Source organism: Kribbella lupini, from assembly GCF_039529595.1.
Classification (GTDB): domain Bacteria; phylum Actinomycetota; class Actinomycetes; order Propionibacteriales; family Kribbellaceae; genus Kribbella; species Kribbella lupini.
Genome location: NZ_BAAANC010000002.1, coordinates 1469239 through 1525273 on the forward strand (window position 1 = coordinate 1469239; position 56035 = coordinate 1525273).

Genomic DNA, 56035 nt, shown 5'->3' on the forward strand with positions numbered 1-56035 from the left:
CACGCTGGGCACGCCCCACGGCGCCCAGGAGTCAGCGGAGACCACCGGGGCGAACAGCGAGACCACCGGCGTACCGACCGCCGCGGCGAGGTGAGCCGGGCCGGTGTTGCCGACCACGACGCACGCCGCGGCGTCCAGTACAGCGGCCAGCTCTCGGTAGCCGGTCCGTCCGCCGAGGTCGATGCCACCACCTGCGGCCACCTCGGCGGTCAACTCTTGTTCCTGCGCCGATCCGGTCACCACGACTTGGTGGCCGTCGGCAACCAAGGCCTGCACCGTCGCGCGCGCGGCCTCGACGCCCGGAGCGCGCGCCGGGACCGACGCGCCCGGGTGAACCACGACGAAAGGGGCCTCCAGCAACGACTGGCTAGGCAGCGGGCGTCGTACGGCCAAGTGGCCGGGATCGTCCTGCGGCAGGTCGTACCCGGCCGCACGGGCCAGCGACAGCGCCCGCTCGACCTCGTGGCCCGGCTCGGGATGGTGCCGCAGGTCCAGCAGCGAACCGGGATAGTCCACGCTCGCCGCGCCGATCCACCCGATCCCGGCCATCCGCAGCAGCAAGGCCATCGGCAACGGGCTCTGGTGGAACGACGTGAGGATCAGTGCCCGGTGGATCCTGGCCAGCCGCAGCGCGTCGACGAGCGTGCCGACGCTGACGGGATCGACGGCGGGCGGGTCGAAACCGGTCCACGGGCAAGGCCAGACGAAGACGTCGTGAACGCCCGGCAGCAGCCGCGCCGCCTGCTCGCCCGACGGCGAGACCAGCAGCACCACGCGATCCGTGGCAGCCACCGCACGGATCGCCGGGCCCGCCAGCAGGACGTCGCCGTCGTTGTCGAGCCGGCAGATAAGGACCGTTCTCATCGCTGCCCGCCGAGCACGTGGTCCACTGCCGCACCGAGATCCGGCGCGACGATGTCGGCCTGCTCGATCTCCTCGAGCCGCGTCCTCCCGTTCGGCACCAGCACCGACCGCGCACCCGCGGCCCGCGCCGCGGCGATGTCGGAGCCGATGTCTCCGACCACCACCACCTGCTCAGGCGGTACGCCGAGCTGCTCGGCCGCGGCGACCACCAGCCCCGCGGCGGGCTTGCGGCAGTCGCAGCCGTCACTCGCGACGTGCGGGCAGAGCTGCCAGGTGTCGAACGGGCCCAGCAGTTCGTCGATGCGCCGGTTCACCGCGTCGGCGTCCGCCGCGCTGATCAGTCCGCGTCCGATGCCGGACTGGTTCGTCACAACGCCGATTCGCAGTCCGGCCTTCCGGAGCCGCGCGACAGCGGCTTCCGCCCCAGGTACGGGCACGACCTTCGTCGGGTCGCCGTTGTAGGGCACGTCGTCGACGAGCGTCCCGTCCCGGTCGAACAGCACCGCCCGCGCCGGGCCGGGCCACTCGACGCTGCCTCGGTGCTGACGCCATCCACGCAGCCGGTGCCGGACGGCTGCGAAGGGCACGACCGCCGACGTCACAGTCATCCGTCGCAGCTCGTCGCCGGTCCTGGGGCCGGGAGCGATCCGCCGCCAGGCGAAGTCGGCCGTCAGGGCGAGCCACCCGGCCAGCCCGGCGGCCGCCGTACGGCGCCGACCGAGTAGGGCTCCGACGAGGGCGACTCCAGCTGTCGCAACCGTTGCCAGGTGCCACTTGAAGCGGCCGGGCGGGCACTCGGCCAGTTCGCGCCAGTGCCTGCCGTAGACCGCGCGAAGCAGCGCGTCGTCGGCGTTCCCGCGTTGCACCCGCACACTGACCCAGAAGTTCTCCTGGCGGACCGGATGATTCACGTGCCGCCGACCTCGGACCAGGCGCCAGCCGTGCCGCCGTACGCGCAAGGCCAGCTCTGCGTCCTCGCGGTAGGCCCGCGGGTACCGTTCGTCGAACCCGCTGACCTCCTCCAGCGCAGCCCGCCGGTAGGCCATGTCGGCCGTTGCCCACTTGGCGTTCTCCAGCCCGGCCGTACTGCGCTCCCAGTCCGTCGGCCGGCGCCCGGCCGCTCGCGGTACGACGATCCGCCCCTGGACGGCGGCCACAAGGTCGGGCTGCTGCCGAAGGTCCTCGACCAGCAGCTCGGACCAGTCGGCAGGCAGTCGCACATCGTCGTCCAGGAAGGCGATCCACTCCGTCGAGGCAGTCCGCCAGCCGGTGTTGCGCGCCGCTGCCGGACCGTGCCCGCCACCGCGCAGTACGACCACGTCTGCCGTACCGACGTCGAGTGGAGTCTCCGGACTCGGCCGGTCGTCGACGACGTACACCGCGTCCGGCTGGACCTGCTGGCGAGCCAGGTCAGCCAGCAGGTCGGTGAGGCACGGCCGGCCGACGGTCGGAACGACCACTGACCAGCTGGTCACCGGAACGACCCTGCGCGCCGTACGACGTGCGGGCCGAGCACCAGCATGTCGACCGGGGCCGCGCCGAACAGCTCGAGCGCGTCGTGCGGGCTGTCCACCATCGGACGGCCGGCGATGTTCAGGCTGGTGTTGACCAACACGGGCAGACCGGTGCGCTGCTCGAACTCCTCCAGCAGCTGGGCCACCAGCGGCTCGTCGGCCCGGTCCACCGTCTGGATCCGCGCTGTGCCGTCGACGTGCACGACAGCAGGGATCCGGTCCTGCCAGGCCGGCGCGACGTCGTGCACGAACAGCATGTATGGACTCGGCAGCGGCCCGTCGAAGATGTCCGCGGCCCGGTCGGCCAGCACCAGTGGAGCGACCGGCCGGAACTGCTCACGACCCTTGATGTCGTTGAGCCGCTCGAGGTTCTCCTTGCGCCCCGGGTGGGCCAGCAGCGAGCGGTGCCCGAGCGCCCGCGGCCCGTACTCGGCCCGGCCCTGGAACCACGCGATGATCTGGTCGTCGGCCAGCGCCTGTGCGACCACGGCCGCCAGGTCACGCGGCGTCTCGAACGGCAGTGCCGCCTGCCGGAGCCGCGCGGCCAGCTCCTCGTCGCTGAACCCACGGCCCAGAGCAGGAGTGGCCATCGGTTCCGGCCGCCCCTCCGACGCACTCAGGTGCAGGGCGGCGCCCAGCGACGTACCGGCGTCTCCGGCGGCGGGCTGCACCCAGACGTGCTCGTACGGACCGCTGCGCGACAGTACGGAGTTCGCGACGCAGTTCAGCGCTGTCCCACCGGCCATCGTCAGCGCCTTGGCGCCGGTCTGCTCGTGCAGCCAGCGGGCCAGGTCGAGCAGCACCTCCTCGAGCCGGCGCTGCACGCTGCAGGCCAGGTCGGCATGCGCGTCGCCCAGGGAGTCGCCCGGCGCGACCTTCGGCGCGTAGGCGGCCCAGTCGATCTTCTCGGTGACAAAACCGCCGCCGTCCGTCGCCCGGACCAGCTCGCGGAAGTCCGCGAGATGACGCGGCTTGCCGTACGACGCCAGCGCCATCACCTTGTACTCGTCGCTGGAGCGCAGGAAGCCGAGGTGCTCGGTCAGGTCCTCGTACAGCAGTCCCAGCGAGTGCGGCAGGTCCTGCGCGGCCAGTACCTCCAGCTTCGGCCCGTCGTACCGGCCGGCCAGGTGCGAGGCGCGTTCGCCGCGTCCGTCGAGCACCAGGCAAGCACTCTGCTCGTACGGCGCCGCCAGGCCGGCCGACGCGGCATGCGCGACGTGGTGCTGCACGAACTGCACCTTGTCGGGGTCGAGTCCCGGCAGCGCGGCGGCGAGGAAGCGTGGCGCACGCCGGGCGTAGTCGGTCCGTACGGCGTCGCCGGGGTCCGTGAGGCCCAGACCGTCCAGATCCACGCACAGGCCGGGGTCGAAGGAGTACCCAACCACGTCGATGTCCTCAGGTTTCAGCCCGGCATCGTCCAGGCACCAGCGAATCGACTGCTCGGGAAGCTCCCACGTCGACCACGGCACCGGTCGTTTCCCGTGCTTGCGCCGGCTGAACCGTTCCTCCTCCGCCGCCGCGACGATCCGTCCGTCGACGACGAGTGCCGCGGAAGGATCGTGGAAGACGGCGTTGACACCGAGAACCCGCATCCTGCACCTCCTGAGACGTGGACCGCGTCTGCGGTACCCCGGTTCGGCACTCGTACGCAGGGAGTAGCGCCTCTTTTTCCGCTCCCCCCCGGAAGCGCTACTGAGAGCAGCGCTTCGTCTCGATGTGGAATCGATCTCACACCCGCTGGTCAACCACCTACCAGCGGTGTTTAGGCTTGGGAGATGACTTTCGCCAGTCGGACCGTCGGCCCGGACGTGCTAGCCGTCGAGGACACCTGCGTGGTGTACCTGCTGATCGACCCGCACCGCCGGACGGCGGTCGCCGTCGACGCCGGCTCCGGCCGCTGGCTGGAGCACCTGGACCGGTTCGGCGTCGACCGGGTCACCGACGTGATCGTCACCCACCACCACCGCGACCAGGTGGAGGGGCTGCCGGCGCTGGCCGCGGCAGGTGCGCGGATCTGGGTCCCGGAGAACGAGGCGGGGCTGATCGACGACGTGGACGCCCACTGGCAGCGCCGGACCGTGGTCAACAACTACGACCTGCGCCTGGACCGCTTCTCTCTGCTGGAGTCCGTGCCGATCACCGGAGTGATGAAGGACTACAGCACGCGGCAGATCGGCCACGCCGAGGTCACCACGGTCCCGACTCCCGGCCACACCCCCGGCAGCGTGACGTACCTGATCGACGGACAGGCCTTCGTCGGCGACCTGCTGCACAGCCCGGGCAAGGTCTGGTCGGCCGCCGCACTCCAGTGGTCGTACGTCGGCATGGAAGGCGCGGCACTCACCAGGGCCTCACTCGTCCTGCTGCTCGATCACCAGCCGACGGTTCTGCTCCCCAGCCACGGCGATCCGATGTACGACCCGCCGTACGCGGTGGAGGAGACCTGCCACACGCTGGCCGAGCTCTACAGGGTCCGAACCGGCGCTTCCTCCGATCTGCTCAGCAAGCTGGACCATCCCTTCGAGCAGCTCAGTCCGCACCTGCTGATGAACCGGACGAGCGAGTCCCGCAGCTACGTCCTGCTCAGCGATGCCGGCACCGCACTGGTCATCGACTACGGCTACGACCTGACCACCGGTACGCCGCCAGGCGGTGCGCGGTACACCGTGCGGCCGTGGCTGCCGAGCCTGCGAGCCCTGCGGCGCGACTACGGCATCGAGAAGGTCGAGGTGGCGGTGCCGACGCACTACCACGACGACCACGTGGCCTCCTTCAACCTGCTGCGTGAGGTGGAGGGCACCGAGGTCTGGGCGTCCACGGCGGTGGCCGGCGTACTGGAGAACCCGGCGGACCAGGACCTGCCCTGCCTCTGGTACGACCCGATCCCGTGCGAGAAGCACGTTCCGGACGGTACGACGGTTCGGTGGCGCGAGTACGAGCTGGACTTCCATGCGCTGCCCGGGCACACGCTCTACGCCTCGGCCATCGGCTTCACCGCCGACGGACACCGCGTGCTGGCCACCGGCGACCAGCAGACCGGTCTGTGGGAGCCGGGCGTGATCTCGGAGATCCCCAACTTCCAGTACGCCAACTTGTTCCGGCCGGACGACTACGCCGCGTCCGCCGCGCTGTACCAGCGGCTAAAACCGGACCTGATGATCGCCGGCCACTGGCACCCGCGGCAGGTCGACCAGGAGTACCTGGACGAACTCGCCCGGGTCGGAGCCGAAGTCGCCCGGACCCACCGCGCGGCACTCCAGCCGGAGGACCCGGTCTTCGGCGGACGGACGCGCATCACGCCGTACCGAGTGGATGCGGTCGCCGGTGAGCCTTTTGAGCTGACCGTGGAATCGGCAGACTCCACGCAGTTGGTGGTACCCACCGGCTGGACCTGTAAACAGCTCGACGACCAGCGTTTTCTGGTGGTTGCCGAAGTGGCCGCGCCGGTCCGCCGGGCCCGGATCGCCGCGGCGGTCACCCGCGACGGCCGGTACCTCGGCCAGCAGGCCGAAGCTCTCGTCGACGTCCGCCTGCCCTGAACTTCACCGCCCCGAACGGCGAAAGGAATCCTGTGAACATCGGCACCTACGTGGTCGAGGTCAACGTCGCCAAGGCCTACGCGGCCGTGCACGGGCTCGACGGCCGTCCCTGGTTCGCGCTGCGGCTGCACAGCTCGGTGGACACCGTCGCGGGCGTGGACGAGACCTACGGCGAGATCGTGGTCTCGGAGACCCGGCGCCCCGGTGAACTGGTGCTGACGGCCACCAGCCGGAGCACGGTGTGGGACACCAGAGTCACCACGACCCGCTTCCTGCCGGACCGGATCGAGTCGTCCACCACCGTCACCGGCACCGGCCGGATCACCGACCTGCACCTGCTCGGCGGCCGCCGGACACCGCGCGGTTTCCTGCCCAGCGGATCGCACCTCACCCAGGCCTGGTCGCCGAACCCTGACCACCCGACCCGCGTGATCCGCGACGCGCTGGAGCCGGCCACCATCGGCCCGTGCGGGGAAGGCAGCGAGCCGGGTATCGAACGCTGGCTCTTCTCGCCGGCGCCGTGGTGCTTCGCGGTGACTCCGGACTCCGCCCAGTGGTTCGGGCTGAGTGTGGTCGCGCCCATCGGCGAGCAGACCTTCACCAACTATCACTACGCCCCGGTCACCGGCGGCTTCTCACTTCGCCTCGACTACGAGGGCCACACCGCCGTCGAGGGCTCGTTCCGTACGCCGCTGCTGGTGCTGCACCTCGGCGGCACCGATCCGGAGGACGTGGTCGCCCGCCACCGGGCCCTCCTGGACGAGTACGGCGTCGTACCGCGTCGTACGGCGGACCAGCAGGACTGGTGGCAGGGGACGATCTTCTGCGGGTGGGGCGCGCAGTGCGCGATCGCCGCACGGACCGACCAGGCGCCGCAGCCGCTGGCCACGCAGCTCAACTACGACAGGTTCCTGGAGACCCTGGCGGGCCAGGGCATCGTGCCGCAGACCGTGGTGATCGACGACAAGTGGCAGCAGGAGTACGCGACCTGCCGTCCGGACCCGGTCAAGTGGCCGGACCTCCGGGGCTGGATCGACAAGCGGCACGCGGCCGGGCAGCGCGTCCTGCTGTGGTGGAAGGCCTGGGACGAGGAGGGCGCACCGGCCGAGGCCTGCATCACCGACGCCGCCGGCCTGCCGGTCGGACTCGATCCGGAAGCGCCGGCCGGGCGAGACCTGATCACCCAGGCCGTGGAGTACATGCTGTCGCCGGACGGGCTGGACGCCGACGGCTTCAAGATCGACTTCACCGCCAGGACGCCGTCCGGTGCGTCCTTGCGGCACAGCGGCTCCCGCTGGGGCACCGCACTGCTGCACGAGCAGCTCCGGCTGGTCTACGACACCGCCAAGCGGATCAAGCCGGACGCGCTCGTGGTCACCCACACCCCGAACCCGGCATTCGTCGACGTGACCGACATGATCCGGCTGAACGACGTACTGCGGGCCTCGGAGTACGCCGAGCTGGGCTACGTCGGACGGCACATGACGTACCGGGCCGGAGTGGTCAAGGCCGCCTGCCCGGAGCTCGGCATCGACACCGACGGCTGGATGATGCCGAGCCACGCGGAGTGGCGTGAGTACCTGAAGATCCAGCACGGCCTGGGCGTTCCGGCGCTGTACTACGTCGACGGCACCGACGTCGACCGGCACGATTTCGGGCCCGACGACTTCGCCGCCATCCAGGACAGCTGGCGGACCTTCGGCACGGCGGCGCGCGGGTAGCCCAGGCGCCGCGGCCGGGCACGCCTGGGCGGGAATCGGGCGACACGCCCTAGACTGCGCCCCATGAACCCGCGGGGGCAGCAGGCACGGAGTCCGCGTCCAGGGGAGGCGGTCCGGCGCCCGACCGTCCAGGACGTGGCCCGCGAGGCCGGGGTTTCGCCGTCAACCGTTTCCCGCGCACTGCACACTCGTGGTTACGCGTCTCCGGACGTGCGCGACCGGGTCCGGGCCGCGGCGGCCAAGATCGGCTACGTGCTCGACCACAACGCGCGCAACCTGCGGAGCCGGTCGTCGACGTCGATCGGCGTGCTGATCTCCGACCTGCGCAACCCCTTCTACGCCGACCTCGCGGCCGGGATCGAGGAGGAACTGCGGGCGGCGGAGTACCAGATGGTGCTGGTCAACGACAACGGCGATCCGGCCGAGGAGATGCGGGCCGCGGAGACGCTGCTGGCGATGCGGGTCCCCGGCGTGATCGTCACGCCGGTGACCGCCGCGTGCCCGCGGATCCTGCAGGACAACGGGGTGCACGTGGTGTGCGCGGACCGCGAGCTGGGCCGGTCCGGCAGCGACGTCGTCCTGAGTGACAACAAGGCCGGTGCCCGGGAGCTGACCGAGCACCTGATCGGCCTCGGCCACACCCGGATCGGCCTGCTGATCGACGAGACCAAGTGGTCCACCGGCGCCGGACGGCTGGCCGGCTTCCGGGCCGCGCACGCCGACCACGACCTCGAGGTCGACGAGAACCTGATCGCGTTCACCAGCTTCGACGCCGGCGCCGCGCAGGAGACCACCCGGCGGCTGCTCAACGAGCAGCACGTCACGGCGATCATCTCGGCGAACAACGTGCTCGCCCAGGGCGCGCTGGCCGAGCTCAAGGAACGCCGGACCAAGGTTCCCCGCGAGCTGAGCCTGGCGGCGTACGACGACGTGCCGTGGATGTCGCTGGTCCAGCCGGCGCTGACCACGGTCGACCAGCACACCGTCGACCTCGGCCGGAACTGCGCCCGCCTGCTGCTGGCCAGGATCCGCGGCGAGCTGCCCCCGCGGCGCCGGATCGTGCGGGTCGCGCCGCAGCTGATCGTTCGCGGTTCGACCGGACCGGTCCCGAAGGGCTGAGCCGCGCCGGGCTCTCGAGGGCCCGGTTCCGCCACCTGCTCCGGAGCGTTCACCCGCGCCCTCGCGGAGGCGCATAACCGCGACCGCGGTGGGTACCGGCGCCTCGTTGTCAAGAACAGAGCGCACGACGCCTTGACGGTTTCTCCGCCGCACGCATACGGTGCCTGGCATCGAGTGTGGCATCGATGCCACATTTCCCCACGGAGTCGTTCCCCTGTGAGGTAAGGAGCCCGCAATGAAGCATCTCCGCCTGCCCGTGGTGCTGGCAGCGAGCGCACTGGCGCTGACGTCCTGCGCGGGCGTCGGGAACAAGGACGACTCCGGGGGCAGTGACACCGGGTCCGCCGAGACCACGCCGTCCGGCACGCTGAACGTGATGGGCTTCAGCGGCGAGGACGAGGTCGCCCAGTCCCGCATCGCGGCGTACAAGGCGGCCTATCCGGGCGTCACGGTGAAGAACAACAAGGGCGACTTCGACGCCCAGCAGTTCCTCACCGCGGTGTCGAGCGGGAACCCGCCGGACCTCGTCTACATGGCCCGCAACCTGATCGGCACCTACGCCGCCAAGGGCGCCGTCCAACCGCTGGACGACTGCATCGCGAGCAATGAAATCGATACCAGCCAGTACCGCGAGGCCGCGCTGAACGAGGTCAAGCTCAAGGACAAGACCTACGGCATCCCGGAGTTCTACACGGTCACCGCGAACCTGATCAACGGCAAGGCCCTGAAGTCGGCCGGCGTCCAGACCGCCGACATCCAGACCACCGACTGGGACAAGCTGGAGCAGACCACGAAGAAGCTCTACAAGGCCAAGGGCGGCCGCCCGGCCCGGATCGGCTTCGACCCGCGGATGCCGGACTTCTTCCCGCTCTGGGCGATGAACAACGGCGCCGAGCTGGTCAAGCCCGGCGGCGAACCGAACCTGAACGACCCGAAGGCCGTCGAGGCCCTCACCTACGCGATCAAGCTGGTCCAGGACCAGGGCGGCTGGTCGAACTTCAAGACCTTCCGCGACACCTTCGACATCTTCGGCGAGAAGAACCAGTTCACTCAAGACCAGCTCGGCGTGATGCCGATCGAGAACTGGTACGTCAACGTGCTGCTGGACGCCCGCAAGAACGGCCTGGAGCTGGCCTCCACCCCGTTCACCGACCGGCAGGGTCAGCCGATCAGCACCCTCGGCGGTTCGGCCTGGGCGATCCCGAAGGGCGCGAAGAACTTCGACGCCGCCTGCAAGTGGGCCAAGACGATGACGTCGGTGGAGACCTGGAACAAGGCGGCCGAGGCGCGGATGCAGACCGTGACCAAGGACAAGAGCTTCTTCACCGGGCTGTTCACCGGCAACAAGGTGGCCGACGAGGAGATCAAGGCCAAGTACCTCAAGCCGTCCGGCGACGCCGGCTTCGACCAGGCGATCAACAACTACTACTCCGTCCTGGACAAGGCCAAGTCGCTGAACCCGTCCCCGGCCGGCGCCGAGATCGACGCGGCCTGGAAGAACGCGGTCGGCAAGGCCCTCGGCGGAACGGCGACTCCGCAGGCGGCGCTCGACCAGGCCCAGACCGAGGCGAAGGCCGCCTTCGACAAGGCGAGCCAGGGCTGATCCGATGACGGCGACGATCGAGCAGGTCGCGACGGACGGGGCGGCCGAGCCCGTCCGGCGCGGCCGTCGTCCGCGACGCAGCCCGCTGGCCCGCCAGGAGGACCGGGCGGGCTGGGCCTTCGTCTCGCCCTGGGTGATCGGGTTCCTGATCTTCACCGCCGGTCCGATGATCGCCAGCCTGGTGCTGTCGTTCACCGACTACCAGATGATCCAGGCCCCGAAGGCGGTCGGCCTGGAGAACTACCGCGAGCTGTTCGACGACCCACGGGTGCTGAAGTCGCTGAGCAACACGTTCGTGTACGCCGCGCTGTTCGTCCCGCTCGGGACGGTCTTCGCGCTGGTGCTGGCGATGATGCTGATGCGCGTCGGCAAGGCCGGCGGCTTCTTCCGGACCGCGTTCTACCTGCCCGAGATGACGCCCGCGGTCGCCGCCGGCGCGATGTTCCTGCTGCTGCTGAACGGCCAGCAGGGCCTGGTGAACAAGGTGCTCGGCTGGGTCGGGATCAACGGACCGAACTGGACCACCGACCCGAACTGGCTGAAACCGTCGTTGGCCGTCGTCAGCCTGTGGACGCTCGGCGGCACGGTCGTGATCTACCTGGCCGCGCTCAACGGCGTACCGAAGCAGCTGTACGAAGCGGCCGACCTGGACGGCGCCGGACCGCTGACGAAGTTCTTCCGGATCACCGTGCCGATGATCTCCGGGGCGCTGTTCTTCACCGTGATCACCAACACGATCGCGGCGATGCAGATGTTCGACCAGGCCTACACGATGTTCTACGGGCCGCAGCAGAAGGCGTCGGCCTCGGAGGAGTCGCTGGTCTACATGGTCTACCTGTTCCAGAACGCCTTCCAGTTCTTCAAGATGGGCTTCGCCTCGGCGATGGCCTGGCTGCTGTTCGTGATCATCCTGCTGATCACCTTCCTGCAGTTCCGGATCGGCAACCGCTACGTCTACTACCACGGGGAGCGGTGATGGCGACGACGACAGCGCCCGCCCCGGGCGTGCTCGCGAGATTCCCCTGGAAGCGGCTGCCGTTCCTGGTCTTCCTGGTGCTGGCCACGTTCGCGTTCGTGTACCCGCTGGTCTGGCTGGTCAGCGCGTCACTGAAGCCACGGTCGCAGGTCTTCGACAACCGGCTGATCCCGGAGGTCTTCCAGCCGGACAACTACGCGCGGGTCTTCGACACCGCACCGGTGATGCGCTGGCTGGTGAACTCGCTGACGGTCGGCTTCATGGCGGCCGCGGCCGTCACCTTGTCGAGCGCGCTGGTCGCGTTCGGGTTCGCCTACTTCCGCTTCCGCGGCCGCAACGTGCTGTTCGGCATCCTGCTGTCGACGATGATGCTGCCCGGCGCGGTGACGATGATCCCGGTCTACCTGATCTGGAACAAGCTCGGCATGATCGACACCCAGATCCCGCTGTGGGCGCAGAACCTGTTCGGCTCGGCGTTCTACGTGTTCCTGCTGCGGCAGTTCTTCCTCGGCATCCCGCGGGAACTGTTCGAGGCCGCTCGGGTGGACGGGTGCGGGTACCTCGGGATGTTCCGCCGGATCGCGTTCCCGCTGTGCAAACCCGCGCTGGTGATCGTCTTCGTCTTCGAGTTCAAGGCCAGCTGGTCGGACCTGATGAAACCGCTGATCTACCTGCAGACACCGGACTACTTCACGATGCCGCGCGGCCTGAAGTCGATCATCGACGCGTTCGCGCTGTCCGGGCACTACGAGTGGGAGATCGCGATCGCGGCCAGCGTGATCGCGGTGGTCCCGATGATCGTGCTGTTCGCCTTCGGCCAGCGCTACATCCTCGACGGCGTGGCCACCACCGCGCAGAAGGGCTGACCGCGCGCCATGTCCGATCCTTTCGTGCACACCTCTTCGGCAGCCGCTCCTTCCGTGCTCGCGCTGGACGTGGGCGGGACCAAGCTCGCCGCCGGGGTGGTCCGGGCCGACGGCACCGTGCAGTCGTTCCGCACCATCGAGACCGCCGTGCACGAGGGTCCCGACGCGGCCGTCAGCCGGCTGCTGGATCTCGGCGAGAAGGCCATGGCCGAAGCGGGGCACCCCGAGGTCGTTGCCGTAGGCATCGGCTGCGGCGGGCCTCTGGATCCGGCGACCGGTGTGATCCTCGGCCCACCCGGCCTCCCCGGCTGGGACGAGGTCCCCCTGGGCAGGCTGGTGACCGAGCGCCTCGGCCTCCCGGCGTACGTCGAGAACGACGCGAGCGCGGCGGCACTGGCCGAGCACCGCTGGGGCGGCTGGGGCGTCCGCAGCCTGGTCTACCTCACCGTCTCCACCGGCTTCGGCGGCGGCGTCGTCATCAACGGCGAACTCTTCCAAGGCGCCGCCGGCCAAGGCGGCGAACTCGGCCACGTAGTAGTCGACTGGCAAGGCCGCCCCTGCGGCTGCGGCGCCCAAGGCTGCGCCGAGGCGTACGTCTCCGGCACCTCCATAGCCCGCCGAGCCCAAGAAGCTCTTGGCCAAAGAACTTCTTCTTTGACCTCCGTGACGGAGCTGACGGCGCGGGACGTCGCCGAGCATGCTCGGGCTGGGGATGAGCTGGCGGTGGCTGTCTGGGATGAGACGACCGCGATGCTCGGGCGGATGGTGGCGGTGATCATCAACGTCTGCGAGCCGGACCTGGTGGTGCTGGGGGGTGGGGTGACCCGCGCCGGCGATCAGCTGCTGGTTCCTGTGCGTGAGGCCGCGCTCCGGCAGGCGATGCCGCCGGCGGCGAAGGCTTGCGACGTCGTACTGAGTCGTCATGGCGACCGGTCCGGCGTGCTCGGGGCGGCGGCTATTGCGTTCCACCGCATCTCGACCGACAACACCCAGGAAGGCGACGCATGACCGAGCTTCAGGTCGAACGGCTGCTGCATACGCAGCTGGACCGGCACGCCGAGGTGACCACCGCGATGCGCGACTGCCTGCCGCAGGTGCAGGCCGTCGCCGACGAACTCATCCGCCGGCTCGCGGCCGGCGGTGTGCTGTACACGTACGGCAACGGCGGCTCCGCGGCCGACGCCCAGCACCTGGTCGGCGAGCTGATCGGCCGGTACCTGCGCGAACGACGCCCGCTCCCCGCGGTGGCCCTCGTCGGCGACGCGGCCGTCACCAGCTGCGTCGCGAACGACTACTCGTACGACGACGTCTTCTCCCGCCAGATCGAGGCACTGGCCCGGCCGCTCGACATGGTGGTGGGTTTCAGCACGTCGGGCACTTCCCCTACGGTAGTAAAGGGTCTGGCTGCCGCGCGGGCGAAGGGTGCCTGCTCGGTGGCGTTCACCTCGAGCCGCGGCGGCGAGCTGGCGGCGTCCGCCGACCTGGCGGTCGTCGTACCGGCCGAGGAGACGGCCAGGATCCAGGAGATGCACGTGCTCGCCCTGCACCTGATCAGTGAGCTGGTCGACCGTTGGGCAGTCGGCACCGATCCGGACCCGGCCGACTGACCTCACCACACCAACACACCGGAAGGGCAGCAGGCGAGGCAGTCTGCTGCCCTTACCCCTGACCTTCGTGGACAACGTTGTCCACACCGGCGTACCCCAGAATCTGTTCCAGGCCCGGCCCAGCAGCGTGACCGGTGCCCCAACCGTGGAGTGTCCATGACCCGTGGCCCCCTGCACATGATCGGCAACGCCCACATCGACGCGGTGTGGCTCTGGCAGTGGCAGGAGGGGTACCAGGAGGTCCGCGCGACCTTCCGCTCCGCCCTGGACCGGATGGACGAGTACCCCGACTACGTCTTCACCGCCGACTCGGTCGCCTACTTCAGCTGGATCGCCGAGCACGACCCCGGCCTGTTCGACCGGATCCGCAAGCGGGTCGCCGAGGGCCGGTTCGAGATCGTCGGCGGCTGGTGGGTCGAGCCGGACTGCAACCTGCCCGGCGGCGAGGCCTTCGTCCGGCACGCGCTCTACTCGCAGCGCTGGCTGGCCGAGCACCTCGGCGTGATCGCAACCGTCGGCTGCAACGTCGACCCGTTCGGGCACAACGCGACGCTGCCGCAGCTGCTGAGCAAGTCCCGCCTCGACTCGTACGCGTTCCTCCGGCCGCAGGCCCACGAGCGCGAACTGCCCGGCCAGAAGTTCTGGTGGGAGTCGATGGACGGCTCCCGCGTGCTGGCCTACCGGATCCCGCACGAGTACTGCTCGCCCGGCGGCGAGATCTCCGGCCACGTGACCAAGGCGCTGCAGCAGCTCCCGGTCACCACCGAGCCGCTGATGGTGTTCTACGGCGTCGGCAACCACGGCGGCGGCCCGACGATCGAGAACATCGAGTCGATCAAGCAGCTGGCCGAGCGTGACCTGTTCCCGACGATGTTCCCGTCCACGATGCGGCGGTTCTTCGACGAGGCCCGGCGGTTCGACGACATCCCCGTCCACGGAACCGAGCTGCAGCCGCACGCGATCGGCTGCTACGCGGCGCACTCGGAGGTGAAGCGGCAGAACCGGCTGGCCGAGCAGCTGCTGCTCGCCGCCGAGAAGTGGACCACCGTCGCCGGCGTCCTCAGCGGCACACCGGATGCCACCACCGAGCTCGGGCACGCCTGGAAGCAGGTGCTGTTCAACCAGTTCCACGACATCGCGGCCGGTACGGCGATCGAACCGGCGTACGACGACGCCCGCGACCAGCTCGGCGAGGCCAAGTCGATCGCGGCCCGGCTGGCGAACCGGTCGATCCAGTCGATCGCCCGGCAGATCGACGTACCGGCCGAGCCGATGATGGTGCCGGTCGCGGTGTTCAACCCGCACCCGTGGCCGGTGACCGCGACGGTCGAGCTCGAGCTCGGGTACCCGGCGCCGTTGCGCGGCGCGATCTTGGTGAGCGAGGGCCTGGCCGGTCGTTCGCTGCCGATGCAGGAGATTCGCTCGGCGGCCACCGCGAACGGCCGGCGACGGGTCGCGTTCGTCGCCGAGCTGCCGGCGTTGGGCTACCAGCTCTACACGATGCGCCCCGGCGACTCGTCGTACCACGTGGGTACGCCGGTCCGCGACGACTTCGTCCTGGACAACGGCGTCGTCCGGGCAGAGATCGACCCGAAGACGGGCTGGCTGAAGTCGCTGGCGGTCGACGACGGCGCGAACCTGGTGCCCGGCCGCAAGAAGCAGGTCCCGCACGCGCAGGTCATCGACGACGACACCGACACCTGGAGCCACGGCGTCCGCTCGCTGTGGAAGACGACGGGCGCGTTCGAGGTGACGCGGGTCCGGCGGCTGGCGGACGGGCCGGTCCGGCAGATCGTCCGCGTCGAGTCGGCGTACGAGCGCTCGACGCTGATCGAGGAGTACGTGCTGGACGCGGGCGCGGACGCCGTCGAGGTGCGGGTCACGATCGACTGGCGCGAGCAGCTCAAGACGCTCAAGCTGTGCTTCCCGTTCGCGATCGACGCCGCCGAGGCGACGCACGAGATCCCGTACGGGCACCTGGTGCGCGAACCGAACCGTGAAGAGGTGCCGTCGCACGCGTGGGTCGACGTCTCCGGGCCGGGCGGTGGTGTGGCGCTGCTCAACGACGGCAAGTACTCGTTCGCCGTGGACGGCTCGGTCGACGGCCGACCGGTGCTGGCGATGACCTGCGTGCGCTCGCCGGTCTACGCGTGGCACGACCCCCGGCAGCTGGACGACGACGGGGTCTACGAGTACCTCGACCAGGGCATTCAGAAGTTCCGGTACCGCCTGCAGCCGCACGCAGGCGACTGGCGTGCAGCCGGCGTCGTACGCCAGGCCGCAGTACTGAACCAGCCGGTCACCCCGCTCATCGAGTGCTTCCACCGTGGCCCCCTTCCAGAGCAGCAGTCCTTCGTCAACGTGGACGGCCCTGGCGCCGACCAGGTCGTCCTGTCCGTCCTCAAGAAAGACGAGGACGACAACGGCGCCGTCGTACTCCGCGCCTACGAAACCACCGGCCACGAGGCCGAGGTCACCATCAACCTCCCCTTCCTCAACCGCACGGTCCAAACCACCTTCCGCCCCGGCGAAATCAAAACCCTCGTCCTAGGCCCCACCGCCGACACCCCAGCCACCGAGGTCGACCTCCTCGAGTGGGACCCGACGAAGCCCCCACCGGGCGTCATCCGCTGAACCACCCGGCACGCCCCGCCCGGTCTCATCCACCGTGCGGGGCACTGCCGGGCAGCATCCACCACCTGCAGCACCCGCAGATGCGCTCCACCAAGCAACAGCCCACGGATCCACCCGCGGCGTGAGGTACATCCGCCGAGCACCCGCTGCCACGCACGGTCCACCAACCCGCCGGCACAACCCGCGGAGCAACAGCCGACGAACCCGCCAAGCGACACCAGACGCCCTTGGCGGGCGGCTCCTCGTCCGCAGGCGTGTGGCTGCTCACCGCCTGCCTCTGGCCCAGCGGGCGACACAGCAGGGCCGTGCGCGTCAGCGGCGGGGCGTCCTGTTGCTCACGCCATGGCGGCCCTCCACGGGCGCGCAGTGCGGTGGACTATTTCGGCGATCTCGGCGAGGCGGGTGCGGCAGCGATCGGCGAGGACGGGGATGTAGTCCTCGACCTCGAGGGCTGGGGTCCACAGGGCTCGGCCGGCTAGGCAGCCGGAGGCGCCGCCGCTGCAGGCTAGTTCGACCGCTCGGGGGAAGTCGTCGCGTGCTACGCCGTTGGAGAGGACCACCCACGGGACCGGCAGGATGTCGGTGATCCGTTCGCAGGTCTTCACGATCGCCGCCGGATCACCAACGCCTCGGCTTGGCACCTGCGCCTTGTAGAGATTGGGTCTGAGTGGGCCGAGCGCCTCGGCTGCGGCGACGATTGCCTCGTCCAGGTCGAAGTCGTCCTCCCCCGGCGCAGGCTGCACGACCGGTTCGAGCACCGACAGCAGTCCCGCCGTACGGCTCACGTCGACGAACTCCCGCGCCAGCTCGAGCCGTCGCGCCTCCTCGCCGTCGCGCTTCCAGATCACCAGCAGCTTCAGCGCGACGACTCCGCGCGCCTTCTCCGCGGCGAGGTTCGCGAGCACGTCCCGGTCGAGGAACGTGTCCGTGACCGGCCCGCCACGCTCTTGCACCAACGCGTCGACCGCCAGGATCAACCCAGGCTCGGCCGGCGCGTCGTACCCGGTGTCGATCAGGAACCCGGACGCCAACGGCGCCAGCTGCTCGGCCACCGCCGCCTTGAACGCCGTGATCGCCGCCGCGTCGTCCGGCCGCCCGTGTTCGGCGAGCATCGTGCGCAGGCTCTCGCGTTGATCCATGGCGACCATCGCGAAAGTCCCGTCCTGGTAGGCCAAATCCCGCAGCGTCGTGTTCATCGGTCTCCCTCCACCGCGATCATCCGACCGCTGTGACCACCTTATGGAATCGATCCCAGTAGAAACCATCCCAAGTCCTGGAGAGTGCATCAAGAATGCCGACTGAGTTCCCCTTCAGGGCCTCCGATCGACGCCCACTGACCACCTCCGCGGCCATCAACGCCGCGCCCTCGGCCGCGACCGCTTCCCCTGCCACCACAGCGAATCCGCGTCCACCACCGGCCAGCGCCTTGCGCCGCATCCAACCCTCCAACCGCGTCGGCCCACCGAATGCGATCGTGTCCCGCCACTCGATCCCGAGCAACCGCGTCTGCGCCTCCGCCATCCACCGGGCGTGGAAACTCAGCCCGTCCACCAACGCCCGCAGCTCCTCCCCCGGGTCATCAACGACCGAGCGCACGTCGTACGTCGGCGTCGAATCCGGACGAGGAGCCTGCCGCCCGTTCGGGTACGGCGCGATCACCCGCTCGCTCGGCGGTCCGACCTCTCGCAAGGCTTCGCCGAGCCACGCATAGTCACGCCCGAGAAACGCAAGCCGCTCGTCGATCAGACCGCCCGCGGCACCATGACCGGAAACGGCAGTGGCGAGCCGCCCGTCGGCGTACCAGCCGACGCTGATCCCCTGCCGGCGCAGCTCATCGTCGATCACGAGCCCCGCGCTCGGCGTGATGATCGCCTCCGACGTGCCGAGCGAGTCGGCAACTTGCCCGGGTTCGCGCACCCCGGCCGCCCACGCGCCGACGAGGTGGTCATGACCACACAGGACCACCGGGATGCCCGCGGGGAGCGGACCGTCGATGGTGTGCGCCGTGACCGTCATCGGCTCAGCGATCTCGGGGAGCCGATCGAGACCGCCCCAGCCGACCAACTCGTCGTCCCAGGTCCGGCGGCGAAGATCCAGTACGCCGTACCGCTGCGCATGAGTGAGATGCGTCGCGTACCGGCCGGTCAGCGCGGCGAGAATCAGGTCAGGCGCCCCAGCCCAGATCCGGGTGTGATCCAGTACGTCGGACGTGTCGGCGAGCCAGCGCCAGGTGGTGAGCGGGAGCTTGGGACTGACGCGAAGTCCCGTCCGCGCGTAGAACCTCTGCGGGCCGAGCTCCCGGCTCAGAAGTTGAGCCTGGTCGATACCCGGCTGGTCCCGCCAGCTGATCAGGCCCGTCAGCGGCTGGAGATCGGCGCCGAGCGGAACGCCCGTCTCGGCCATCCCAGCGATGCCGACGCCGTCGATCCGCTGACCGTCCGAGACCTGCTCGATCAGCCGGCTCACCTCCGCCGTGAGCACCGCCGGATCGCGCGGAGTCGGGACCCCGAGCGAGCGGCCTTGAGGGATCAGGCAGACTTTGGTGTTGGTGGTTCCGACATCCACTCCCAGGAACGTCACCTTCAGGACCCTAGACCGGTTGATGCGATAGCGTCCTGATCCCCGAAGCTAGGAAAGTGTCCATGGGCGAGAGCTCCTCCAAGATCATCGTCGTCGTCCCGACCTACAACGAGCGGGAGAACCTGCCGGAGCTGGCCAAGCTGCTGGCCGACCTCGACCTGCCCGGGTTGCAGATGCTGGTCGTCGACGACAACTCCCCCGACGGCACCGGCGACGTCGCCGACGAGCTGGCCAAGGCCACGCCGGAGCAGGTCGGCGTGCTGCACCGGACCGCCAAGGACGGGCTGGGCCGCGCGTACATCGCCGGCATCACCCGGGCGCTCGAGGAGAACGCCGAGATCGTGATCCAGATGGACGCGGACCTGTCCCACCCGGCGTCGGTGCTGCCGACGATGGTGGAGACGCTGCGGACCACGGACGCGGGCCTGGTGATCGGGTCGCGGTACGTGCCCGGCGGTTCGGCCGCGGCCGAGTGGGCCTGGCACCGGCGGCTGCTGTCGGCGTGGGCGAACTTCTACGTGAACGCGATCCTGCGGCTGCACGTCAAGGACGCCACCGCCGGGTTCAAGGCGTGGAAGGCCGACACGCTGCGCGCGATCGACGTCAGCTCGATCCAGAGCAACGGGTACTCGTTCCAGGTCGAGATGAACACCCGCGCGGTCCGTCGCGGCTTCCGGATCGCCGAGGTGCCGATCCGCTTCGAGGAGCGCACCCACGGCGCGTCGAAGATGAGCCTCAAGGTCCAGCTCGAGTCGGCGCTGATGCCGTGGAAGCTGCTGTTCAAGCGCTCCTGACCTGCGGCGGTTGACTGCCGGTACGTCGTACGGCGTACCGGCTTTCGTGCTGCCCGTTATCCGTACCCGAGCTCGTGCAGCCGGGCGTCGTCGATGCCGAAGTGGTGCGCGATCTCGTGCACGACCGTGATGTTCACCTCGTCGACCACGTCCTCGACGGTCTCGCAGATCGCCAGCGTCGGGTTGCGGTAGATCGTGATCCGGTCCGGCAGCACCCCGCCGTACCAGTTGCCCCGCTCGGTCAGCGGGATGCCCTCGTAGATTCCGAGCAGCTCCGGGTCGCTCGGCGGCGCGTCGTCCTCGACGAAGACCGCGACGTTGTCGATCAGGCCGGCCAGCTCGGGCGGCACCTCGTCCAGCGCCTCGGACACCAGCACCTCGAAATCCGCCCGGCTCATCTCGATCACGAGCCCAGCGTAGTGAGGCGCACCACACGCCGTACTTCCGTCGCGCTCCGGGCGACAGGTTCCTGCCATGCCGGATTCCGCCAGCCCGATACCTCGTAACCGGCGTTACGACCTGCGGATACTGACGGCCATCCGGTCGCGTCCTGGCGGCCGAACCGTCCCCTGGAGATCCCGTATGAGAATGCGTTTCCTGACCTCGACGGTGGCGACCGCCGCCGTCCTGGCCGGCTTCACCGCCGTGCCCGCGCTGGCCGCACCCACGGCCGCCGCCCCGGCCCCTGCCTTCACCGGGCTCGCCTCGCCGATCGCGGTGGAGCTCGCCGCGAAGCTGCCCGAGATGCGCAAGGTCGCCGCGGACGTCCAGGCCCGGCTCGGCCTCGAGGAGGACCCGGTACGGGAGCGCATCCTGGACGTGATCGACCCGACCGACTACGAGTGCTCCACGGCCACCCCGCCGGTCGTCGCCGCGATCACCGCCGACTTCGCGAGCCTGACGCTGGACCAGAAGCTGGCGTCGGCGTACGTGCTGCTGTTCGACCTGGTGATGAAGGACGCGGTCTACTTCCCGCAGCCGGCCGGCAAGTCCACGTACGGCGCGCAGGGGACGTACACGAAGCAGGCGACCGACACGTTCGCCGGGCTGCGCAAGTTCTGGGACATCAAGTCGAACGACATCCAGCTCGTGCCCGCGCACGGCCGGATGCTGCTCGACACGGCGCGGGTGACCCGGGTGTTCACGACGCTGTACGGGCAGCCGCTCGACCTGTCGGAGAACACCGCGAACTTCATCAAGGCGCAGGTCACCAGCACCCCGCTGCTGAAGAACGGCGACTTCCCGGCGTACACGTTCAACGCGTACGCGTTCTCCACCGAGGGCGAACCGGTGCCGGGGATCGGGAACGTGCCGGACAAGATCGTGATGGGCGACGGCGTCCTCGACGGGTTCGGGCTGGTCGGGCTCGGTGACGTCACCCCGCAGGCGATCCTGGCGCACGAGTTCGGGCACCATATCCAGTACGAGGACGGGCTGTTCGACTCGACGCTGCCGGCGCCGGAGGCGACCCGTCGTACGGAACTGATGGCGGACTCGTTCAGCGCGTACTTCCTGACCCACGTGCGCGGCGAGCGGATGAACTTCAAGCGCGTCCAGCTGTTCACCGCGATGTTCGCCCAGATCGGCGACTGCGGCTTCGACGCTCCCGGGCACCACGGGACGCCTAACCAGCGCGTGAGGGCGGCCCTGTGGGGCTACGGGGTCTCTCAGGCGATGTGGCCGCGTTCGCTGGTGCTGCCGTCGCGGGTGTTCGCCTGGCTGTTCGAGAAGCAACTGCCGCTGCTGGTGGCGCCCGATGCTCCCTCGGACTCGGCTGTGCTGGCAGCCGCCCGGCAGGCGGCAGCCACGGTCAGCTGATCTCAGGTGGCAGCCTCGGTCACCTGACCGCCCGCCTCAGCCCACTCTTCTCCCCTTCTGTTTCCCCGATCGGCTGCCTGGACTCTGGGGGCAGAGTCCAGGCAGCCACCCCCTCCGGCCAGTGCCCCGGCCGGACCTACGGTTCGGCCCGCCGGCGACCCCGCCCGGCCCCTTTCCCCCGTCACCCGGGCTCCTCCCCGGCGGGCCGAACCCCTTGGCAACAACTCGTTTTGGACCTTCGCCCAGACTCCTCTATGCTTACGGCTGTCCCTGGAGCTTCGGCTCCCGCGGGTCCGAGTCCCCATCGTCTAGTGGCCTAGGACGCTGCCCTTTCAAGGCGGTAACGCGGGTTCGAATCCCGTTGGGGATACGGTCGAAAGGCCGATTAATTGAACAGCTTGAAGATGGTGTACCATCGTCGAGCATCCTGGCCCAGTAGCGCAGTTGGTTAGCGTGCCGCCCTGTCACGGCGGAGGTCGCGGGTTCGAGTCCCGTCTGGGTCGCCAGGAGAAGGCGGCGGATGTCCAAACATCCGCCGCCGCCTTTTCTCCCCGGTCAGGTAGCTCAGCTGGTAGAGCGTCCGCCTGAAAAGCGGAAGGTCGGCGGTTCGAGACCGCCCCTGACCACACTTCTCACCTGCGGTTTCTCAATCTGAGAACCGCCAACCTCCCGCAAAAGACCGCAACGTGTACCGCAACGCCTACCCGGCGACGAGTTCCGCGAGCTGGTCGAGCGCCTTCCGCTGATCCTCCAGCGAGGCATGCGCGTAGATCGCCATCGTCACCTGCACGTCCGCGTGCCCGACGATCGCCTGCACGATGTGCGGCGGCACCTTGAGCCGTGGGAGCAAGGTCACACAGCTGTACCGGAGATCGTGGAAGCGCATCTCCCCTAGGCCAGCCTCGACCCGCAACGGGTACCAAGTCCGCCGCAGGTTGTCCGGCTCGATCGGCGTACCGATCTCGGTCGTGAACACGTAGCCGGTATCAACCCACTTCTCACCGGCCAACAGTCGTTCCTTGGCCTGCTGCCGTTTGTGGACCATCAGCACGTCCAAGCACAGCTCGATCAACGGCACCGTTCGGCGGGACTTCCGCGTCTTCGGAGTGACGGCCTGAAGCGCACCATCAACCCGCTGCAGCGTGCGCCGGATCTCGACGGTCTTTTCGACCCAATCGATGTCATCCCACTTCAGCCCGAGCAGCTCGCCGCGCCGCAATCCCATGAACAGCGCCAGCACGAACAGCGCGTACAGCCGCGTCTCTTTGGCTGCCTTCAGCAACAGCCGAGCTTGTTCCTCGGTTGCTCCCCGGTTGGTGTCGTACTGCGCACCTTCCACCTGGACCAGCTTGGCCACATTGCGCTGTAGAACCTCTTCGCGGACAGCCGCCTGCAGAGCATTCCGCAGCACCGCGTGGATCTGCTGAACGAGCCGATCCGACGGACCCCGTTCGCAGCACCTGCCGACTGCGCAGCACCTCGCCTGGTCGCCGCGCCGCTCGTCGTACCCATGCCGGCAGCACAGGCACATGTTCCGAATCCGCTTCTTGAACAGCCGGACATCAGCACCGGTCAGCTTGTGCAGCTTCTTCCGTCCCAGCTCGGGAATGAGATGCACCCTCGCCACCAGCTCGTAGCCCTGATGAGTCTTCGGCTTCCGCGCAGGCTTCACGATGTGCTCAAGCCAGTACTCCAAGAACGTCGACACCAGCCAGTTGTTCGCCTCGGCCGGGATCCCCTTGTCGGACTTCGACTGCAGATCCGGAGCTTGCGCACCGTCTCGTCTCGGTCCTTGCTCGACACCTCTCGCCGGGCGTACGTGCCATCGGATTGCAGCACGTACGCCGCGCCGTACCAGCGCTTCTTGCTCTCGCGCCAGTAGATCGATCCGTCACCGTTTGCGGCCCTCATGCTGCGGTCTCCTCTTCCAGAAGCTGAATCGCTTCCTCCAGTGCCGAGACCCGGACAAGACGACGAGAGCCGATCTTGACGGTCTTCAGCTTCCTGCTACGGATCAGGTCGTAAAGCGTCGAGCGATGGATGCCGAGCCTCGCGGCGGCGTCTTCGGTGGTGATCAACAAGCGGTCCTCAGCGGCAATCCGGATCGTTGTCATGGAAGGCGTGACTCCGTTCTGTCCAGGCGTGGTCATGCGCTAGCCGAACTGGGGCGAGTGGAGGTGTCGTCGTCAGTGATTGGTGCTGGTACAGCCCTGGGACCCCAAGCCGTCCCAGCCGTCCCAGCCGTCCCTTCCCAGGTCAGGCCCGGGACGGCTTGGTCGGGTGGGACGGCTTGAGCCGTCCCAGGGGGTGAAGCCGTCCCCGGCGTGACCTGCGGTGGGACGGCTGGGACGGCTGGGACGCTTTCCCCTTCGACGGGTTTTGGCTCGGGGCAGTAGCGGTTCCATGCGTCGGTGAAATCGCTGCGGCTGTAGCCCTTGGCCTGGCCGGTGGTGAAGCGGATGTTGCCGCTGCGGATCTCGAAGTCCCGCAGCAGGTTGCCGAGCTTCATCGGGGTCAGACCGTTGGGTCCGTGCGTCGCCCACGGCGCTTCGGGGTCGGCCTTGAGCCGGTTGAGCAGCTCGGCGGTGGGCAGAGCGTCGGCGTCCTGAAACGCGATCCGGCAGTCGGCTAGCAGCCGAGTGTGAAGTGATGCCTCGTCGCCCGCGTCGCGGTCGCTGGTGAGCGCTACAGCGGCTTTGCGGGCCGCGCGGGGCCAGTGTCCGCCTGCCAGGTCGGCAACGGCGATCATCGGTTCCCAGGTGTCGGCGGCGCGGTCTTCGAGGGGCATGTCTGGCGCGGCCGTCGTGAGGTCGGCAACGTGCGGGGCGAGCCACTCGTTGAGCTGCTGGCGCAGCTCGTCCAGCTCGGGACCGTCGCGGCGGACCCGGTACGGCTGGACGCTCTCGCCCGGCGCGCGGCGACGCATCCGGATTACGGCGGCGCGGTCCTCGATCGTGTCCGGCATCGCTCCGATACCGGCGAGAGCGGCCATAGCGAACGTCGCGTGCTTCTCGACCTTGTCGCGTCCGGCGTTGTACCGCAGGGTTGTCCGGCCGCGCTGGTGCCCGGCGTTGAGCAGTCCGCGAAGGTCTTCGTTGTCGCCTGCCTTGGGGCCAAAGATCGTGTCTGCCTCATCGATCAGCAGCGTGGGCGGGTCGCTCGGGTTGATGCCGATCGACCGGTAAACCGCTGACGGGCTTGCGTTTGTGGTCATCAGCGGCCGGTTGCACATCGCTTCCACCATGTCGAGCAACCGAGATTTTCCGCACCGCTTCTCGGGCGCTCGGATGACAAGCCGCGGAGCACAATTCCACGCCTGAACCGCATGCGTCGCGGCGATCCACAGCACCACGGCGACGAGCGCGGACGTGCTGGGCAGGATCACGTAACGGCTGATCGTGCGGGTCACGTCGTCGAGCAACTCGGCACCGTCGACCAGTTCGGCGGCGTCGGCCTGGTCGTGGTCGGGGGTGGTGGTCATGCGGCGATCCCTTCGTCACGGAAACCGCCTGCGACTGCGGCCCTGATCTCTCGGGCGGTCTGGTCGGCCTGCTCCCCCACAGCGGTCAGCGCGGCGACGGCGGTGGTGTGGTCGAGTGCTCCGGCCGCGACCATCCGCGCGACGCCTCTAGCGGCCCCATAGAGCGTCGTACGGCGCTTGCCCTCGGGTGCTTGCCGCACAGCGTCCAGGTGAGCGCTGAGCAGCTTGTCGGGGTGGGAGATGCCCCGCCCCGGCGTCCTGGTGATTCGGCCGGCATTGGGAGGCGCGCCAGTCACAGGCGGCGGCGGAAGACAGGCGGCGATGAGGGCGGGGGCATCTCGACCGGGTCACCCGAGCCCTGCCGCCACTGATACGCCCGCCCGGTGCGGTGGTGGATCGACGGCGGCAGGACGACGTACCCGCCGTCGGCCTTCACATCGATGCCCGGCCGCGACGGCATCGGACGAGACGGCATCAGCCGTCCGGGGTGGCGGTAGTACAGGTGGGTTCCCCATGAGCCCGTGAGGACCTGCAGCGTCCGGGGCGCGATCCCCTTCACTGCAAGGTCAATCAGGTTCGGGGTGCCGCCGTGGTCAGGGTCAACATCGACCACCAGGAGCCCAGACACGGCGCCGGTTCGGACGGCGAGCTGCCCGCCCGGCACGGCGGCGACGATGGCTGCGACGCGGGCCGGGTCGGTAGTGGCGGCGTAGAACCCGTGGCAGGTCAGGTGCCCGCAGCTCGCGGGATCGTGGTCGCCACCGGTCACCACCGCGTCGCCCGGCCGGGCCGGTTCCTTGGTCGGACGGCAGGCGCGGCAGTTGGCTACCGGCCGCTTGGAGCGTCCGAGCATGAACACCGGCCAGCCACGACCGGCCGCGTCGAGAGCGGCAGTGAGGATCGGCGTTGTGGTCATCGTGGTTCCTCCTTCAGGTGTTGGGGTTAGGCGGCGGTGGCGTAGCTGTCGCCGGTCATGCACAGGTGGCAGCGGCCGTCAGAGGTGGGGATGCAGTAGTCGACGACCTGGCGGCACTGCCCACAGGTCTTGCGGGCGGTCATGGCTTTGTCCAGGGCGTTGAGCTGGGCGGGCGATGGCACCCGTGATGGCCGGGCGAGGTCGAGCCGGTAGAGCCAGGCCCAGCGCTTCCCGCCCCGCCAGACCAGCAGCGCGTAGGGCTCCTGGCCTCCGGGACACATGCGCATGGCGCGGAGCTGGCGGCGGGTGGCGAGTCCTGCGGGTGCCCAGCGGAACTTGAACACCGGGGTCCCGTGCAGGTCCCAGCCGAGGGCCTGTTTGCCGTTCCACAGGGTGATCCAGCGCGAGGCGGCCGGGTGCAGGCTGGCGCGGTCCATCAACTGGCCGGTCACTTCCGGTCGCCCTTGCTGGTGGAGTTGGTGCCCGCGCCGTGGGTGGCGCGGATGTGGTTGATGACGTGGCGACCGACCCGGACGCGCAGGCCGGAGCCGTCGCAGCGTCCGCAGTGGCGGTAGGCGTTGCCGAAGGGCGACTTGAACTTGCCGACGCCTTTGCAGCGGCGGCACTTGCCGAACGGCCAGATCAGGCAGCCGAGCAGGTACAGCGCGACGGCGATGGTGACGATCAGTACAACGACGGCGACCTGGCCCGCCGTCTGAGCGGTGGCGACGAGGTCGCTACCGTGGGTAGCGGCGTTGGGGATAGCGGTAGCGGGGTGGTTGGACACGAGAGGCCTCCAACGAGCTGTTTTTGGGCGTGAGGAGCCGGGGCCGCTACTCGCTACGCGTGAGCGAACGGCCTGGTCAGGTCTGGGTTACGGGGTAGCGGGGCGGGTAGCGTGGCCGCTACCGGTAGCCGTGGGGCCGCTACTTCAGCGCCCCGCCACCGTCTCTGCGATGGTTACTCTGTGTTGCCCGCGGTTCCGTCGCGGCGGGCCATGGCCGCGCGCAGGTCGTCGGCCTTGACGCCCTTGCGGACCGCGCCGTCGCGCTTCACGTTCACGCTCGGGACGTGCAGCGCGCGGGCCTGAGCCGAGATCGCTTCCGGCGTTGTTCCGTCGTACTGCTCCGGCATCTGGTCGGCCAGCCGTCCGGCGATGGTGTCCCAGTGCGCGGCGCTGTCCGGCCCCATCACCACCAGGACGTCGGCCAGGACGTCGCGGCTGCCGCGCTCCAGCTCCTCCCCGGCCGCCTGGCCAGTGAGGGTGCCGAGGCGTTCGCGGTGCTGCCTGGCGGCGGTCAGGATCTTGTCCGCGTCGCCGCCGTCCGCGAGCTTGCTCCGCACCGTGGGCGTGTGGTCGCTCGCGCCGTACAGGTAGCCGACGCCTCGGTACTCGTCGCCGACCGGGAGCGAGGACGCGTCGAACCCTTCGGCGTAGGCGTCACCACCGAGCACGGCTTCGGACACGATGCGGTTGCCGCACTTGAGGGCGAACCTCGTGGAGTGGTTGTCGCGGTACCGGTTGAACAACCGGCCCACGTCACCCGCACCGACCCCGGAGGGCTTCTGCAAGCTGGACTCGATGATCACGCCGGCACTCGGACCAACCGCCTGAATCCGCGACAACTTGGCCGCAATCTCCTTGTTGACGGCCTGATCCTCGGTCTCGAAGTAGACCTGGAACTCCTCCATCACCAGCAGCAGAACCCGCAGGTCCGGGTAACGCGGGTCGCGGGCCAGTGCCTCGGTCAGCTTGCCTTCGGGGCACATGTCCACCGGCAGTGATGTGAGGATCGAGTTCACCTTGTCGATGTGGGCGAGGATCTCGTCCAGGATCGCGCGCAGGTGCTCGATCGGGTCGTCATCGTTGGGGTTCGGGTGCGTCCCGAACACGGTGCGATGGGCAACCTTCTTGAACGCCAGCCAGTCCGGGGAGTTCTTGCCGTCGACAACGATCAACTTGACCCACGGGTCAAGTGCGGCATGCAGGGCCACGAGCCGGGCAAAGTAGGTCTTGCCCTTGCGCGGCTGCGCGCCGACCAGCAGCGAGTTCCACATCAGGTTCAGCGTGACCACCGCGTCGCGCTCGTCATTGCCGAGCTTCACGGCCTGCCAGATCGAGCGCGGCTTGCAGTCGAGCAGGTCCGCCCGGCCGACCGCGACCGCGAGGGGGTCGCGGTCGGCGACGAACAGCATGTGGCGGCGCGAGCTGGACTTGTCCGGCGTCAGAAACACCTGGTTCACGTGCACATCCAGGCCCGAGGCGATCTTCTCGCGGGCGTTGGCGACGTCGGACCAGCCCTTGCCGTACGGGAGATCCACCAGCACCTGAGACCCAGTGTTGCGGGCATCGCGCGACATGGCGGACCCGAACCGGACCTCCTGATCGGCGCGGTTGGGGTTGCCCAGACCGGCCGCGTAATAGGCACGCAGGACGATGTCTGAGTTGAGCTTGCGGAACCGGGGCGCGACGACCGCCGTGCCCACCAGGGTCTGACCGGCCGGGCGGCCGTAGTGGGCCAGACCGGCGACCGCAGCAGCACCCGCAGCGGCCAGACCGGCCGCAGGGGCGGCGTTCCAGGCGATCGGCGCACCGATCAGCAGCCCGATGTTCTGGGCCGTCAGAACCGCGCCCCGCCACAGGCGGGTGGCCTTGAGCTGGCGGTGGATCTTCTCCCACTCCTTCAGCTCTCCGGCGTCGGCGGCTTTCTGCTCCAGGGCGAACGAGTTCGGGACCCACCACCAGCGGAGCTGACTGCGCACCAGCCGCGTGAGCCCGCGACCGGCGAACCAGGACAGCTTCGCGCCGTACCAGGGCGCACGGACCGTGTGGAACAAGGCCGTGTGCCCGGCCCGGTCCAGCGCGCGGCGGACCGTGACCCGCAAGTTCTCCGGCCGCAGGTGCACCGGCACGATCGGCACCCGCGCGGCCTCAGCCACCGCGACTGGCAGGGCCGGGGAGTCCACCGGGACCAGGACCTTGCCCAGCTCGGCATCGGTGGTCTCGTCGTCGTCCAGGACGACTTCGTAGGCGGTGTCTCGCGACACCAGCTCGGTGCTCGCAGCTGCGCCGGCCAAATCAGTCGCGGTGTCGTCGCGGCGGGTGCGGTGGGCATCCAGGTCGATCGGGTCAGCAACGTGCTCGACAGCTTCGGTCATGGTCACGACTCCCGGTTCTCGGAAGGGCGGGCGGACTCGGGTGCATGGATCAGGTGAGCCAGGGCGGCGCCCATGCCGAGCACGGCCACGGGCAGGCAGGCGACGACGGTGGTGATCTGCCAGGGCGCTTGAGTGACCCCGGCCGCCTCGAGGAGGTGATAGGCGACCTGACCGAGCGCACCCAGAACCAGCGCGGACAGGGCGGACACCTTGGCGAACTTGCGCGCCTTGGCCGGAACCCGGCCGGACAGCCAGACCCGCAGCGCGAACGCCGCGTACGTCTCGACACCAATCGGCAGCGTGATCGCGGAGTTGATCGTGAAGCCGTCCGCGATACCGGGCAGCGGGTGAACCACCCCGAACCCGGTCAGCTCGCCCAGACCAACCCAGCCAGACCAGACCGCGACGAACGCAGGCAGCGCCAGCAACAGCACCGGCCACGACCGGACCGGCTTACCGCCGTCCAGGGCAGCCGCGGGAACCACCTCGGACGCCGCGATCTGGGCGGCCGGAGCCGGGTCTGTGTGCGGCGTGACCTGCAAAGATGCCCCCTCCCCCGGCGCGGGAGGCATCTCCTCGTCAGCGTCGCTGTGCTCGGGCTCAACCGGATCCGGGACCGCATGCAGGCGCTGCTCCACCGGGTCCGGCGCTGGGGTCGGCTCGGCCAGGGCGTCCAGGATCGTGCGGGCCTTCTCGGCACCGATCCGGAATTCCTTCATGACCCGGTTGCGAGACGGCGTCGCGCCCAGGTCGGCGGCGAGCTTGCGTGCGGCCGGGATCAGGTCCTCGACCGGGATCGGGTAGGTGGAGCGAAGCGGGGTACTCATGCCACGACCTCCGTCGTAGCGTTGTCGGCGAGCTCGTGCCGAGCGGCCAGGACGCGGCGCTCAGCGCGCCGAACCCGACGGCGGCCCAGCACCGACGGCGCCGGACCGGCGTTCAGGCAAGCAATCTCGGCGTCCAACAGGTCCAGCTCGGCGGCGATCAGCGGCCACTCACGCTCGATCTCGGCCAGCTCTGCGGTGCTCGGGTCTTCGCTGTTCGCCAGCGGAAGGGAGATGATGCTCACGGGTTGCTCTCTCTTCGTGAAGGGACGGGCGCAGCCCTGACGCCTCGGCGGGTGCCACCGCCGGGGCGTCGCTGTTCGCGGCGACGCTTGGGCGAACACGATCAAGGCCCAGGGCGGCATTCCGCGGAACGACCTGCAAATCCTTTCAATCCAAGCGCCGGCCGACGTAGCCAAAGCACTCCAGATCCCCGTAGGCACAGCGATTCAGGCTCGCAACCGCCTCCGCTGGGTCAACGACGAACCCCACCAGCTCAGCGACTCGTACTTCCCGCCCTTCGTCACCGACGGGAACGACCTCTTCTGGAACCCCAGCGACCTCGGAGTCCCAGGCGGCCTCCTCGCCGCAACCGGCCACAAGCAAGTCCGCTGGCACGACACACTCACAGCTCGCATGCCCAGCGCTGACGAAGCTCAACGCCTGATGATGGCCCCCGGCACTCCCCTGCTCATCCACACCCGCGTCGGCTACGACGCCGAAGGACGCCCCGTCCGCTACATGGTCAGCCGCATGGAAGCCGACCGTGTCGAAGTCTCCTACGACCTGAACACGGACGACTGATGCTCATCACGCTCGACGAATCCCACCGCAAACTCGTCCACCAGGTCCGCGACGAAGCAGGCGAATGGCTAGCCACCAAAGGCACCGACCAGTACCGGGGCGGCCTCGACATGGCCCAGGTCCATGCCAACATCGACCACGACTTCGACAGGTATCCATTCATCGGCTGGGAGGTCAACGGCCACATAGTCGCGATTGGCATTGATCGAGCCCGAGGCAGACTTTTGGACTCCTGAAGAGCTTGCAGAATCGCAAACATATATCAGCCGATTTTTCGTTGTAGAGGATGGAAAGGGCTACGGATCCGCCCTCTTAGAGGCAGTAGTAGAGCAAGCACGAAAAGATGGGAAGAAGTGGGTCCGTCTCAATTGCTGGAGCACGAACAAGAAATTGCATGCATACTATATCACCCACGGATTCGAGCATGTCCGGACTGTGGACGTTCCGGGTCGCATGAGCGGCGCGCTGTTCCAGCGAAAAATCGATGACTCGGGATTCAGAGAATAGTCATGATCATCGTCTTCGATGCAAATACGTTTCTATCCAACCCATTTCTGAGTAGTACAACTCTGGGCGCCCGGAGATTAGCTAGGTAAAGACCCGTCGCCGTCATCCCACGGGAGCCCGTCCGTCCTCGATAGACTCCGCAGGTACGTCCAGGTTCTACTGTGGGGCCGACCGACTTTATCCGTTGTTTCATCCTCACGGACCAAGAAATGCACCGGCTGACCCAACTGGAGTCGCATGGCAATCAGATCCTCCGCTGCCATCCGAACTTCCCATGCCGTCGCATTCTTCTTATTACTAGCCTTAACTTTCACAACACCGGAAGCACGCAACTCAGTAACAATCCCACTGACGACCGTCTGACGCTCAGCCGCAGTCGTCTCTTGAAGACCGAGATAGTAATTGCGACCTCGGTCTGTGAGTTTCGAAACTCGCGTCTCTCCATCCCGCGCATACCAAGTCATCGATACGCCGAGTTCGAATCGGTCGAGAGCCTTAACGAGTCGATCCATACTATCCAATGCCCTCATCCACGGGCGCACATCCGCTTCATCCTCTACCGCAGAGACAAGGCGCAGAAGTTCCCGCATGGCTTGATCTGCCGGGGAAGAATCCACACGCATATTCGCAGAGTGAACGTCGGAATAACCTGCAGGACGCACGTGGAGAACCGTACTCCCCTGCGAGATCCCGGTTATTTCTAGCTGGAGATCATCATTAGCTACCGAAGCCAGCGTCTCCTGCAACGGCTTCAGAAGTGCGTCACCAACGGCGAAAGATAGCGCGCCAGTTGCAGTCGAGCCTCCAGTCAGGCGGAGCAACAGTTCCTCAGCCAATGAAGCTGATTCGTCGTACTCACGAGCGGCGCTCAGCCAGTTGCGACGACGCGCGGTCTCAAGTTGCTCCTCGCCTAGACCTGGGCTCTGGGACTCGTCAGCCCACCAGTCATCGAGCTCGGCGCGGTGGCGCGCGAGCAGTCGCTCCCGGTCGGTTGTCACAAGGTCACCTCCAGGTAACCACGCTTCGCCTCGGCGCTCTCAGTGCTCGGCCCCGTCTCTCCATCCAGCCGGCACCGCTGCCACCAATCGTCCCACGCTCCACGCTCCCGCAGGTAGGCCACATCTTCACTGGGGAGTTCCCATGACTGAAAGACACTCTTCACTCGACGATAGTTCAATTGGATCGGCGCAACTCCGAACTCGTTCTGACACTTCAGACGATCGAATGCCCTGCTCATCCATGCGCTACCCGGTTTCTCGAAGAGCTTCGACGGGGCATCGCTGTTGATCGCCACCGTCAGATCGATGTTTCGCGGATGCAATCTCGTACTAACGAAGCTCCCGCCCAACCACACGAACTCAACGATCCTTCGCCCATCGAGCAACGCCTCGTATCGACTCTCCAGCTCAGCGAAGCGAGCTAGGTAGCGTTCGAAGCCGTCCCACAGCGTCGCCCGGGTGCTTGACTCGCTGAACATGTCGGCCTCTACAAGCAACTGCCGGGCTTCAGCGAGCCCTCCCAGCCGCCTACGTCCGGGCGGTGGGAACTCGTCACCGTTGTCAGGCCACTCCAAGACTTCCCCTTGCCAGATCCCCCCAACTGCTGGCACATGTTGCCATCAATTAACGAACCGCTGAAGAGAGGGACGATCACCACTGAGTAACTATCATCGCCCTGTCGCCCACGAAGCGTGACCCGCAGTCGGGTGTCGAGTCTCCGATAGAGGTCGACCTGCGCACCGGCTTGACCGCAACGCCTAGCTCCAACCATGGACGGACCAAGCAGCGTGGATGCATAGATGCCGGATAGTTGAGGCTGGCGCGTACTGATCGGCCTGCTTAGCGGCGCAACGCTTGAAGCGTCGCGCAGTGGCGCCACGTGATCGAGCAACCGTTCGATTACACGAGTCGACCCCTCGTACTCCCTGCGCACCCCGCCGACGAATGAGAGCATTGAGATATGCCCGTGCCGTACGAAGTTGAAGACGCGCCGGTGGACGCCTACCTCGGTGCCGACCTGCGCGTAGCCGAGATGCCCCCGTTTGCAGTACCCCTAGGGTCGATCGAGGCTGAGGCTACCGATGTCTCACTCGGCCTGGCAGTGCTGCAAGGTAATCAGTTGGTCGCCGAGCGTCATCTACTTCTAGAGGTGCGGCTTCGCATCGACGACATCGTTCATCTTTGGCATGACCGCCACGATGCAATAAGTGCCGCGGTAACCATCGATCCAGCACAAATGCGCCTGAGTATTAGCCTCACATTCAACCCAGTCGGCATTTCTGCCGCTCGAGCGTCCGAGGCCGCCGAGTTTCTGCGGATAGCCAGCATTGACGGCGCACAATTTGCACTTCGCCTTCCTGACGGAACCCTGGGGCCAGAACGTATACCGGTCTCGCCTAACTTGAAAGTAGACGAAAAACTGGTACGTCTGCTGCGGCTCATCGCTGATGTAGGGCGACTGGCTAATGTGGATGTCCCAGTACCGAGCGAGACAAACGCAGAACTAATCAGGGCCCTGCTTACTGCTCAGCAACTCCTAAGCGGCCAGCCCGTGAGAAGGCGCTGGGATACAGCTGAAATCAAACTGGACAGCGCAACTCTGGAGCCGCTAAAAGAGGCGCTTGAGAAGTCGAGTCGCCATGAATTTTTGCAAGTCGCCGAGATGTTCCTTAAAATCGGCGATGTAGTAATTCCGCTGGGCGAGATACAACAGCAGTTTAGCGATGCGATTGTGAAGGACGTAGCGGTAGAGGACAGAGGAGTGGTACTGCGCTTACGGGCTCATGGCAACTCGAGTCCTGTAGAAATGAGGCCAGCCAACCTCGCGCCTCCACCGATAGAGGCGCGTCTGGCGATTCCGGAAGCAGCATTCAATGAATTGCTTGACGACCTTGACACGCCAGCACGGCCGAGCAAACTGCGCGAGTTGATGTGAACCCAAACATCGAGTTATTGAGCGATCACCACGACGTCACAAAGCTGGATTGTGGTATTCCACAACTTGACGAGTGGCTTCGGAAAACCGCCAGAATCTCGAATGAGCGTGACCTCGCGAAGACGTACGTCATCGCCGATGAGAACGGCGTCGTTGTCGCGTACAGCGCCCTCGTTGCGTCCAGTATCGAATCCACCGCGCTGACCTCGCGGGCGCGCCATGGACTCCCAACAACCCTTCCTGCAGTATTGCTCGGAAAACTAGCCGTAGACATGGACCATAGAGGCCTCGGAAGTCATCTACTGGGGCATGCCTGTCGCATCGCAGTCGCAGTGAGAGAGATCATCGGCGCGCGTTTCCTTTTCGCGGACGCACTGAATGAAACCGCAAGGAATTGGTACCTGAGCAAAGACATGAAGGCAGTCGCCGGCAGCAACGTCTGCTATGCGCGCATAAAGGATCTTGCGGGCTGAGAACCACTAGGCGACGACATACCAATCCAAGCAGTGGGTATCTCGTTCGCGCAGGGGCCCCACTCCGCTGCGGTGATGGTGCCCGTGGTACCGCAACCGAGACCGCAACAGCAAGGATCATCCACCGCCGAGGGCCGTCGACGACACGTGCTCGACAACGGCTCTGTCAGGTAGCACGAGAACAACTGTCGAACTGAAAAGCGGAGGCCGGCGGTCGAAACCGCCCCTGACGTCCGGTTCCATGTCGCGAGACCGCCCACCCACCGGTGCGCATACTGCCGCGACACCGCTCCTTGGCCACGTGAGCCGCCGGCCGCCGACCACGACAGACCCGCTCAACCAGCAACAACCGAACCATGCACTGTCAACCGCACGTTACGGTGGGACGCGAAGATTCGGCGACTACATTGGCCCCACGCAGCGACTTCCAAAACGGCAAGCAAGCTCAGCTTCGACTGCCCTGGCAGCCTTCCGTTTCAGGAATGACCGCAGCCGCCAAGGTCAGAGGAAGCTCGATCGTCATCGGGCCTCGACGCCTGATAGTCGCTGCCTGCTTTCTTGAGGTGAAGTTAGGCGTCTGTGTTCTTAGTGAGGTCCGTCCAACTGTCGGAGAGGATCTTGTTCACTACATTGGAGATCGTGGCCGCCGTGTTCTCCGCCTTGCCGTCGACGATCTTCTTGCCAGTCGGCGTCCCGTCCTTGATGACCCGCGTCTTTTTATTGCCTTCCTTGTCGACCTTGTAACCGGTGATGGCGATCCAGTGCTTGCGGTAGCGGAGCCAGTCGATCTGGCTGAGTCGATCCTTGAACTCGTCGATACCCAATACCGGCGCTGGTGCTTCAACTTCTTTTGTCGCCGCGAGGTAGGCGGCCTTGGCCTCGTCTGCAGTTGTGTGTTCGTCCTTGGTCGTCGTACCGATGGGAGCTGCGAGGGGGGTGATCTGGTCGCGGTGACAGTCGTGGAACGCAATGGCGAGGGCCTTCAGTGCAAAGGCCCACCCGTGGACGTACAGGCGCCGGTACGGCTCCGAGTCCTTCGGGGTCGGATCGAGCCAACGATCGCCGAACATCTCCTCCAGGAGTTGTATGAACTCGCGGCAGAAGGGAAGTAGCAGGTCGACGTGATAGTGCTTAATCTGCTCAGGCTTCCGTGTCCCACGCGAGATCACGTTCAGAAGCATCTGATCCATCGTGGACAAGTCGGCGATGTTCGTCGTGGCGGTCTCGGTTGCGCCGACCGATCGGCCGTCTGCAAGGCGACCCGCGAAGATTGTTCCGGCGATGGACTTCGAGCGCAACTGAGCGAGTGCTGACGAGCTGTCCATTTGCGCCACGAGGTTTTTGTTCTTCTTCGACCCTCTTCCGTTTCGATCGGCGAAGCTTTGTCCCGCAGTGTCGGGAGCAACGTTCAGTTCGATCTCAAGGGTCGTTCCGAAGTTGTCGAGTGCGCCGGCCTTTATCGCGATTCCCGTTGCAGCGGCCTGGAACAACGCGGCGGTCTGCGTCTGTCCATCAGACTGCATCACCGGCTTCTTCGGGAGGAACAAGATCCCGTACAACGCCATCGGATTGCTCTCATCGAGCGCGACGAAAATGGTGTCGTTGAACACCTCGCTCGACTGCCAGCCGCTCACTGGGGGCAAGAAGGCGACGCGATCACCGCGGATGGCTTCGACCAGGTACTGCTTGAAATTTGCCAGATTCTCTTTCTTTGCTCCCTTGAAGTCTTGCTGCGTCTGATCGTGCGCTTCCTTCATGCCAAGGGCTTCGTAGTCCTCGAGTGGCGGGGCAGAAGGGTCGTATTTGACGATGTCCGTGAACAATCGCAGATTTGGGTGAGACATCGCTGCGATCCTGTAGTGAGGGTGGGCACCCTTCAGGCTCAGCGTTGTTCCCGGGATCATGTGGCGCTTGGAGAGTTCGTGCTGGAACTCGTACTGGTTCTGGTCGTACTGGCTGCGAGCGGACGCATCGCTCTGGTAGCGCACGATCTTCAGGCCGCCGAACGCGGGGTCGGCCGGGATCTTGTCGTCAGGCACCAGTTTCGTCTGCGGGATGAGTGGAAGGGACATCAGATCTCCTCGGCATCGGACTGGAAGAAGTTGGGAAGTTGCGGGATCTGCGGCACCGCGACCGGCGCGGCGATGCCAGGCACGCCGCCGGCCAGGCGCAGTTTCTCCGGAATGATCACGAGCTCGATGCCCAGGTTGAGGATCTCGACCGCCCGCCGAACCTCAGGTTGGATGTCGAAGGCCGCAAGCACGCCACGCACCACTCGATCAAAACCGAGTTCCTCTCGCGCGAGTGCGAGATACGTGAGGGCCTGCCCTAAACCGGCGTAGTTGCCGTGGATCTTGAACTCCCAGAGTCGAAGAACATCATGCCGATCGACTGTCCGCATGTCGGCTCTTACCCGGCTGCCGCTGTAGGTGTACTCGGTCTTGAGCAACCGCTCACTCGGACGGAACTCGCTAAGCCGACCGGCATAGTGGTCTCGGATCCGACACTCCCCCGCGAAGTCCCCGTGACGAGTAACCTCTAGATCGTACACTTCGCTTCCCATCTCTTGAAGAGATCACAACATCTCATGACGAGCTGCACCTGTCCACCCCGGACAGTACGGGGACCGGCCACTCGGCTCGCGGAAGCGTGCTGCAGACCGCAACTGAGACCGCAACAGCTACCGCCGACTGTCCCTATGCGACCACCAAGCACGCTAGGTAACGGTCCCATGAGCTGGCCCACACCTCCCTGCCGAACTGAAAAGCGGAAGGTCGGCGGTTCGAGACCGCCCCTGACCACATCAGCCCTCTCCGATGTCCGGGGAGGGATTTTTCTTTCCCACGCGAGCTCCGCAGCCGCCTTCCGTCGCTGCGCTCCTCCAGACGGCGGCTACGCGCGCTCCCGCCCACCCTCCGGCTTATCGCCGGCGGACGATGCCTGCTGATCGCAGGCGTTGCCCGGCTGGCGCGGGGAGTGGCCGGCTACCGCCGGGGCCTGCGGGCTTATCGCCCGCGCTTCTGCCCGCTTATCGCGCGCGTCAGATCCCGAGCATCGAACTCCCCCGTCGGCGTGATGGTGCTCACCTCGTCGGCGCAAGCAGGCCGCGGCCGGCCCGAGCCTCGATCAAGCGGACCGAAAACCACGGATGCTCCGTCGCTGCCGATCTGAATTGAGCAGTCGCGTCCCTGGCTGATCAACAGGCCGTATGGGTGCTCTTGTAGCTCTTCGGTGCCTTGTCTATCAGGAGGGTTGGCGGTTCGCCCTTCAAGTACTTGGCGACCGTCCAGCGGGTGCAGGTCTGGCCCTGGGGTCCGTCGGCGGCGTCCTGGTTGCTGGTGAACGTGAGCTTAGCCAGGAGACGGCCGTCGGTGGTACGGGTGACGGACACAAGGTTGACGTCGGAGTTGACGGTGGACCGGAAGCCGACGGCGAAGTTGGGGCGGGTCAGAAGCTTTTGTGCTGCGGGAGTCTGTTGCGATTGGTAGGTGAGGTAGTCGTGGTTGTTGATTGCTGTGAAATACGTGGTCATCAGATCCACAACGACGGCAGCAGCGGGATGTTGAGAGGCTTCAGGGGCCACTGAGACCAGCTCATTGCCGAGGGTGGGTTCAGGGGATGGTTCGGAGGTTTCGTCCTCCGTTGGGGCTGGGGACCAGGTCGGGGGCTCTTCGGAGCTTGGTGCGTAGCCAGGGGTGACGAAGCCGTCGGGGCCGATGAAGGAGACGTCGCCGCCCGAGTTGCCCTCCCCGCTCGAGTTCGTGTCACCGCTCGACTCGTCGTCGTGGGAGTTGCCGGTCCCGATGGAACTGGCGTTCGTCAGGGCGTCGGTGATTACGGCGTTGGCGCCGAGGATCCCTACGACAACGAAGACGGCCAGGGCTACGGTCGCTCCGACGAACCAAGCCGCTTCGTGACCGGCTGGGGCCTCGGTCTTTCGGGTAGGTCGCGATTCCTCGAAACCGGCCTCGCAGTGAGCGCAGTAGTTGGTTGTTTCCGTACGGCGATTGCCGCAGACAGTGCAGAATGCAGACATCAGTTCGTCCCCCCGGACAATTACAGGATCGCGCCGACCGCCTGCTGGACCGCGGTCACTGCGCCGCCGATCGAGGCGATCGACTTGGCTCCGGACGCGATCAGTTCCAGCAGGCGGAGTACTGATCCTTTGTCCGGCTCTTCCTTCCCCAGTTCGTGATCGGCGAGCTCAGCCAGCTGGACGGCTTGGCCCGGCGGCTCCGGCTCGGCGCGGAGCAGGTCGAGAAGGTGGGCCATCTCGGCCCGTGCGTCGGCGAGGGAGGCGGTCGACACCGCTGAGATGTTCATCGCCTTCGCGTGTTTGCCGGCTGCCATCGCCCCGGCTGAGACCTGACCTCCGCTGATCCGGATTCCATCGTTCTTTTCCACGGTTTCAGCTCTTTCCGACTGCTTCGTTGACGCCCTGCCGGGCTGCGTTGGCGACTCTCGAGATCACGGAGGTCGCCCGGGCACCGCTCCCGGCGGCGATGCTCCCCGCCGTGACGCTGCCGCCGCCGGCCACGTACACGCCGTTGTTCAGGATGGTCGTCTGGCGTTGGCTCAGCTCGGCGGTGTCGATCCCCTTGGACTCGAGGAAACCGTTGAGGGACTGGAGCAGCCGCTTGTTGATCACCTCGGTGTACCAGGCGTGGTCGAGCTTCTGGAAGTACCGCTGGAATCGCCGGTCGCTGACCGTCTCCCGTGGGCTGGTCGGAGCGCCGTAGTCGAACCGGAGCGCGGTGAGGATCTCCCGCTGTTGCCTGACCCGCTGGAGTTCGGCCGTCGCGCCACCCATCAGGTGAGCGCCGGTCGCGATCGGCGCACGGAACAGATGGCCCGGCGTACGACGTAGAGCTCGCCAGCCGATCCGCAACGCCTGCCCCACTGTGGGTTGCGGTAGGAGCCGGTCGACCTCCTGGAACTCGTCGCGCACCGGAGTGAGCAGGCAATGGCTGGCCTCGACGAACAGCTCGCGTGGTGTCACGACGAAGCGCAGGAAAGTCGACAGGACCAACTGGCCCTGCCAGCCGCTGATCCGGATGCACAAGTACGGGCGTGCCCGATCCTCCGGCTCGATCGTCAGGCTGCGCAGTAGCGCTCGATCGACCGCAGCCACCGGCGCGGCCAGTTGATCGGGCAGGAACCGGCCGTCGTCCCGGATGTCGCGACCGTCGACGAACACGCGATCCGTGATCGTGACTTCGCCGGTCCGCAGGTCGCGCAACTGGTCGCGGACGTAGTCGTGAATCTCCAGCGCGGTGAAGGACTTGGCCTCCTCACCCGCTGCCGCCCGGTGGGTGTCGAGCACCATGGTCCAGGCGTCCACGGTCGCACCGCTGCCGACGAAGGGCTTGTACGCGCTGTAGACACCAACGTTCCCGCGGGCGGCCGCCGCGACCTGCTCCAGTCGCTTGCGCGCCTCAGGATCGCTTGGCCGCGGCAACGCGTCTGGCCGGAAACGCGCCGGGTGCAGGTCGTGCGCGACCACGCCGTACGTCGCCACCACAGTCTCCCCGACGACGACCACCCAGCAGAGTGCGACTGCCACGACGAAGACGAGTGGTCGCGCGGTGTAGAGGCTCCACATCCCGCCGAACAGGAGAAGCGTCAACAGGAGGTCGCGGACGAAGTGCCGTTTCTGCGCCGCGATCGCGTGCAGGATCACCGGGACCAGGTCGACGTCGGGCGACGACGGCGGTGCCTTGAACTCCTCGTCCAGGATTTCGCGGACGACCTGGCGGGCCAAACCGCTGTTCAGCTGGACCGCCGCGCACAGATAACGGGTGGCATCGGATGATGGCATCGTTGCCATATCGTGTTCAGTTGGCGGCAGCGGAACTCCGCATGTGCCGCAGTAGATGGCCCCGGCCCGATTGGCCGCGCCACAGGAATGACAGTCCTTCATGGTGTTTCCCCCCAACCGGAGCGACGGTACGGTGATCACCCGGCCAGGTCCAGAGGTCGCGCAATTCCAGTGGTATTGACTCAAGCGATCGTTGAATGCGCAGACCTATTTCATAATGCGCCGACGCAACGTGCTGATGAAAATCGCTGACCCACGTCGTCAAATCCCCGAAAAGCACAACCCAATCACGGCGGCCATAGCCAGACCGAGCACTCTCGCAACGGCTGTGGCTCCGGCGACTCCACCACGACGATCTTGAAGGAGGCGCTGGATGTGGTGGAGGAAGCTGGAGCCACTGGCGATGAGATGCTCGCCGAGATGCGCGGGAATCTGGGCTTCGAATAGTTGCGAGAAGGGTGCCGCAGATGCGCGGGCGGTATCCTCTGTGGAGACCGTGGTGCGACCTGTCTGGTCATTCGCGCGCCCGTAGGCAGGCAGGCTATGCGCCGTCGCCACTAGGTGGTCGATCGCGCGATAAGCGCAGAGCGCGGGCGATAAGCCCGTGAGCACGGCGCCAGCCGGAAGCTCCGGCGCAAGCCGGAAACGCTTACGCAAGCAGGCCGCATGCCGGCGCCAGCCGGCAACTTCCGCCGGCGAAAAGCCGGAGGGTGGGCGGGAGCGGGCGTAGCTGACGCCTGGAGGAGCGTAGCGACGGAAGGCGGCTGCGGAGACCGCGTGGGGGACGAGGACCAGGTCAGCGGGGAATGCGGTTGGTTTCGTAGGTCCAGATGGCTAGTTCTACTCGGTTTCGGGCGCCGATTTTGAGCATCAGGCTGGTCAGGTGGGTTTTGACGGTGCTGAGGCTGATGTGGAGGTCGGTGGCGATTTCCGCGTTGGTTCGGCCGGTGGCGGCGGCTAGGAGGACCTCTTCTTCGCGGGTGGTCAGGGGGTCGACGGGTTGGGGCGGGGTTGCGGGGGCGGCGAAGGCCGTGAGTAGGCGGGCGGTGATTTTGGGGGCGATCAGGGCGTCGCCGTTGGCTGCCGCTTGGAGGGCTTGAACTAAGAGGTCAGGGCCGGCGTCTTTGAGGAGGAAGCCTCGGGCTCCTGCTTTCAGGGCGCCGTAGACGTACTCGTCCAGGTCGAACGTGGTGATCACGACGATGGGGATCGGGTTGGGGACGCCGGGGCCGGCTAGTTCGCGGGTGACGGCGATGCCGTCTAGGCCGGGCATTCTGATGTCTAGGAGGCAGACGTCGGGGCGGAGGCGGCGGGCGAACTCGACCGCTTCGAGGCCGTCGGCGGCTTGGGCGATCACTTCGATGCCGGGTTGGGCGTCGAGGATCATCGCGAGGCCGGTTCGGACCAGGTCCTGGTCGTCGGCGACGAGGACTCGGATGGTCATCGGCGGGCCGCCGCACGAGGTGCGAGGACAGGCGCCGCGCAGGGAGCGAGGGCGTCCGCCGTACAGGCGCGGCTCATCGGCGGGCCGCCGTACGGGGTAGCACTGCGGTGACAGTCCAACCGCGGTGCGGATCGGGGCCGGCGGCCAACGTGCCGCCCAGGAGCAGGGCTCGTTCGGTCATGCCGGGGAGGCCGTAGCCGGTGGGGTTCATCGTGGTGGGCTCGCCGTCGTCGTGGATGGTGAGGCGCACATTCTCGTCGTACGACGCAAGGTCGACCTCGATGCGCGTGGCCTGGCGCGCGTGCCGGGTTGCGTTGGTGATCGACTCCTGCGCGATGCGGTAGATCGCGGCGCCGACCGCCGGGCCGAGGTCGTCCAGGTCGCCCGACATCGTGAGCTCGACGCGCGGCTGAGCGTCGGCGAGACGTTGCAGGTCGGCGATGCCCGGTTGAGGCGCGAGCGCGGCGGTGCCGTCGTCGCGCAGTACGCCGACCATGGTGCGCAGCTCGGCGAGCGTTCGGGCGCCCTCGGACTCGATCACGGCGAGCGCTTCGACGGCAGCCTCGGGACGGGCGGTCGCGACGGCCTGGCCTGCCTGCGCGCGGATGACGATGGCCGAGACGTGATGGGCGACGGTGTCGTGCAGTTCGCGGGCGAGCTGTTCGCGCTCCCGGAGTCGAACCTGGTCCCGCTCGCGGACCCGGGCGGTCCACCGGTAACGGACCGCGGCGGCGAGCGTCGCCGGGAACAGCAGGAAGATGCTACCGCCGACCGCTTCGGCGTACCCGGTGAAGTCGCTGACGATTCCCAGCACCATCGCCACCAGGATGAACACGAACCCGACCACGATCTCGCGGCCGGATCCCCACCGGACGAGTGCGTACGGCAACAGGACCACGCAGATCATCGCGTAGAGACCGAACGGCGCACGATCGCTGAACAGAGCCACGATGTCGACCACGATGATCGCGCCGAACACGCCGGAGACCACCGCCAAGGGATGCGTACGACGCCACAGCAACGCGCCGGCGGTGGCCAGTGCGAACACCAGCGCGAACGGCCGCCACACGACGTCCGTTCGAAGTACGCCCTCGAGAACCGCCGCGATCAGCAGACCGGCGACGAGCACCCAGTCGCGCCACACCCGCTGCGGCGGGTCAGGCGCTCGCGGCTCGGCCAGCAGCGACCGGAAAGCGGTTCTCGACATGTCCACAGAGTAGGGACTCCGGACGCCGCGCGGATCGGCTCAAAGTACGGGACGCGACCCGGCCGATCGGCCGACGGAAGTCCGGCTCATCGCCCGAGGTGTGGCCGGCCCGCCGGCCACAGGCTGAGACCAACTCTGGCTGAAGGGATCCATGATGAGGTCGAACCTGTACAGGCTGGGCCGGTACGCCGCCCGCCGGCCCTGGGTGGTGATCGGGGCCTGGCTGGTGATCGCCGCGCTCGTGGTCGCGGCCTCCGGTGCCTTCGGCAAGAAGCTCGAGGAGTCGTTCGGCGCGCCGGGCGTCGACTCGCAGTACGCGACCGATCTGCTGTCGGCCGCGGGCGCGGACCAGGCCGGGCTCACCGCGCAGGTCGTCGTCACGCCGTACGACGAACAGGCAACGCTCGCCGACCCCGAGCTGCAGGCCGCGTTGACGAAGCTCCGTGCGACCGCGGCCTCCTTGCCGCACGTGTTGTCAGCCAGCGACCCCGTGATCTCACCGGACGGCCGGGTGGGGCTCGTCCGGCTGCAGTACCCGGTGCTCGACCAGCTCGAGCCGAGCGATCTCGAGCAGCTCAAGACCCTGACCGCGGTGGATTCCCCGCTCCGGATCGAGCTCGGCGGCGACCTGTTCTACGCGTTCGAGGAGGGGCCGACCGGCCTCAGCGAGGCGATCGGGCTGTTCGCCGCGATGATCGTGCTGCTGCTCGCGTTCGGGTCGATCATCGCGATGGGGCTGCCGATCGGGATGGCGGTGTTCGGGCTCGCGCTGTCGATCAGTTCGCTGTCCCTGGTCACCTATCTCGTCGACCTGCCCAGCTGGGCGCCGATCCTCGGCAGCATGATCGGGCTCGGCGTCGGCATCGACTACGCGCTGATCATCGTCACCCGGCATCGCGAGTTCCTCGCTCGCGGAATGGATGTCGAGGAGTCGGTCGGGCAGGCGGTCGCGACGGCGGGACGGGCCGTGCTCTTCGCCGGTGGGACCGTGGTGATCGCGATTCTCGGGCTGGTCGTGGCCGGCGTACCGTTCATGACCGCAGGCGGGATCGCGATCTCGCTGATCGTGCTGACGATGGTGCTCGCGTCGCTCACGCTGCTGCCGGCGTTCCTGGGGCTGGCCGGGCACTGGATCAACCGCTTGCGGGTCCGACGAGTCCGCAGCGCCCCCGGGTTGGGTTGGCAGCGATGGGGTGGGCACGTGTCCAGGCACGCCGTCGCGTACGCCGTGGGTGCCACCGTCCTGCTGCTCGCGCTGGCCGCGCCGGTGCTCGCACTGCGCGTCGGTACGCCGGACGACGGCGCACTCCCCGTGCAGCGGACCGAGCGACGGGCGTACGACCTGGTCGCCGCGGGATTCGGTGCCGGGAGCAACGGTCCGCTGGTGATCGCGATCGACGTGTCGCGCGATGCGGGCGTCGTGCAGCCGCTGTACGACGCCGTACGGGCTGATCGCGGGATCGCGTCGGTCGCGCCACCGGAGGTGAACACGGCGGCGGGTGTCGCGACGCTGATCGCCGTACCGACGACCGGACCGCAGGACGGCGCCACGATGACGACCGTCGAACGGTTGCGTGGCGAGGTGTTCCCGTCGGTGCTGCGGGGCAGTCCGGCGAAGGCACACGTCGGCGGCCAGACGGCGACGCTCGCGGATGTCGGTGCCAAGGTCAACGATCGGCTGCCGTGGTTCATCGGCGCGGTGATCCTGCTGTCCGTCGTACTGCTGACCGTGGTTTTCCGGTCGATCGTCGTACCGCTGAAGGCGGCGCTGATGAACTTGCTCAGCATCGGCGCGTCGTTCGGCGTGATGGTGATGGTGTTCCAGTGGGGTTGGGGCGCGGACTTGATCGGGCTGGAGACGACGCTGCCGATTCTGCCGTTCATCCCGATGTTCATGTTCGCGGTGGTGTTCGGGTTGTCGATGGACTACGAGGTGTTCCTGCTCTCGCGGATCCGGGAGGAGTACGTGCGGACGGGCGACAACACGGCGTCGACCATCCATGGGATCGCGACCACCGGGCGGGTGATCACGTCGGCGGCGCTGATCATGATCGCGGTGTTCGCGAGCTTCTCGCTGGCTGACGATCCGACGGCCAAGATGTTTGGGCTGGGGTTGGCTACGGCTGTGCTGATCGATGCGACGGTGGTGCGGTTGGTGCTGGTGCCGGCGCTGATGAAGCTGCTGGGGGATGCGAACTGGTGGCTGCCTGCGCGGTTCGGGCGGCGGACTGCCGATCAGTCCAGTACGCCGCACAGGGAGCGCGTCGTGGCTCGCTGATGCCGTCGGGCCCGCCCACGCTTCGTGGGCGGGCCTTGTGTCACGGACGGAGCTTCCCGAAGACGACTCGGGCCAGCAGCGCGACCAGCACAAACGCGATGAGCCCGGCCAGGGCGACCACCGAGACAACGCGGGCGGCGTTGGTGGCCAGGGTCAGCTTGGTCGTGGTCTTCGTGAAGCCTTCGGTCAGGAGCGCCAGACCGGCGAGCATCAGGAAGCCGGTGGCGGCGAACGCCAACACGATCCAGTGATGGCCACCGAGGGTTGCTGTGGCGGTGAGTCGCGACGATTGGTCGAGCCAGGGCCCGAAGGTGTACATCCAGATGACAGCCATCAGGTCGGCTGCCATCAGGGTCCACATGCTGACGGCGGAGTAAGAGGCACTGCGGTGGGGCCTGCGTTGCAGCATTTGTCACCACCTCCGAACTTCGAGGGAGACAGGCAGAGGACCATCGAACGCCGGTGGATCAGCGTCGGTACGGCCTTGGACGGTGACGCCATCTCTACTGAATCACTGACCCCACCTCGGAGCCAGTAGATTCTATGTAACTACAGTAGATCTGGGTGTAGTCACCTGCAATATGGTGCGCTTGCTTGAACCCAACCGTTATCTGCCGCTACGGTACGCAGGATGCGCGCGACGGACCGTGAGTTCCGAACCCGTTCATCACTGGTTTCAGCGCCACGCTGCGATGTTCTGGTGTTACAGGTGTCTTCGGGTGTAGACAGGTATACGGTTACCGACGCGGGCCTGAAGATCGATACAACTCGGGAGTGATCTTGGCCCCTTCATCAGAGGCCGCACGACTAGCGACGCGGCTTCGCGGCCTTCGAACCTCGCACGGGTCGAAGCTGACCCAGGCGGAGCTGGCGCGCGCTCTCAGCAAGGAGACCCGGGTGGCTGTCGCCACGATCAGCTCGTGGGAGTCGAAGACCGACCCCAAGCTGCCACCGAAAGACCGTTTGCACGCTTACGCGCGCTTCTTTGCCCGGACTCCGCCAGCCAACGGCACTCCGCACCTCCCTGGCGAGCAGGAGCTGACGGCGGGGGAACGCGAGCGTTTCCAGACGCTGCACCAGGAGCTTCTGAACCTCCGCGACGCGGTGCGCGGCGTCGCGGATTCACCGTCCGACGGTTCCATCCTTTCCTTCAAGGATGGTCCGATCACGATCATCTGCCCGGAGGTTCCGGCCGCCAACCGGTCGTCGCTGGCCAGGGAAGAGAACCCCAACTACACCGAGGCCTACCGCTACGCGGACCTCGACGCACTGATCGAGCTGTGGGGCCAGATCCGTGCCTCCAACCCCGAACTGAAGGTGACGCGCTGGCTGGCAGCAGAGGTCGTCCCGAGCGAGATGAAGGGCCATCTCGTGGTACTCGGCGGCATCGGCTGGAACCTGGTCGCCGACCGGTTGCAACGAGAACTGAGAGATCTCCCGATCCAGCAGGTCGAGGTCTCAGACCTGAAGAACGGCGAGATCTTCCGATCGAGCGAGCCCGGTGGTCCTGAGTTCCGTCCGGTGTGGAAGGAACGGGCGAACGCTGATCTGGCAGCCGTCGGGACGAAGCAGATCGCGGCAGACCAGACCGAAGACGCGTGGCGGGGCGGCAAGCCTCGTCGCCTGGTAGAGGACGTCGCGTTCCTGGCTCGATTGCGCAATCCGTACTCACCCCACGGCACTCTTACCATCTGCAGTGGCGTCTACAGCCGAGGTGTGCTGGGCGCGGTCCTCGCGCTGACTGATGACGATGTCCGCGAACGTAACGCGGCATACATCGCCAGCCGTTTTCCCAAGGGATCATTCGCAATGCTGATGCGGGTCCCGGTCGTGAACGGTAAGGCGGGCGCGCCCGACCTGGACATCCGCGAGAACCGCCTCTACGAGTGGTCGCCGAACGAGGACCCCACCCCCTGAGCCGCCGGCCCGGCTCGACCCGACCTGTTCCCAACCTCCATCCATAGCGCGATCGCCGGACGAAGCCTCGACTCACCGCTTCCCGGCTTCGTACGAAAGGCCCCCGGTGCAAGAGCTTCACGGGTTCCACGAATCCCGGCCATCTGTCCACCGCCTGGAATCAGGCGATTGGCAGATCCTCAAGGACTTGCGCGTGCAGGCGCTGGTCGACTCCCCCGACGCGTTTCTTGGTGACGCCGCGGCAGAGAAGGATTACGGCGAGAAGTACTGGCACCAGGAACTGTCCCGAAACGTCTGGCTGGTGGCGACGTACAACGGGACAGGAATCGGACTGGCAAAGCTCAACTGCGCCGCGGACGACGGCGTGCATGTCGAGGCGTTGTGGGTCGCCCCGGGCCGACGCCGGCGCGGGGTCGGCCGTCAGTTGATGTCCGCGGTCGAGGATGTCGCAGTGGCGAGAGGGGTCAGGCAACTGAAACTCTGGATTTTCACTGAGAACGACGCAGCCCGAGCGTTCTACCTGAAGCTCAGTTACCAGGAAACGCCGTACAAACAACCCATCAAGGCAAACGGGCGCATCATGTGCGAAGAGGAGTACGCAAAGCATCTGTAGGTGAACTCCCGTCCCGGGCAGAAGCGGTTCAGTACGAAGCACCTCATCTCCGGCAGCAGCCCTTTCAGGCTTCGGTGAACTGGTGCATAATTCCAGGTGGCCGAGCGCTCGTCACCGTCCTTGCGGCGCTCAGTACAGCGCGCCTTGACGACATCTCTCGGGGGTAGACCAATGGCTGCTGCGCCACTGGGTTCGGGACTCGTCGCACTCGATGTCGTTGACGGCGAGGAGTGATCTTGGCTCCATCACCTGAGGCCGCGCGACTGGCGACGAGGCTTCGCCGCCTCCGCACTTCACACGAGCCGAAACTGACGCAAGCGGACCTGGCGCGCGCGCTGAGCCAAGCGTCTCCGGTGGCCGTCGCGACCATCAGTTCATGGGAGTCGCGGACCAACCCCAAACCGCCGCCGGCGGAACGACTCCACTCCTACGCGCTCTTCTTCTGCTCAGACCGATCGCGCACCGAACCTGGGTACCTCGTCCCCGAGGACCAGCTGACGTCGCACGAACGAAGCCGATTCGAGGATCTGCACGAAGAACTTGTCGCACTCCGTACGTCGGCCTACGCCCCGAATCGCGGATCATCGACCAGCGGATTGTCGACCTGGACCTTCGACAGCGATCCGATCACGATCATCTGTCCCGAGGCGCCGTTGGCCGAGCGGCCTCCAATGGCGAACGAAAAGAATCCGAACTACACCCGGATGTTCCGGTACGCCGACCTGGATGCCCTGATCGAGCTGTGGGGGCACATTCGTGCGTGTAACCCCACCGCGAACGTCGTACATCGGCTGCCTTCAGAGGTGGTGCCCGATGATTTGTCCAGCCATGTTGTCGTTCTCGGCGGCGTCGGCTGGAACCGAGTCATGAAGCGCATGCTGAAGGCGCTGCGAGAGATGCCGGTGTCCCAGGTCGAGGTCGACGCACTCAAAACAGGCGACATCTTTCGAACCAGTGGGGCTGACGGTCGCGAGTACTGGCCGGTGTGGGATGACGCCGCAGACGGAGGTCGCGGACTGCTGGAGGATGTCGCGCTCCTCGCAAGGGTGCGGAATCCGTACAACCACAGTCAGACTCTCACGATCTGCAACGGCATCCACAGCCGCGGTGTCGTGGGGGCGGTCCGAGCGCTCACCGATAACGCCGTGCGGGAACGCAACGAGGCTTTCCTCGCCAGCCGATTCCCTGGTGGAGAGTTCGCGTTGCTGTTGAGAGTGCCGGTGCTGAACAGTGAGGCACTCTCTCCCGATCTCGAGATCGACTCGAACCGACTTTACGAGTGGTCGCCGAGCGTTGAAGCAGCGGCAGAATGAGCGCTTCGCTCAAGCATGTGGCGTCGCACGCCTCGTTGTTGCGTGACGTGTCAGCCGTTTCGCCGGAGCCGTCGACCGCTCACCTCGACGCGATCGTCGTACCGGCGTCCCGTCCGAACCTGCAGCGTCTCATCAAGTTGTCCGCGGTGCTGTCGGTTCCGTTGGTGGTGTTGTGCAGCCGGCGGGCGCGAATCCAGAAAGTGGCCGAGCAGGTCAAGGCCACCCCGGATGCACGGGCGCTCGTTGTCGACGTACCCGATCGGTATCAGCTGCTCGAGTTTCGTCCGCGGACGTCCGCGAAGGCCTTTCGAACAGCCAGTGCCGGGCGGTCCAGCGATCTGAGCATGAAGCGCAACATCGGTTTGGTCCTGGCCCGTTTGCAGGGCTGGGAGAAGATCCTGTTCGTCGACGACGACATCGATCAGATCAGCCTCGGCGATGTCGCACGTTTCTCGAACCTGCTCGACCGCCATCCGGTGGCGGCGATGGCGAGCACGCATTTCCCGGACAACTCGGTGGTTTGTCACGCACGCCGGCTTGCAGGATTCGGGCAGGACGTGTTCGTCGGGGGCGCCGCACTCGGCGTCAACACGCAGCACACAGCGGTCTCGTTCTTTCCCGATATCTACAACGAGGACTGGTTCTTCTTCGCCCAGCATGCCGCGGAACGGTCGCTGCCGAAGATCGGCGAAGTTCGGCAGGACGAGTACGACCCGTTCGCTGATCCTGAGCGGGCCGCGTGCCAGGAGTTCGGCGATCTGCTCGGTGAAGGTCTCTACGCGCTGTTCAGCGGTAGGCCGGGGTTGGACCTGAAGGATCAGCTGGATGTCGCGACCAGCGACGATCACTGGCGACTCTTCATCGAGGACCGGCGAGCGATGATCCAGGCCACGTCCGAACGTCTTTCCGCGCGGCGTGGCGGCGGTTGGTCATCGGTCCAGGCCTCGCTGCTCAGAGCCGGTGAGCAACTGGCGTCGATCTCGCCGAAGGTCTGCGCCGAATTCATTCAGCAATGGCGCATCGACGACGAAAGCTGGCAGCGGATCATCCCCCGGCCGGACACCGCCCTCAGCGAGGCCGAGGCCATGGACGCACTGCACCTGACGGATTGGATCCCCCGCGACTAGGTGCGTGGGACGTCGTTCAAGGTGGTGTGGGGTTGGGCCGATTCCTGCCGCGGGTGGGCTCGTTGACGACAAGTTCTTTCTGTACGCCGTACCGGACGCGGTCGTAGTTGGTAAAGGTAGTGACTCCTACGCCGGACGACCGGCCCGGGGTGGACCTCGGGCCGGCGTACGGGGTCAGGACGTCACACGGGAGCGGGCGGCTTGGCGCCAGGCTCGGGCTGACTCGTTGAGGGCGTTGTTTTTGTGGAGGTCGTAGGTGGTGAGGGCCGGGGTGGCGTCGAGGGGGCATTGGGTGGCCCATTGGCCGGAGGAATTGAGGATGCCGGCTGCTGTGTCGGGGAGGTCGGGGTTGGTGGAGACGGCGAGGCTGAGCCAGAAGTGGTTGATGGCGGCGGTGGCGGGGGCTACTGCGGCTACGGCGTCCTGGCCGGCGGTGAGGCCGGTGGTGGCGTAGGAGAGGAGGACCGCGTCGACGTCCTGGCGGACGTAGTCGATGAAGATCTCGGGGATGTGGGCGTCCATGCCGACCGCGAGGCCGAAGCGGTAGCCGTCGAGGTCGAAGGTGACGGGCTTCGTGCCTGCGGTGTACATGTGGTTGAGCTTCGTGGTGGAGAGGGTGCGTTCGTCGTACCGGGTGACTTGCTTGCCGTGGTCGTCGAAGACGTAGAGGGAGTTGTGGGGGCGGGCATCGGGTTGCTGGTGGAGGGAGGCGATCGCGGTCCACAGGCCGAGCTCTGCGCTGAGGGCGGCGATGCTTGCGAGCTGCTCGTCGAGGACTTGCCACTGGGCCTTGGTCCAGTCGGAGTTGCCGACGGTGTCGGGGCCGAGTTCGGACATGACGTACTTGCTGGGGAAGCAGAGGGCGCCTTCGGCGAAGTGGACCAGGCGGGCGCCGGCCTTGGCGGCCTGGCGCATGAAGGTGCGCACTTCGGCCCCGCTCTCGCGGAGAGCCTCGGCGTCAGTGGGGTCTTGGCGGACGGTCGACTGGGCGACGGCGATCCGCAACGTAGGGTCTTCCGGCATGTCTTCTCCTGAGGGAGCTGGACGGAAGTGCCGGAGGGCAGCCGTGTAGGACTCGCCCGTTTTGGCGGCGCGGGCGCGGACCCGTCGCTTGAAGTTCCTGTGCGCTGTCATCTGGCCTTCCACGCACTCGTCCGCGATCCCCCAGCGATCCCGTCCGAGGCGGATGACCAGGACGAGCGGCCCGAGATCGTGGATCCCTTTGCCTTCTGAGGAGGACCGGGCTGGGGCCGGTCGACGAAGGTGAGGCGCGGGCCGCGCCGGACCTCCATCTTGACCGAGGCCGGGCGGGGGCGTCAAACAGCATGCGGGTGTCGGCGTGGCTCGGTAGGGTCGCGGCGTCGACGGAGGACGGAGATCGGGATGAGTGTGCCGGTGCTGATCGTGAGCGGCCCGGTGGGCGTCGGGAAGAGCTCCGTCGCGCACGAGATGTTCGACCAGTTGATCGACCGCGACATCGCGCACGCGGTGATCGATCTCGATGCCTTCGGCATCAGTTGGCCGTACGGCGAAGGTGATCCGTACAACGAGCGGATGGCGCTGCGGAACCTCGCGTCGGTGTGGGCCAACTACGCCGCGAGCGGGGTCGATCGGGCGGTCATCGCGCGGGTGGTCGAGGCGGAGGCGGACCTGGCGGCGTACCGGGAAGCGATTCCGGGGGCCGAGATCCAGGTGTGCCGGTTGGTGGCGTCGGCGGGGGTGCTGACGGAGCGGGTACGGCGGCGGGAGGTCGGGTCGTCGTACGACGTGCTGGTACGGCGGTCTCTCGAGTTGGCGGAGAGTCTCGAGGTGTCGGGGCCTGCGGACTTCGTGGTGGAGACGAGTGGGCGGCCGCTGGCGGAGATCGCAGTCGAGGCATTGACCAAGGCGGGATGGATCTAGCTGTGCCTGGCGTGCTGCGGGAGGCTGCGGCCGAGGCGCCTGGTGGAGCGGGGGTCTATCTGTTCTTGGGTGCTTCGGGTGAGGTTCTCTACGTGGGGAAGGCGGGGAACCTTCGGCAGCGGTTGGCGCAGCACGCGGCGGCGAAGGGGCCTCGGGTGGGGTTGGCGAAGAGGTATGACCTGGTACGGCGGGTGGTCTGGGAGGTCGCTGCTTCCGAGGAGGCGGCGGCCTGGCGGGAGTCGGAGTTGATCTTCGCGCTGCGGCCGCCGTACAACGCGAACACCGGGGTGCGTGGGGTCGCGGCGGTGGGGCAGGATGCTCGGATTCCTTACGTGGTGGTGCGGGAGGGGGCCGCGGGGGTGCTGCGGTTCGGGTTGGAGACTGCGGTTCCGTCGGACGGACGGGCTTATGGGTGCTTTCCGCATCTGGGGAAGGGAGTGGCGTCGTCGCTGGGGATCGCTTGCAGCGATGGGTACACGGCGTTGCTTCGGTTGCTGTGGGCAAGCGGTGGGGTTGGCCAGTTGATGCCGGGGGCAATTACACGGTCGGCGCCGGAGCAGTTCTCGGTGGTGATCGACGAGGGGATTCGGCCGGCGTTGCACGGGTTTCTGAGTGGGGCCCGGGGCAAGCTGGTCGACGAGTTGTTGCTGGGTGCGAGCGGCCGGCCGGCGTTCATGATGCCGGCGCTGCGGCGGGACCGGGAGGCGGCGCTGCGGTTCTTCGCGGGTGGGCCGAAGCTGGTACGGGAGCGGCGGCTGCGGCACGGCGTACGGGGGCGAGTGCTTGAGGTGGAGACCTATCGGCGGCTGGTGTGCGAGGAGATCGCGCCGGTGATCAGGGGCTGAGGGGTTCGGTCCAGCGCCACCAGGCGGATTCGCCGTCGATGTAGAGGAGGTACTCGGTGACGGGGGTGCCGTCGGGTGACTCCAGGGTGAGGGTGGCGCGGATCTGGGCGGAGGCGGCGGCCCAGGCTTCCTCGGTGGTTTCCAGTTCTTCGAAGAGCTGTTTGACCTCGTCGAAGGCTGGAGTGGGTTCGACGTGCGCCTGGAGCCAGGGGTAGTCGGCGCCGACGACGACCAGGTCGGCGACCAGTTCGTCGCCGCGCTTGAGGTGCCAGATCTGCGTGCGGTCCTTCACGGGATCGAGCCTAAGCGCTGCGGGAGTGGCAGGTAGGTTTTGGGTATGGCGCGGCGACTTGGAGCGGGGCAGACGGCTGAGGTTCACGTGGTGGATGTGCGGACGGGGGTGAGTCGGCTCGTCTTTGCCTCCGAGGAGGTGCTGGTGGAGGCGCCGAACTGGTCGCCGGACGGGAAATGGCTGATTCTCAACGGGGACGGGGTGTTGTTCCGGCTGCCGGTCGCGGGTGGGGAGTTGGAGGAGATTCCGCTCGGGGGTGTGCCGGCGATCAACAACGACCACGTGGTGAGTCCGGACGGGGCGACGGTTTACGTTTCGGCGGAGGACGGGCATTTGTACGCCGTGACCGCGGGAGTGGCCCGGCGGGTGAGCAACGATCGGGGCGAGGGGTTTCGGTATTACCTGCACGGGATTTCGCCGGACGGTTCGCAGCTGGCCTACATCGGGATGGACAGCGCGCGGAACACCAACGTGTGGACGATTCCGGCGGCCGGCGGGGACGACGTACCGGTGACCAACGACGAGTTCGCGGACGACGGCGCGGAGTTCGGGCCGGACGGGGAATGGATCTACTTCAACTCCGAGCGGGCTTCGGCGAATGCGCAGCTGTTCCGAACGGCCGGCGGCGTGATCGAGCAGTTGACGCACGACGAGCGGGTGAACTGGTTTCCGCACCCGGCGCCGGACGGATCGGCGGTCGCGTACGTGAGTTTCCCGCCGGGGACGGTCGGGCATCCAGCCGACGTCGATGACGTGCGGGTGCGGTTGCTCGAGGGCGGGGAGATCCGGGAGATCGCGACGGTGTTCGGTGGGCAGGGCACGATGAACGTGCCGAGCTGGTCGCCGGACAGCAGGTCCTTCGCGTACGTCGCGTACCCGGTCCGATAACTCCTTCGCGGACGGCGTACGCCGAGTTGTAGGTTCGCCGCATGGTGACGGTGGAGCGGGTGACGGCCGAGCACGCGGACGCGTTGCTGCGGTTCGAGCTGGAGAACCGGGAGTACTTCGCGCGGGTGATCCCTGATCGGGGCGACGCGTACTTCGCCGAGTTCCCCCAGCGGCACGCGGAGCTGCTGGCGTACCAGGAGGCCGGGACCGACCACTTCCACGTCCTGGTCGACGACGGCCGGATCGTCGGCCGGGTGAACCTGGTGAAGATCGTCGACGGCACCGCCGAGCTCGGCTACCGGATCGCGGAGTCGGCCGCCGGGCGCGGGCTGGCGACGTGGGGGGTGCGCGAGGTGCTCGGTACGCCGTACGGGCTGAGGCAGATCACCGCGCGCACGACCGCGGACAACGTGGCGTCTCAGAAGGTCCTGGCCCGGGTCGGTTTCCTGCGTACCGGCGAGATGGAGCTGAACGGCAAACCCGCCTACAGCTTCGTGCGCGCGGCAGGGCCTGTGGACGAGCTGCAGCGCGGGGGATCGGCGAGCGGTTAATCTGAGGACATGACTGCGCAGCCGGTTCAGGGCCCCGGGGACGACCCCGCGGAGATCCTACGTGTGCTGCCGCAGCGGTGGCACGAGCAGTTCCTGACCGAGTACCACCAGGCGCTGGACGCGGCACACGAGGTCTGGCGGTTTCGCCAGCTGCGCGACGTACTGCACGCGTGGCAGCTGAGGGCGGTCGCCTACAGCAACCCAGCCTTCGACGAGGCGGCAGCCGCTGCCCGAGAGAGCCGCGACGAGGAGTTCGTCCCGGCCGACCAAGTCCTACCGGGTTGGCCTGACCGGCCGTGACCTATCGCGTGGAGTTCCACGCGACCGCACTTGCTCAGCTCCACGGACTCCCGACGGAGGCCTTTGGGTTGCTTTCGTTCTATCTCGACGACGATCGGGAGCTGCTCCGGATCTTCGACGTGACATGGGTGGGATGAGCTGTTCCCGATGACAGTGCGTGGTGTTATTGGGGGCATGGGTGTCTTGGACGAGGTGCTGATGAAGGCGTTTGCTCGGCCGGAGGGGGCGGTCGGGCGGGCTGGTGGGTGGGTGATGGCTCGGGCCAACGGGGCGACCGAGAAGTATCTCGTGGAGATGGCGGGGCTGCATGGGAAGGAGCAGGTGGTCGTGCTGGGGCCGGGGCCTGGGATCGGGTTGCGGGCGGCTGCTCGGTACGCCGGGGTGGTGGTGGGGGTGGATCCCTCGAAGGAGATGCTGCTGGTGGCGAAGCGGCGGTTGCGGGAGCTGGTGGAGAGCGGGAAGGTCGAGCTGATCCACGGGGAGGCGGCGGACACGCATCGGCCGGATCGGTCGGCGAGTGTGGTGCTGTCGGTGAACAACGTGCAGCTGTGGCCGGATCGGGCGGCGGGGCTGGCCGAGATCAAGAGGATCCTGAAGCCGGGTGGGCGGGTGCTGATCTCGGTGCACGAGCGGTGGGCGCCGGAAGGACTCGCCGATGAAGTCGCGGCACGAGGGTTCGAGGACGTCGTGAGCAAGACCTGGCAGCCGCCGACGCGGACCGCGGGGCGGGCGCTGATCGTCAAGGGTCACACCAGCAGCTCCGCCAGCTGATCGGCGAGGGTCACACGAGCAGCTCGGCCAGCTGAT

Annotated in this window: 55 protein-coding genes, 3 tRNA genes and 1 pseudogene (2 of these 59 running past the window's edge); 30 read left to right on the top strand and 29 right to left on the bottom strand. The window is 67.2% G+C overall.

Features of this window, described 5'->3' with window-relative positions; genetic code table 11:
* The 3 genes in view from ABD235_RS20335 to ABD235_RS20345 are tightly spaced (each overlapping or abutting the next) and all read right to left on the bottom strand, a layout consistent with a single transcriptional unit that may run on beyond the window.
* Nucleotides 1–864, bottom strand: the 5' portion of a protein-coding gene (locus tag ABD235_RS20335) for a glycosyltransferase family 9 protein (protein WP_344176284.1). Its footprint begins 141 nt before the window's first position; only the first 864 of its 1005 coding nucleotides appear in the window; it begins with the start codon at nucleotides 862–864; its stop codon lies off the left edge, out of view.
* Nucleotides 861–2339 (bottom strand): HAD-IIIA family hydrolase, encoded by a 1479-nt coding sequence (locus ABD235_RS20340; protein ID WP_344176286.1) that lies wholly within the window; start codon nucleotides 2337–2339, stop codon nucleotides 861–863. Before ABD235_RS20340 ends, ABD235_RS20335 begins: the two co-directional genes overlap by 4 nt.
* On the bottom strand, nucleotides 2336–3970 hold the full coding sequence (locus ABD235_RS20345) for a carbamoyltransferase family protein (RefSeq protein ID WP_344176288.1): 1635 nt from the start codon (nucleotides 3968–3970) through the stop codon (nucleotides 2336–2338). Before ABD235_RS20345 ends, ABD235_RS20340 begins: the two co-directional genes overlap by 4 nt.
* A 183-nt stretch (nucleotides 3971–4153) precedes the next feature.
* Here ABD235_RS20345 and ABD235_RS20350 point away from each other — a divergent pair, with 183 nt between their 5' ends.
* The 9 genes from ABD235_RS20350 (at nucleotide 4154) to ABD235_RS20390 (ending at nucleotide 16443) form a co-directional block, all read left to right on the top strand.
* Nucleotides 4154–5917, top strand: a complete 1764-nt coding sequence (locus ABD235_RS20350) for an MBL fold metallo-hydrolase (protein ID WP_344176290.1) — start codon at nucleotides 4154–4156, stop codon at nucleotides 5915–5917.
* A gap of 32 nt (nucleotides 5918–5949) precedes the next feature.
* Nucleotides 5950–7638, top strand: a complete 1689-nt coding sequence (locus ABD235_RS20355; protein ID WP_344176292.1) for an alpha-amylase family protein — start codon at nucleotides 5950–5952, stop codon at nucleotides 7636–7638.
* A gap of 63 nt (nucleotides 7639–7701) precedes the next feature.
* On the top strand, nucleotides 7702–8757 hold the full coding sequence (locus ABD235_RS20360) for a LacI family DNA-binding transcriptional regulator (protein ID WP_344176294.1): 1056 nt from the start codon (nucleotides 7702–7704) through the stop codon (nucleotides 8755–8757).
* A 235-nt stretch (nucleotides 8758–8992) separates the two neighbouring features.
* Nucleotides 8993–10360 carry an ABC transporter substrate-binding protein gene (locus ABD235_RS20365; protein ID WP_344176296.1) on the top strand — a complete coding sequence of 456 codons (1368 nt, stop codon included), beginning with the start codon at nucleotides 8993–8995 and terminating at the stop codon, nucleotides 10358–10360.
* A gap of 4 nt (nucleotides 10361–10364) precedes the next feature.
* Nucleotides 10365–11336: a carbohydrate ABC transporter permease gene (locus ABD235_RS20370; RefSeq protein ID WP_344176298.1), complete on the top strand. Its 972-nt coding sequence runs from the start codon at nucleotides 10365–10367 to the stop codon at nucleotides 11334–11336.
* Entirely contained in the window at nucleotides 11336–12202 is an 867-nt protein-coding gene (locus ABD235_RS20375; RefSeq protein ID WP_344176300.1) for a carbohydrate ABC transporter permease, read from the top strand. The genes ABD235_RS20370 and ABD235_RS20375 overlap by 1 nt, the downstream gene beginning before the upstream one ends.
* A gap of 9 nt (nucleotides 12203–12211) precedes the next feature.
* Complete coding sequence (locus ABD235_RS20380) at nucleotides 12212–13210, top strand: ROK family protein (RefSeq protein ID WP_344176301.1); 999 nt, start codon at nucleotides 12212–12214, stop codon at nucleotides 13208–13210.
* A complete protein-coding gene (locus tag ABD235_RS20385) occupies nucleotides 13207–13809 on the top strand; it encodes a D-sedoheptulose-7-phosphate isomerase (RefSeq protein WP_344176302.1) in 603 nt (200 codons plus the stop codon). Before ABD235_RS20380 ends, ABD235_RS20385 begins: the two co-directional genes overlap by 4 nt.
* 156 nt (nucleotides 13810–13965) lie before the next feature.
* A complete protein-coding gene (locus tag ABD235_RS20390) occupies nucleotides 13966–16443 on the top strand; it encodes an alpha-mannosidase (protein ID WP_344176304.1) in 2478 nt (825 codons plus the stop codon).
* A 335-nt stretch (nucleotides 16444–16778) separates the two neighbouring features.
* Here ABD235_RS20390 and ABD235_RS20395 read toward each other — a convergent pair whose 3' ends face one another.
* Nucleotides 16779–17639, bottom strand: coding sequence for an aldolase (locus tag ABD235_RS20395; protein ID WP_344176306.1), 861 nt, complete (start codon nucleotides 17637–17639; stop codon nucleotides 16779–16781).
* A gap of 19 nt (nucleotides 17640–17658) precedes the next feature.
* Nucleotides 17659–19023 carry an FGGY-family carbohydrate kinase gene (locus tag ABD235_RS20400; protein ID WP_344176308.1) on the bottom strand — a complete coding sequence of 455 codons (1365 nt, stop codon included), beginning with the start codon at nucleotides 19021–19023 and terminating at the stop codon, nucleotides 17659–17661.
* 62 nt (nucleotides 19024–19085) lie between these two features.
* Here ABD235_RS20400 and ABD235_RS20405 point away from each other — a divergent pair, with 62 nt between their 5' ends.
* Nucleotides 19086–19817, top strand: a complete 732-nt coding sequence (locus tag ABD235_RS20405) for a polyprenol monophosphomannose synthase (RefSeq protein WP_344176310.1) — start codon at nucleotides 19086–19088, stop codon at nucleotides 19815–19817.
* A 56-nt stretch (nucleotides 19818–19873) separates the two neighbouring features.
* Here ABD235_RS20405 and ABD235_RS20410 read toward each other — a convergent pair whose 3' ends face one another.
* Entirely contained in the window at nucleotides 19874–20224 is a 351-nt protein-coding gene (locus ABD235_RS20410; protein ID WP_425553155.1) for a metallopeptidase family protein, read from the bottom strand.
* A 175-nt stretch (nucleotides 20225–20399) separates the two neighbouring features.
* On the opposite strand from ABD235_RS20410, the gene ABD235_RS20415 reads away from it, so the two are divergent.
* From ABD235_RS20415 to ABD235_RS20430, 4 genes are all read left to right on the top strand, one after another.
* Entirely contained in the window at nucleotides 20400–21635 is a 1236-nt protein-coding gene (locus tag ABD235_RS20415) for a neutral zinc metallopeptidase (RefSeq protein ID WP_344176312.1), read from the top strand.
* 297 nt (nucleotides 21636–21932) lie between these two features.
* A tRNA-Glu gene (locus ABD235_RS20420) sits at nucleotides 21933–22005 on the top strand.
* 59 nt (nucleotides 22006–22064) lie between these two features.
* Nucleotides 22065–22141, top strand: a tRNA-Asp gene (locus ABD235_RS20425).
* A gap of 47 nt (nucleotides 22142–22188) precedes the next feature.
* Nucleotides 22189–22261 (top strand) — tRNA-Phe (locus ABD235_RS20430).
* A gap of 74 nt (nucleotides 22262–22335) precedes the next feature.
* On the opposite strand, the gene ABD235_RS20435 is transcribed toward ABD235_RS20430, so the two are convergent.
* From ABD235_RS20435 to ABD235_RS20480, 10 genes are all read right to left on the bottom strand, one after another.
* Nucleotides 22336–23343 (bottom strand): tyrosine-type recombinase/integrase, encoded by a 1008-nt coding sequence (locus tag ABD235_RS20435; protein WP_344176314.1) that lies wholly within the window; start codon nucleotides 23341–23343, stop codon nucleotides 22336–22338.
* Between the two features lie 199 nt (nucleotides 23344–23542).
* A complete protein-coding gene (locus tag ABD235_RS20440; RefSeq protein WP_344176315.1) occupies nucleotides 23543–23749 on the bottom strand; it encodes a helix-turn-helix domain-containing protein in 207 nt (68 codons plus the stop codon).
* Nucleotides 23750–23781: 32 nt separating this feature from the next.
* Nucleotides 23782–25116: a DUF3631 domain-containing protein gene (locus tag ABD235_RS20445; RefSeq protein ID WP_344176317.1), complete on the bottom strand. Its 1335-nt coding sequence runs from the start codon at nucleotides 25114–25116 to the stop codon at nucleotides 23782–23784.
* Nucleotides 25113–25316 carry a hypothetical protein gene (locus tag ABD235_RS20450; RefSeq protein WP_344176319.1) on the bottom strand — a complete coding sequence of 68 codons (204 nt, stop codon included), beginning with the start codon at nucleotides 25314–25316 and terminating at the stop codon, nucleotides 25113–25115. Before ABD235_RS20450 ends, ABD235_RS20445 begins: the two co-directional genes overlap by 4 nt.
* Before the next feature lie 92 nt (nucleotides 25317–25408).
* Nucleotides 25409–26032, bottom strand: a complete 624-nt coding sequence (locus ABD235_RS20455) for a bifunctional DNA primase/polymerase (RefSeq protein ID WP_344176320.1) — start codon at nucleotides 26030–26032, stop codon at nucleotides 25409–25411.
* A 26-nt stretch (nucleotides 26033–26058) separates the two neighbouring features.
* Nucleotides 26059–26484 (bottom strand): RRQRL motif-containing zinc-binding protein, encoded by a 426-nt coding sequence (locus ABD235_RS20460; RefSeq protein WP_344176322.1) that lies wholly within the window; start codon nucleotides 26482–26484, stop codon nucleotides 26059–26061.
* Nucleotides 26481–26819, bottom strand: a complete 339-nt coding sequence (locus ABD235_RS20465; RefSeq protein WP_344176324.1) for a hypothetical protein — start codon at nucleotides 26817–26819, stop codon at nucleotides 26481–26483. Before ABD235_RS20465 ends, ABD235_RS20460 begins: the two co-directional genes overlap by 4 nt.
* Nucleotides 26820–26992: 173 nt before the next feature.
* Nucleotides 26993–29191 (bottom strand): cell division protein FtsK, encoded by a 2199-nt coding sequence (locus ABD235_RS20470; RefSeq protein ID WP_344176326.1) that lies wholly within the window; start codon nucleotides 29189–29191, stop codon nucleotides 26993–26995.
* A 2-nt stretch (nucleotides 29192–29193) separates the two neighbouring features.
* A complete protein-coding gene (locus ABD235_RS20475; RefSeq protein ID WP_344176328.1) occupies nucleotides 29194–30018 on the bottom strand; it encodes an ABC transporter permease in 825 nt (274 codons plus the stop codon).
* A complete protein-coding gene (locus tag ABD235_RS20480; RefSeq protein WP_344176330.1) occupies nucleotides 30015–30260 on the bottom strand; it encodes a DUF6284 family protein in 246 nt (81 codons plus the stop codon). Before ABD235_RS20480 ends, ABD235_RS20475 begins: the two co-directional genes overlap by 4 nt.
* A 148-nt stretch (nucleotides 30261–30408) precedes the next feature.
* Here ABD235_RS20480 and ABD235_RS20485 point away from each other — a divergent pair, with 148 nt between their 5' ends.
* The 3 genes from ABD235_RS20485 to ABD235_RS39920 are packed head-to-tail and all read left to right on the top strand — an operon-like array spanning nucleotide 30409 to nucleotide 31326.
* On the top strand, nucleotides 30409–30819 hold the full coding sequence (locus ABD235_RS20485; protein ID WP_344178699.1) for a GntR family transcriptional regulator: 411 nt from the start codon (nucleotides 30409–30411) through the stop codon (nucleotides 30817–30819).
* Complete coding sequence (locus ABD235_RS20490) at nucleotides 30819–31055, top strand: hypothetical protein (protein WP_344176332.1); 237 nt, start codon at nucleotides 30819–30821, stop codon at nucleotides 31053–31055. Before ABD235_RS20485 ends, ABD235_RS20490 begins: the two co-directional genes overlap by 1 nt.
* Complete coding sequence (locus ABD235_RS39920; protein ID WP_425553156.1) at nucleotides 31021–31326, top strand: GNAT family N-acetyltransferase; 306 nt, start codon at nucleotides 31021–31023, stop codon at nucleotides 31324–31326. Before ABD235_RS20490 ends, ABD235_RS39920 begins: the two co-directional genes overlap by 35 nt.
* A 77-nt stretch (nucleotides 31327–31403) precedes the next feature.
* On the opposite strand, the gene ABD235_RS20495 is transcribed toward ABD235_RS39920, so the two are convergent.
* Nucleotides 31404–32324, bottom strand: a complete 921-nt coding sequence (locus tag ABD235_RS20495) for a hypothetical protein (RefSeq protein ID WP_344176334.1) — start codon at nucleotides 32322–32324, stop codon at nucleotides 31404–31406.
* The gene (locus ABD235_RS20500) at nucleotides 32321–32803 is read right to left on the bottom strand and encodes a DUF6932 family protein (RefSeq protein WP_344176337.1); all 483 of its coding nucleotides are present in this window, start codon (nucleotides 32801–32803) and stop codon (nucleotides 32321–32323) included. The genes ABD235_RS20495 and ABD235_RS20500 overlap by 4 nt, the downstream gene beginning before the upstream one ends.
* A gap of 482 nt (nucleotides 32804–33285) precedes the next feature.
* On the opposite strand from ABD235_RS20500, the gene ABD235_RS20505 reads away from it, so the two are divergent.
* A complete protein-coding gene (locus tag ABD235_RS20505) occupies nucleotides 33286–34260 on the top strand; it encodes a hypothetical protein (protein ID WP_344176340.1) in 975 nt (324 codons plus the stop codon).
* Complete coding sequence (locus tag ABD235_RS20510; protein WP_344176341.1) at nucleotides 34257–34733, top strand: GNAT family N-acetyltransferase; 477 nt, start codon at nucleotides 34257–34259, stop codon at nucleotides 34731–34733. Before ABD235_RS20505 ends, ABD235_RS20510 begins: the two co-directional genes overlap by 4 nt.
* A gap of 569 nt (nucleotides 34734–35302) precedes the next feature.
* Here the strand turns inward: ABD235_RS20510 and ABD235_RS20515 are convergent.
* The 7 genes from ABD235_RS20515 to ABD235_RS20545 all read right to left on the bottom strand — a co-directional run bounded on the left by ABD235_RS20515 (nucleotide 35303) and on the right by ABD235_RS20545 (nucleotide 43202).
* A complete protein-coding gene (locus ABD235_RS20515; protein ID WP_344176345.1) occupies nucleotides 35303–36805 on the bottom strand; it encodes a ParB N-terminal domain-containing protein in 1503 nt (500 codons plus the stop codon).
* Nucleotides 36805–37182, bottom strand: a complete 378-nt coding sequence (locus ABD235_RS20520) for a hypothetical protein (protein WP_344176347.1) — start codon at nucleotides 37180–37182, stop codon at nucleotides 36805–36807. The genes ABD235_RS20515 and ABD235_RS20520 overlap by 1 nt, the downstream gene beginning before the upstream one ends.
* Before the next feature lie 747 nt (nucleotides 37183–37929).
* Entirely contained in the window at nucleotides 37930–38769 is an 840-nt protein-coding gene (locus tag ABD235_RS20525) for a hypothetical protein (protein WP_344176348.1), read from the bottom strand.
* Nucleotides 38770–38789: 20 nt separating this feature from the next.
* On the bottom strand, nucleotides 38790–39137 hold the full coding sequence (locus ABD235_RS20530) for a hypothetical protein (RefSeq protein ID WP_344176350.1): 348 nt from the start codon (nucleotides 39135–39137) through the stop codon (nucleotides 38790–38792).
* 4 nt (nucleotides 39138–39141) lie between these two features.
* A complete protein-coding gene (locus ABD235_RS20535) occupies nucleotides 39142–40551 on the bottom strand; it encodes a hypothetical protein (RefSeq protein ID WP_344176352.1) in 1410 nt (469 codons plus the stop codon).
* 796 nt (nucleotides 40552–41347) lie between these two features.
* Complete coding sequence (locus ABD235_RS20540; protein ID WP_344176355.1) at nucleotides 41348–41995, bottom strand: response regulator; 648 nt, start codon at nucleotides 41993–41995, stop codon at nucleotides 41348–41350.
* 73 nt (nucleotides 41996–42068) lie between these two features.
* Nucleotides 42069–43202 carry a sensor histidine kinase gene (locus ABD235_RS20545; protein ID WP_344176357.1) on the bottom strand — a complete coding sequence of 378 codons (1134 nt, stop codon included), beginning with the start codon at nucleotides 43200–43202 and terminating at the stop codon, nucleotides 42069–42071.
* Between the two features lie 154 nt (nucleotides 43203–43356).
* Between ABD235_RS20545 and ABD235_RS20550 the strand changes: the two genes are divergently transcribed.
* Nucleotides 43357–45480, top strand: coding sequence for an MMPL family transporter (locus ABD235_RS20550; protein WP_344176359.1), 2124 nt, complete (start codon nucleotides 43357–43359; stop codon nucleotides 45478–45480).
* Nucleotides 45481–45520: 40 nt separating this feature from the next.
* Here the strand turns inward: ABD235_RS20550 and ABD235_RS20555 are convergent, their stop codons facing one another.
* Nucleotides 45521–45829 (bottom strand): hypothetical protein, encoded by a 309-nt coding sequence (locus tag ABD235_RS20555; RefSeq protein WP_344176361.1) that lies wholly within the window; start codon nucleotides 45827–45829, stop codon nucleotides 45521–45523.
* 548 nt (nucleotides 45830–46377) lie between these two features.
* Here ABD235_RS20555 and ABD235_RS20560 point away from each other — a divergent pair.
* The 4 genes from ABD235_RS20560 to ABD235_RS20575 all read left to right on the top strand — a co-directional run bounded on the left by ABD235_RS20560 (nucleotide 46378) and on the right by ABD235_RS20575 (nucleotide 50450).
* Nucleotides 46378–47397 (top strand): hypothetical protein, encoded by a 1020-nt coding sequence (locus ABD235_RS20560; protein ID WP_344176362.1) that lies wholly within the window; start codon nucleotides 46378–46380, stop codon nucleotides 47395–47397.
* A gap of 193 nt (nucleotides 47398–47590) precedes the next feature.
* On the top strand, nucleotides 47591–48010 hold the full coding sequence (locus tag ABD235_RS20565) for a GNAT family N-acetyltransferase (protein ID WP_344176364.1): 420 nt from the start codon (nucleotides 47591–47593) through the stop codon (nucleotides 48008–48010).
* Nucleotides 48011–48363: 353 nt separating this feature from the next.
* Entirely contained in the window at nucleotides 48364–49323 is a 960-nt protein-coding gene (locus tag ABD235_RS20570; protein ID WP_344176366.1) for a hypothetical protein, read from the top strand.
* Nucleotides 49320–50450 (top strand): hypothetical protein, encoded by a 1131-nt coding sequence (locus tag ABD235_RS20575; protein ID WP_344176368.1) that lies wholly within the window; start codon nucleotides 49320–49322, stop codon nucleotides 50448–50450. The genes ABD235_RS20570 and ABD235_RS20575 overlap by 4 nt, the downstream gene beginning before the upstream one ends.
* A gap of 174 nt (nucleotides 50451–50624) precedes the next feature.
* Here the strand turns inward: ABD235_RS20575 and ABD235_RS20580 are convergent, their stop codons facing one another.
* On the bottom strand, nucleotides 50625–51473 hold the full coding sequence (locus ABD235_RS20580; protein WP_344176370.1) for a carbon-nitrogen hydrolase family protein: 849 nt from the start codon (nucleotides 51471–51473) through the stop codon (nucleotides 50625–50627).
* Between the two features lie 360 nt (nucleotides 51474–51833).
* Here ABD235_RS20580 and ABD235_RS20585 point away from each other — a divergent pair, with 360 nt between their 5' ends.
* Together ABD235_RS20585 and ABD235_RS20590 are read left to right on the top strand one after the other, a co-directional pair.
* The gene (locus ABD235_RS20585) at nucleotides 51834–52352 is read left to right on the top strand and encodes a nucleoside/nucleotide kinase family protein (RefSeq protein ID WP_344176372.1); all 519 of its coding nucleotides are present in this window, start codon (nucleotides 51834–51836) and stop codon (nucleotides 52350–52352) included.
* A complete protein-coding gene (locus ABD235_RS20590; RefSeq protein ID WP_344176373.1) occupies nucleotides 52343–53197 on the top strand; it encodes a GIY-YIG nuclease family protein in 855 nt (284 codons plus the stop codon). The genes ABD235_RS20585 and ABD235_RS20590 overlap by 10 nt, the downstream gene beginning before the upstream one ends.
* Here ABD235_RS20590 and ABD235_RS20595 read toward each other — a convergent pair.
* Nucleotides 53187–53489, bottom strand: coding sequence for a hypothetical protein (locus ABD235_RS20595; RefSeq protein ID WP_344176375.1), 303 nt, complete (start codon nucleotides 53487–53489; stop codon nucleotides 53187–53189). The genes ABD235_RS20590 and ABD235_RS20595 overlap by 11 nt on opposite strands.
* Before the next feature lie 90 nt (nucleotides 53490–53579).
* Here ABD235_RS20595 and ABD235_RS20600 point away from each other — a divergent pair, with 90 nt between their 5' ends.
* From ABD235_RS20600 to ABD235_RS20615, 4 genes are all read left to right on the top strand, one after another.
* Nucleotides 53580–54377, top strand: coding sequence for a TolB family protein (locus ABD235_RS20600; RefSeq protein ID WP_344176377.1), 798 nt, complete (start codon nucleotides 53580–53582; stop codon nucleotides 54375–54377).
* A gap of 41 nt (nucleotides 54378–54418) precedes the next feature.
* The gene (locus ABD235_RS20605) at nucleotides 54419–54928 is read left to right on the top strand and encodes a GNAT family N-acetyltransferase (RefSeq protein ID WP_344176378.1); all 510 of its coding nucleotides are present in this window, start codon (nucleotides 54419–54421) and stop codon (nucleotides 54926–54928) included.
* A gap of 9 nt (nucleotides 54929–54937) precedes the next feature.
* Entirely contained in the window at nucleotides 54938–55228 is a 291-nt protein-coding gene (locus tag ABD235_RS20610) for a DUF6247 family protein (RefSeq protein WP_344176380.1), read from the top strand.
* Nucleotides 55229–55402: 174 nt separating this feature from the next.
* On the top strand, nucleotides 55403–55999 hold the full coding sequence (locus ABD235_RS20615) for a class I SAM-dependent methyltransferase (protein WP_344176382.1): 597 nt from the start codon (nucleotides 55403–55405) through the stop codon (nucleotides 55997–55999).
* A gap of 10 nt (nucleotides 56000–56009) precedes the next feature.
* Here ABD235_RS20615 and ABD235_RS20620 read toward each other — a convergent pair.
* Nucleotides 56010–56035: pseudogene (locus tag ABD235_RS20620) on the bottom strand (aminoglycoside phosphotransferase family protein); it runs 859 nt beyond the window's last position.

Excerpts from the sequence above, each read along its gene's own strand:
- ABD235_RS20345 (WP_344176288.1), bottom strand. The coding sequence starts at position 3,970 with ATGCGGGTTCTCGGTGTCAACGCCGTCTTCCACGATCCTTCCGCGGCA.
- ABD235_RS20350 (WP_344176290.1), top strand. The coding sequence starts at position 4,154 with ATGACTTTCGCCAGTCGGACCGTCGGCCCGGACGTGCTAGCCGTCGAG.
- ABD235_RS20360 (WP_344176294.1), top strand. The coding sequence starts at position 7,702 with ATGAACCCGCGGGGGCAGCAGGCACGGAGTCCGCGTCCAGGGGAGGCG.
- ABD235_RS20365 (WP_344176296.1), top strand. The coding sequence starts at position 8,993 with ATGAAGCATCTCCGCCTGCCCGTGGTGCTGGCAGCGAGCGCACTGGCG.
- ABD235_RS20370 (WP_344176298.1), top strand. The coding sequence starts at position 10,365 with ATGACGGCGACGATCGAGCAGGTCGCGACGGACGGGGCGGCCGAGCCC.
- ABD235_RS20375 (WP_344176300.1), top strand. The coding sequence starts at position 11,336 with ATGGCGACGACGACAGCGCCCGCCCCGGGCGTGCTCGCGAGATTCCCC.
- ABD235_RS20380 (WP_344176301.1), top strand. The coding sequence starts at position 12,212 with ATGTCCGATCCTTTCGTGCACACCTCTTCGGCAGCCGCTCCTTCCGTG.
- ABD235_RS20385 (WP_344176302.1), top strand. The coding sequence starts at position 13,207 with ATGACCGAGCTTCAGGTCGAACGGCTGCTGCATACGCAGCTGGACCGG.
- ABD235_RS20390 (WP_344176304.1), top strand. The coding sequence starts at position 13,966 with ATGACCCGTGGCCCCCTGCACATGATCGGCAACGCCCACATCGACGCG.
- ABD235_RS20395 (WP_344176306.1), bottom strand. The coding sequence starts at position 17,639 with ATGAACACGACGCTGCGGGATTTGGCCTACCAGGACGGGACTTTCGCG.
- ABD235_RS20405 (WP_344176310.1), top strand. The coding sequence starts at position 19,086 with ATGGGCGAGAGCTCCTCCAAGATCATCGTCGTCGTCCCGACCTACAAC.
- ABD235_RS20415 (WP_344176312.1), top strand. The coding sequence starts at position 20,400 with ATGAGAATGCGTTTCCTGACCTCGACGGTGGCGACCGCCGCCGTCCTG.
- ABD235_RS20440 (WP_344176315.1), bottom strand. The coding sequence starts at position 23,749 with ATGACAACGATCCGGATTGCCGCTGAGGACCGCTTGTTGATCACCACC.
- ABD235_RS20445 (WP_344176317.1), bottom strand. The coding sequence starts at position 25,116 with ATGACCACCACCCCCGACCACGACCAGGCCGACGCCGCCGAACTGGTC.
- ABD235_RS20455 (WP_344176320.1), bottom strand. The coding sequence starts at position 26,032 with ATGACCACAACGCCGATCCTCACTGCCGCTCTCGACGCGGCCGGTCGT.
- ABD235_RS20470 (WP_344176326.1), bottom strand. The coding sequence starts at position 29,191 with ATGACCGAAGCTGTCGAGCACGTTGCTGACCCGATCGACCTGGATGCC.
- ABD235_RS20475 (WP_344176328.1), bottom strand. The coding sequence starts at position 30,018 with ATGAGTACCCCGCTTCGCTCCACCTACCCGATCCCGGTCGAGGACCTG.
- ABD235_RS20490 (WP_344176332.1), top strand. The coding sequence starts at position 30,819 with ATGCTCATCACGCTCGACGAATCCCACCGCAAACTCGTCCACCAGGTC.
- ABD235_RS20500 (WP_344176337.1), bottom strand. The coding sequence starts at position 32,803 with ATGTTCAGCGAGTCAAGCACCCGGGCGACGCTGTGGGACGGCTTCGAA.
- ABD235_RS20505 (WP_344176340.1), top strand. The coding sequence starts at position 33,286 with ATGCCCGTGCCGTACGAAGTTGAAGACGCGCCGGTGGACGCCTACCTC.
- ABD235_RS20515 (WP_344176345.1), bottom strand. The coding sequence starts at position 36,805 with ATGTCCCTTCCACTCATCCCGCAGACGAAACTGGTGCCTGACGACAAG.
- ABD235_RS20525 (WP_344176348.1), bottom strand. The coding sequence starts at position 38,769 with ATGTCTGCATTCTGCACTGTCTGCGGCAATCGCCGTACGGAAACAACC.
- ABD235_RS20535 (WP_344176352.1), bottom strand. The coding sequence starts at position 40,551 with ATGCCATCATCCGATGCCACCCGTTATCTGTGCGCGGCGGTCCAGCTG.
- ABD235_RS20540 (WP_344176355.1), bottom strand. The coding sequence starts at position 41,995 with ATGACCATCCGAGTCCTCGTCGCCGACGACCAGGACCTGGTCCGAACC.
- ABD235_RS20545 (WP_344176357.1), bottom strand. The coding sequence starts at position 43,202 with ATGTCGAGAACCGCTTTCCGGTCGCTGCTGGCCGAGCCGCGAGCGCCT.
- ABD235_RS20550 (WP_344176359.1), top strand. The coding sequence starts at position 43,357 with ATGAGGTCGAACCTGTACAGGCTGGGCCGGTACGCCGCCCGCCGGCCC.
- ABD235_RS20555 (WP_344176361.1), bottom strand. The coding sequence starts at position 45,829 with ATGGCAGCCGACCTGATGGCTGTCATCTGGATGTACACCTTCGGGCCC.
- ABD235_RS20575 (WP_344176368.1), top strand. The coding sequence starts at position 49,320 with ATGAGCGCTTCGCTCAAGCATGTGGCGTCGCACGCCTCGTTGTTGCGT.
- ABD235_RS20580 (WP_344176370.1), bottom strand. The coding sequence starts at position 51,473 with ATGCCGGAAGACCCTACGTTGCGGATCGCCGTCGCCCAGTCGACCGTC.
- ABD235_RS20585 (WP_344176372.1), top strand. The coding sequence starts at position 51,834 with ATGAGTGTGCCGGTGCTGATCGTGAGCGGCCCGGTGGGCGTCGGGAAG.
- ABD235_RS20590 (WP_344176373.1), top strand. The coding sequence starts at position 52,343 with ATGGATCTAGCTGTGCCTGGCGTGCTGCGGGAGGCTGCGGCCGAGGCG.
- ABD235_RS20605 (WP_344176378.1), top strand. The coding sequence starts at position 54,419 with ATGGTGACGGTGGAGCGGGTGACGGCCGAGCACGCGGACGCGTTGCTG.
- ABD235_RS20610 (WP_344176380.1), top strand. The coding sequence starts at position 54,938 with ATGACTGCGCAGCCGGTTCAGGGCCCCGGGGACGACCCCGCGGAGATC.
- ABD235_RS20615 (WP_344176382.1), top strand. The coding sequence starts at position 55,403 with ATGGGTGTCTTGGACGAGGTGCTGATGAAGGCGTTTGCTCGGCCGGAG.